The following is a 57457-nucleotide window of genomic DNA, read 5'->3' as shown; positions in this document are numbered from 1 at the left end:
TCAAGGCGATCGTTCTGACCGGCGCCGGCCGCGGTTTCTGCTCCGGCGGCGATCAGAAGTCGATCGACAATGGCGATATCCCGTCGGCGACGCGCGGTGGTCGCCACCTCGTGAGAAACATGCTCGAGGTCGAGGTGCCGATCGTGGCGGCGGTCAATGGCGTCGCCGTGGGTCTGGGCGCCACACTCGCGCTGTTCTGCGACATGATTTATGCGAGCCCGACCGCACGGTTCGCCGATACGCACGTCAATGCCGGTGTCGTCGCGGGCGACGGTGGTGCGGTGATCTGGCCGCTTCTTCTCGGGCCGGTCCGCGCTCGGCACTATCTGATGACGGGCGACTTCGTCAGTGCCGAGGAGGCACTGGCGATGGGCATGATCAACAAGATCGTCGAAAGCGACAAGCTGCTGGAGGCGACTATCGATTACGCGGAACTGCTCGCGAGCGGTCCGCGCGATGCGGTCGTCTGGACGAAATACTGCGTCAACAAGCTCGTCAAGCAGAATGCCCACCTGCTTCTCGATACGTCGACCGCTCTGGAAACTCTAACTTTCAATTCCCCCGAGCGCCGCGAAGCGGTAGCTTCGTTCGCCGAAAAGCGCAAGCGCTTTGGAGACAACTACAAATGACCGCGGCACCGTGGACTTCGGGCAGTCAGTTCGCCACCACCACTATTCCGGCCTTGCTGATCGAGCGGGTGAAGAGCAACGCCGAGGCAAACGCCTTCTTTCAGAAGCGTGCCGGAGAGTGGATACCAACCACCTGGAAAGGCTATGCGAACGCAGTCTGTTCCGTATCTGCCGCGCTCAGGGAGGTCGGTGTAGCAAGAGGCGAACGGATTGCCATCATGGGCGACGTATCCCAGGAGTGGGTCATCGCCGATATGGCGACGATCTGCTCGGGAGCGGTCACGGTAGGCGTTTATTTCACCGCGTCGGTCGAGGAGGTCCGCTACTACCTGGAGGATTCAGGGGCAAGACTCGCTTTTGCCGGAAGCGCTGAACAGCTTCGGATTATGGAAGCGGCCGATACGTCCCACAGGCTCCTCAAAATCGTGGTGCTCGATCCGGGCTGGAAGAGCGCGCCTGGCGAAACCGGTACGAATGTCGTTTCACTTGCCGAGTTCGCCTTGCATTTTGCTGGGGACGAAGTCGCTTATCTACGTGAGCAGTCCGAGCTTGCGAAGTCGACGGACCTGGTGAGCCTGGGTTACACCTCGGGAACCACGGGGGCGCCCAAAGGTGCGATGCTGACGCATCTGTCGATGCTGGCGGGCGCGTTCACGTGGCCGACCTTCTGTCCGGCGATTCTGTCCGAGCCGCAGCGCATGGTGATCCATCTGCCGCTTTCGCACACGGTGGCGCGCATTCAGGCCATGACGCTGCCGTTGATGGCGAAGACGGTATCTTACTTCGTCGACGTGTCGGCCGATTTCGCGAAGTGCATTCAGGAAGTCAGACCGACCTCCTATATGGCGCCGCCGCGCTTCTATCAGAAGTTCGCGACCCAGATCATCAACCATGTGAATGGCTGCTCTGAAGCCGAGCAGAGAAACTACAAGCTCGCACTTGGCATAGCTCGGGAAGTACTGGCCGATCGATTGGACGCAGGCAGCAGCGACCCATTCAAGGAACAACTCTACACCATCTGCCGCGAGCTTATTTTCAAGCCCTTGCTGGCCAGAATCGGCTTCGACGATTTACGCTATCCGTATACGGCGTCCGCTCCAGTGCCACCCGAGGTCGTCACGCTGTTCCAATTGTGGGGCGTCAACCTGAAAGAGAATTACGGGCAAACGGAGATGGTCGGCGGAAACCTCGCGCAGGTGAGTGACTGGTCGAGGCCTGGAAACTCCGGTGTGCCGCTTGACGACGCCGCATGGGAAACACGCGTGTTGCCGGACGGGGAAATGATCGTTCGGGGTCCGGGACTGTTCATCGGCTACTGGAATAAGGAAGCTGAAACGAACTCCGCGTTGCGGGACGGTTGGCTGCATACCGGCGACATCGTGGACGTGGGCGCGGACGGTTCATACAAGCTGATCGACCGAAAGAAAGAGCTTATTAACACCGCCGCCGGCAAATCCATTAGCCCGGTTCAGATCGAAAACGAACTTCGCGAGAGCCCATACATTACGGAGGCGATGGTGATTGGCGAAGGGCGCAAGTATCTGACGGCGTTGATCGAAGTCGACGGCACGCTCACCATGGACTGGGCCAGGACGCGCGACGCTTCGGTCACACGCTACGCTGACCTGGCCACCTCGGCGATCGTTATCGACCTGATCCGCGCAGAAGTGGAAAAAGCCAATGCGAAGTTGGCGCGGGCAGAGCAGATCAAGGCATTCAGGATATTGCCCGAGGAACTCACACCGGAAAACGGGGTGATGACCGCAACGCGCAAGAAGCGCCGCAAGCCGCTGATGGCACGCTACGAGAGCATTATTGCCGGTCTTTACGACGATGCCGAAGAGCAGTTGATCAAAGAGCAGCTTGCCGGTTCAGGGCCGGCAGCTTCTGTTCACCAGCAATAAGAGGCGCCAGCAGCGCAACTGGCAGCGAGAACCCACTGACGGTGCGGCGCTGGCCATGACTGGTGCAACGCCACGAGTACTTCACTGCGTTGCTGCATGGAAGTCCCTGTGGCGCTGGGGTCATGAAGCCGCAGCACCGTTGCGTCAACCGAGAGAGATACAGCCGTGATAGCACTTTCCCCTGACCGCACTACCTTCCGGGAGGCCATGGCCCGTATCGGAGCTGCGGTGAATATCATCACCACTACGACACCTTCGGGCGATGTCGGCATGACGGTGTCCGCAGTCTGCTCCGTGACCGACGACCCTGCTACGGTGCTCGTTTGCATAGGCCGGTCCAGCCGTCAATATGGCCACTTCAGCACGGCGGGCATCATCTGCATCAACGTTCTTTCCCATGAGCATGAGGAGCTTGCACCGATCTTCGCGGGCAAAGGGGATGTCCAGATGACCGAGCGCTTCACGTACGCCAAGTGGATCCGTCTCGTCACAGGTGCGCCGGTGCTGGCAACTGCGGCTGCGAGTCTCGACTGCACGGTGGACCGAAGCATCGACATCGGCACACACACGGTTTTCTTCTGCGCCGTGCAGGCGGTGCATCTTGGTTCCTCGAGATCGGGGCTGGTGTATCACGGGCGCGCTTATCATCGGCTGCTGCAGAAGGAGGCCTGAAACGCCAGGGTTTTGCTCGTTGCACACCTATACCTCACTCTCCCCGGATCAGCATCGCGGCAATCCGCCGGACTATAGGCGCTTATACGGGTCAATGGTGTCGGTCCAATCGAACTGCGCGACGCCGCTAACCATGGATACGACGCGCACTATCCGAAGATGAACGTCGTTCCGATCGACTCCGAGAACTACGGTGCGGTGTCGGTCGACGTGGACCGTATGAAGGACTTCATAAAAGCGGAATGCAGCATGACGGCGGTTCATCTGTTCCCGACCGGCTACAAGGCCACGACGATCAACCTGATTCTCGACGACGTAAAGGCTTATCGTGAAACGCATCCGTCCCCGGGAATTACCGTGCACCTCGCGGCGGGTAACGCGGGCGTACTGGCAGCGTCTAACGACGAGGAGGTGGCCGCAAGCGAACCGGTCATGATGCTATACGTGTAACCGCCTGCTTGAGGTTGGCCTCGATGGCCTCGTGTTGACGAATGGCGCGGCCGGGAAGCGGTTGAAGGTCCAGCAGCGTGAGGATCGCTCGGCGCTGACTTCGGCGACGGTGGACAAAATGGGCGATCCGGTCCTGTTTTATCAGGATTGGGGGGGGCTGACCATAGGCACATGCTTCACATCGGCGGTTGCCAATAGCGCAGCACATCCGGGAGGTGAAGTGAATGAAGCGATCCCTCCTTTTCATAATTTCAATTCGGTATCCGTAGTTATTCATAGATGAGGAAAATTATGTCTATGCAGGAAGAAGGAACGCGGCGACGGGTGCTCCTGGTACATGCGCATCCGGAGCCCAAGTCGTTCACTTCGTCGATGTTTCATGCAGCGCAGAAGGTCCTGATCGATTTGGGCCACGAGGTGCGCACATCCGATCTATATGCGAAGGGATTCAATCCCGTTGCAAGTTCAACAGACTTCGGTACGCGTGAGGATCCGGGCTATCTTGTGTACGCTAAGGAGCAGCGTGCGGGACGCATAGGCGGAACGCTGTCGCCGGACATCATCGAGGAAGTCGAAAACGTCCTGTGGGCGGACCTCGTGATCCTGAATTTCCCTATCTTCTGGTTCTCGACGCCCGCGATCCTGAAGGGCTGGATCGACCGCGTATTTCTCTCGGGCCAGTTTTATGGCGGCATGCGCTTTTACGATCGCGGTGGCTTGAAGGGCAAGCGTGCGTGGGTGACCGCGACGCTCGGCGGTCGTCCGCATATGTTCGGCAAGGACGCCGTGCATGATGAAATCGACATCATGCTGACGCATCTGTTTCGCGGCACGTTGGCCTATGTGGGATTCGACGTGTTGAAGCCGTTCTTCGGCTACCACGTTCCTTACATCAGCGAACTGGAGCGCGCCGATGTGCTGAAGCGATTCGAGCAGGACGTCAAGAACTGGCAGACGCGTCAAACGCTTTCGTTCCGTTCGCTCGACGAATTCGATGAGTATCTTTACCCGCTCGCTCCCGCCGACGCGGCGCGAGACGGGTCTATCTGACGCGGATCCTGAGAATTTATGCGGGGTCGCATGAGAGCAAGCAAACGAATGATGACTGTCGCTGTGACGCTTTCGGGGTGCCGTCAAGAAGCGGATTTTTTCGTACGTTAGGGATGAAGGTGGTTCGCTTCCATCCTTCGCTCGGCGCACGGCCGGACCAACTCTGCGAGACATGCAAGCCTGGAGGATTCATCCTGGCCCATCCCAAACGGGCCGATGTGGTGTTGGTTATTTCTGCCCATCCAGCGAAATATGAAAATCCCCCGCAACTCCTTGCTTGACAAGGCTTTGCGTGGCCTTGCCCGGGTTGGCGGCACGGGAATCAGAACGAATATGGCAAGACGATTCGAGAACAAGGTTGTGGCAATCACCGGCGGCAGCGAAGGCATTGGCCTTGCCAGCGCCAGACTCTTCGCAGACGAAGGCGCGAAGGTTTATATCACCGGACGTAGACAAACTCGTCTGGACGAGGCGGTCGAAGAAATCGGGAACGGTGCCGTCGGCGTGCAGGGGGACGCGAGCAATCTCGCCGACCTTGATCGACTCTACGATCGTATCCAGCGCGACAACGGAAGGCTTGATGTGGTGTTGGGGAACGCAAGTCGGTGTGGAATGCGATCACGTTCTGCTGTTCGTTCACGCGCCGAAGCTCGACGGTTCGAACATTGGGAGCGCCATCCAAGCTAATCGTTGCCGCCTGCATTAGCTTGAATGGCTGATCGTCTTCGCTGGCAGCGGTAGTGAGATACAACCACATCTGCGTGTAGATCCGGTCGAGGTTCATTGGGCTTATTCGTGACGAAGCAGGAACCATGGAAAGCGCACAACGGATGCCCAATGCCGTAAGTACCACATCGAAATCCAGCAAGCGGGTAGAAGCGTGGAGTCCGGCAAACGCCGATACGCCGATACTGCACGTAGCAAGGCTATCGGCACGGCGATTGCGCATCGGATCGCAATAAGGCTCTCTCGGGGCGAGTCGTGGCGACAGTTCGTACAAGATCAGTAAGCCGAAAACGTCACAGCACGGGGAGCGGGGTCGCCATATCGCGCACGGAGTCCGCGCCTCCGGGTCTGCGCTACGTCGACGATTCGCGTCCGGGTTATAGACGCGAACGCGTCGGCGACACCTTCGCTTACTACAACACACAAGGCGCCCGCATTCAGGACGACGCAGAGATTCGCCGCATCAACGCGCTGGCCATCCCGCCTGCGTACACGGACGTCTGGATCTGTCCCGATGCGCGCGGTCATTTGCAGGCGACGGGCCGTGATGCCCGTGGGCGCAAGCAGTACCGCTATCATCCGCGCTGGCGTGAAACGCGCGACGCGACCAAGTTCGAGCGCATGCTGGCATTTGGCGCTGCGTTGCCGAAATTGCGCGCGCGGGTGGCGCGCGACCTCATGCTCGACGGCATGCCGCGAGACAAGGTATTGGCTGCGGTCGTCCGCCTTCTCGATATCACTCTGATTCGCGTGGGCAGTGAGGAGTACGCGCGGGAAAATCGCTCGTATGGCCTGACGACACTGCGGAAGTGTCATCTGAAAGTTTCATCTGAGCAACTGCGCTTCAAGTTTCGCGGCAAGAGCGGTATCGAGCACGACGTCGCTGTCAGTGATGCGCGCATTGCGAGGGTCGTTCGACACTGCATGGAACTGCCCGGTCGGGACCTTTTCCAGTATCTTGATGCCGATCGGGCCGCACATACTGTCAATTCGTCGGACATCAACGACTATCTGCATGAGATCACGGCTGCCGAATTTACTGCGAAGGACTATCGCACATGGGCTGGCAGCGTGTTCGCGCTCTCGGCCCTGAGCAAGCTGGAATGGACGACGGTGACACAGGCCCGCGCACACGTCGTGGAAACCATCAAACAGGTCTCACAACTTCTGCGTAATACGCCGTCGGTCTGCCGCAAGTGCTATGTCCATCCGGCGGTGCTCGAAGCATTCGAAGCGGGCGCCTTGGCGCAGGCGCTCCCTTCCGTGCATCGCAGTAGGCTCAGTGCTGACGAAGCCGCGTTGGTCGTTTTTCTCAATAGAGATGCAAGAGGCCGCGCGCGCAAGGCATTGCGCCAGGAGAACAAAGACGAGCGGGGTGGTGCGAGCCTCGCAGCTTTGCTGGAGCAGTCGAGGCGGAAAGCGCGGGCTAGCGGACCAAGGCACGGAGTGCAAGGTAAAGCGGCCAAGACGCAGGAGCCCGAAGCGAGCGGCACATTGTCCCAGCCCGCGCGGCCCTCTGCGGCGAAGAAGCTAGCTCGGGTGCGCTCGCGGACAGCAGTGACAGCCGTTTGAGTTGCCCTGTTGAGGGGAGCATTTGCTGTCCTATCCCAGGCAGCTTCGCTTTAAGTTGCCAGGCGCGAGCCATCCAGGCATGCACGATGCGTCGCAGTGTTCTCTGCCCTTAGTCATTCTGGAGGTCCCGTGGGAACGCATCTCATGCCCAAGGCGCCGGCCCGCAGGGTCGTCGTCGTTACGGGCGCAGGCGCGGGTGTCGGCCGCGCCTGCGCCGAAGAGTTCGCGCGCGCCGGCTATGACGTGGCGCTGCTCTCGCGTGAGCCTGAGCGCGTCGTGCGTCTTGCCGAGCAGCTGGAGGCGCTACGAGGCGTTGGCGCCTTGGCGGTGCCGGTTGACATGGCCGATGCACAGGCCGTCGATGCGGCAGCAGGGCGCATTGAACGCGAACTCGGTGAGATCGATGTATGGGTCAATGTAGCAATGGCGACAGTATTCGCCCCGGTCTCAGCGCTGTCTGCCCGCGATTTCGAGCGAGCAACGCAGGTGACCTATCTGGGCCAGGTCTATGGCACGATGGCGGCGCTAGCACGTATGCGCCAGCGCAATCGTGGCGCCATCGTCAACGTTGGATCGGCACTCGCATCGCGCGCTGTGCCTCTGCAATCCGCTTATTGCGGTGCGAAGTTCGCAGTACGCGGTTTCACGGATGCCTTGCGCTCGGAACTGATCCACGACGGACTCGAAATACGGCTTTCGCTCGTTGATCTGCCGGCTATCAATACGCCGCAGTTTGATTGGGCAGCTAATCGCACCGGGCGGCGCGCGCGGCCGGTCGCACCCGTCTACCAACCGGAGGTGGCTGCCCGCGCGATACGCTTCGCGGCAGAGCATCGTCGGCGTACGCTTTGGCTCGGCTGGTCTACGTCGCGCGCGATTGTCGCCGACCTTCTGGCACCGGGTCTTGTCGATCACTATCTCGCGCGAGCCGGATACCGCGGTCAGCTCACTGATGCGCCGCGCCCGGCGGATGCGCCGGAGAATCTATACATGCCCGTCGCGGGAGACTTTGGCGCGCACGGGCGCTTCGACGACGAAGCACAAGACGGGTTCGTACCGCTTTTCACTGAGCGGCACGTTCATGCTGTAATGGGCGGGGTGGCGCTCGGCCTCTTAGGACTCGCGATGGCGTTCGGACGCCTGCGCAGGCAGGTGCGGGCGTGCCTTCGATGAAAGGTTAGCACCTGTTCAGTTAAGGGCAAAGCGTTGACCATCGGCATGCCGGAATGCGAGTCCGTTGCCCGGCCGTGTAAGGTCGGGCGCAATCTGGCCACCACGCAGTTGCGGTGCGCCATCGAATAACATGCCCTCGATTCTCGCGTGGTCGTGGAACCATTCGATGTGTTGCAGGCGTCGTGCCGCGCATGCCACATGCAAATGCAATGCGGGAGCGCAGTGGGCAGAAAGCGGCGCATGCCAGGCATCGCACAGCGCGTCGGCCTGGAGAAATCCGCTGATGCCGCAACAGCGCGTTGCGTCGACCTGCAGCACGTCTACGGCGCGCATATCGAGCAACGCGCGGAAATCGTCCGCGGTATAGCCGTACTCGCCCGCCGCGAGTGCCATGCCCGGAGGAAGCCCGGCTCGCAGTGCGGCTAGGCCGCTGTGGTCGTCCGAGGACACCGGTTCTTCGAACCACTGCACACCCTGAGTCGCAAAGTATTCGGCAAGACGTTGCGCCTCCTTGAACTCGTATGCGCCGTTGGCATCGACGAACAGACCGGCGCTGCCAATCGCCTGGCGCGCTGCTTCCACGCGCGCAGGGTCGTTGCGTGGGCTCGATCCGACTTTCATCTTGACCCACTCGCAGCCGTCGTCATTCACCCAACCGCCCAATTGGCGCTGCAATGTATCGATGTCGTAGGTTGTGAATCCGCCACTACCATAGACAGGCACGCTTTCGCGCTGCATGCCGAGCAGCACGCACAACGGCAAGCCAAGCGCTTTCGCCTTGAGGTCCCAGAGCGCGGAATCGACGGCGGAAATTGCGCAGGCAGCGAGACCCGGACGGCCGATGTTTCGCACTTCGCGCTGCATCTGAAGGTTGATGCGAGCAATGTCGAAAACGTCGTAGCGGTGCACCGCGTCGGCCAGCACAGTGCCTATTAGCGACGCGGCACTCGCATGCGCATAGGTGTAGCCGATACCCGTGAAGCCGATCGCGTCGATCTCGCAGAGCACGAGAGTGGTCGAGCGCCACGCGATGGTGCCGTCAGCCTCGGGGCTGTCAGTGGGGATCGCAAAGGCGCGGGCTTCGAGCCTGGTAACACGCGACGCGTTCACGCCACCGCCCATGGCTTGTCTTGCAAAACATGGAAGTGGCTCGCACGGTGGCCCTCATCGGCGGCGTCAGGTCGCGCTTGCCTCTCGCAACTTGACGAGTTCGCGCGAATGCGCTGGATCTGCGAGTCCGGGCCGCACGTTCCGATGCCCGGCCTCGCCTGCACCGTGCAGCGCGCCCGTAGGGTAATGATCGTCTTCATGGTCTTAGCTCCTCTGCGCAGGTTCGTGAATATTGCAGCGCGACGGGCGGCTTCCGTCGCGCATGCCCCATGCCTGGGCTCCAATACCCGGGGAGAGCGCCCATGGGCACCAGAGTTGCGCGTGTCACGTGCGGCGCGACGGGCACCGAACTCTACGCTGGGTATGCATGCTCGGAGTCGCGATACCGGGGTATGGCGAAGAAGTTGTCTGAGAGCGGGCGGCCCTGACAGTGGTGTTTGGCGGGGCGGAAAGAGGAGGCCGCAATGTCTTTTGATCGTCAGCGAGGCGCAATGGCGGGCGCAAGTTCTGCGCTGTTCGTCGTCTCTCCCCATCTCGACGACGCAGTCTTTGGCTGTGCCGCGCTGCTCGCTGGGTATCCGGGAGCATGCGTCTGTACCGTATTCGCTGGGGCTCCAGACCATCCACAGCATACGGAGTGGGATCGCGCGGCGGGCTTCGGCAATTCGACGCAAGCATTGGACGAACGCTGTCGCGAGGACAATCGTGCCCTTGAGCACTGCGGCGCGCGAGCGCTGCGGTTGCCGTTCCTGGACGGTCAATATGGTCGACTGCCTGATGTCGCCACGCTTGCAGAGGAAGTTAAAAAGCACTGCGAATCTATGCGTGCGGGCGACGAAGCGTTCGTGGCGCCGCTGGGCGTGCGTCACCCGGACCACATGTGCGTGGGCAAGGCGTGGGAACTCCTGCTGTGCACTGGCGGGTTGGAGTCCTGTATCGCTTACGAGGAGGCAATTCATCGCACGACGCGCGGCGTGGTGGCAAAGCGGTTGGCCGAACTCGAAGCAGCAGGGCTGCACGTCACACCACTTGACGAAACCTGGCGCCCGGCACGGCTCGCCGCACGCGCGCTCACGGCCAAGCGCCTGGCCATCCTTGAGTATGCAAGTCAGCTACGCGCTTTTGACGCACGTTTTCCGGCCGATCTGGCAAAACCCGAGCGCTACTGGCGCGTAACCCGGGCATAGCGTTCTTGCGCGGGGCGCAGCGGTCATGAGCCGAGGCCGGGCGAGCAGGCGACGCAGCATCCAAATCGCTCCCCGATGCGGCGCGCACCAGGCGTCAGTTCGCGTCGCACTGACGCATATGTGCCCGGCTAGCCCGCCGCCGCGCACGTACCCGCACGCGGTGCTGCCTAGGGCGGCAAGCCAGAAGCCCAGTCGGCACTCGTATTCGGCGCTCGCGCCGATGAACAGGGCGTTGCGTTCCGACCGCTTTGATGCCGCGCCGCAGCCTCGACGGCCGGCGGTTCGATTGGTGTAAGCCGGTGTTGCGTGTCCATCTTTGAATCGATAGTTGTCACGCGCCTTTGGTGTTTGCTCGCCCTGATGGTCAGATTCTGAACCGGGTGCGGCGTTTGCGCGGCAGGCTTCAGGTGGACCTGTCGATAGTGTCGGATTCGGGCCCATCATATACGGGAGAAAGGCAAATGGCGACGAACACGGTAAGCGACTTCATTATCGAGCGTCTATATGAATGGGGCGTGCGACGCATCTTCGGCTATCCTGGCGATGGCATCAACGGCATGTTCGGCGCGCTTCAGCGTGCGCGCGGCAAGATCGAGTTCGTGCAGGCCCGTCACGAGGAAATGGCGGCGTTCATGGCGAGCGCACACGCCAAATTCACTGGCGAATTGGGTGTGTGCATCGCCACTTCCGGCCCCGGCGCGAGCCATCTGCTCACCGGCTTGTACGATGCACGCATGGACCATATGCCAGTGCTCGCCATTGCGGGTCAGCAGGCGCGCGCCGCACTCGGCGCGCATTACCAGCAGGAGCTCGATCTCGTTTCGATGTTTAAGGACGTGGCGGGCTCGTATATACAGCAGCCGAGCGTGCCGGGGCAGGTGAGACACGTCGTGGATCGCGCAGTGCGTATCGCGCTTTCCCGGCGCACTGTAACCGCCATGGTGCTGCCCAATGACTTGCAGGAGCTTGAATACGAGCCGCCTGCGCGCAAGCATGGCACCGCGCACTCGGGCGTGGGATACGCCGCGCCTGAAGTCGTGCCCCGCGAGGCAGACCTGCGGCGTGCCGCTGAGGTTCTCAACGCTGGACATCGTGTGGCCATGCTTGTCGGCGCGGGCGCCCTGCACGCAACCGACGAGGTCATCGCCGTTGCCGAGCGCCTGCACGCAGGCGTGGCGAAAGCACTGCTCGGCAAGGCGGCCGTCCCTGACGATATTCCATGGGTGACGGGCAGCATCGGTTTGCTTGGTACGAAGCCGACGGACGAGATGATGTCGGCCTGCGACACTTTGCTGATGGTCGGCTCCGGCTTCCCCTACTCGGAATTCCTGCCGAAGGAGGGCGAGGCGCGGGCGGTACAGATCGACATCGACGCGGGCATGCTCAGCTTGCGCTATCCGATGGACGTGAGCCTGGTGGGCGACAGCGCGGCGACGCTACGCGCGCTGTTGCCGCTGCTTGAACAGAAGGAGGCCGCCAGCTGGCGCAACCGTATTATCCATGCGGGCGAGCGCTGGCAACGTGTCCTCGAAGAGCGCGCGCGCGCGGCAACGGGTGGCAAGGTCAATCCGCAGCGTGTGGTGACAGAACTTTCTCCGCGGCTGCCAGACGGCGCGATAGTTACAAGTGATTCCGGATCATGCGCAAACTGGTACGCGCGGGACCTCCAGATCCGCCGTGGCATGATGTGCTCGCTCTCCGGCGGCCTCGCATCGATGGGTGCGGCGGTTCCCTATGCTATTGCGGCCAAGTTCGCGCATCCACAGCGGCCGGTCATCGCATTGGTGGGCGACGGCGCGATGCAGATGAACAATATGGCAGAGCTTGTGACGGTCGCGAAATACTGGCGCCAGTGGGAAAACCCGTGCTGGATCTGCGTGGTGTTCAACAACGAAGATCTGAATCAGGTGACGTGGGAACAGCGCGTTATGCAAGGCGACCCGAAATTCGAGGCTTCGCAGGATATTCCCAACGTCCCTTACCACCGTTTTGCCGAGCTAGTGGGGCTCACCGGCATTTATGTCGACGATCCGGAGCGTCTTGGCGAAGCGTGGGAGCAGGCGCTGACGGCGTCCCGACCTGTCGTAATCGAAGTCAAGACGGACCCCGAAGTGCCGCCGCTGCCGCCGCATGTGACGCTCGAGCAGGCGCGCCACTTCGCACGGACCTTGATGGAGGGCGACCCGGCCGAGCGCAGCATGATTGCGAACACGGCACGCCAGGTGATGGCGAGCGTCATTCCCGGTAAGAAGTCCTGAGTGCGATGCCCGCTCTCGATGTGCTTTGAGCGCGTTGGCGGCGGGGCGCACAGTTCACGCGTATGACCATGACACGCAGCATCGAAGATTACGCGCTCCTTGCAGACGGTCGTTGTGCCGCGCTCCTGGGCCGCGATGGCTCGATAGACTGGTTATGCTGGCCGCGCTTCGACAGCGATCCCTGCTTTGCCTCGATGCTGGGTTGCGAGGGCGATGGTCTCTGGCGCATTGCGTCGGCCGAGCCGCCGCGTCGCGCGAGCCGATGTTATCAAGCGGATACGCTCGTTGTCGAAACCAGCTTCGAATGTGAAGGCGGCAGCGTGCTTGCAATCGACTTCATGGCGGTCGAGACTACGACGCCGTGCCTCGTGCGCATCATTGAAGGTTGCGAAGGCAGCGTCGCAATGCATATGCGCTTGCTGCTGCGCCCGTATGGCGATGGCAATGCGGTTGCGCATGATCGCGGCGGCCAGACGACCTCAGTAATGTTGCAAACAGGTTGTGGCGCAATGAACCTGCGCAGCGACGCCAAGCTCGAAAGCCGGGACGAGTGCCTCATCGAAGCCGTGTTCACGGTTCATGCAGGCGAACGTGTGGCTTTCAGCCTAAGCCACGGCGATACCGCAGTGGTCGATCCCGCATCGGCAATTCCGGCGCTACACGACGCGCAGCGTCACTGGCGGCGCTGGATCGAGCGCTTCGACGACAGCCGCACGCTGTGGCCGCAACCCGTGCGGCGCTCGCTGCTCACGCTCAAGTCGCTGATCTATCGCCCAAGCGGCGCAATGGTCGCGGCGCCGACGACTTCGCTGCCGGAGCTGCCCGGTGGCTGCCTGAATTGGGACTATCGTTACTGCTGGCTGCGCGACGCGAGCTTCGCGCTGGAAGCGCTGCTCGAAGCGGGTTTCCACGAGGAGGCGCGAGCGTGGCGCGACTGGTTGTTGCGTACGCTAGGCGCTTCGCGCTCGCACATTCATATCATGTATGACGTGGACGGGCGGCGCGTGCCCGCCGAACGCAATATCAAGTCGCTTGCAGGCTGGCACGGTGCGCGTCCCGTTCGCTTTGGCAACGCCGCTGCCACGCAGTATCAGCCGGACGTCTTCGGCGAAGCGCTCGATTGCCTCTATCTCACGCGTCGGGCGGGCATCCGGGCGGCGCCCGAAGAAGCCGTGCTCGAGGAGCGTATTGTCAGCTGGCTACTCGATCACAGCGAAAGGCAAGGCTCCGGGATCTGGGAGACCCGCGGCGAACCGCGCCACTACACGACTTCGCGCGTGATGATCTGGGTCGCGCTCGACCGGTTCATCAAGCATTGGTGTGAAGACGGGCCAGGCGCAGGCGACGCGATGGTGCAACGCGCGGAGCGCTTGCAGCGCACGCTTTATGAGGAAGTCTGCACACGCGGCTGGGACGCCCGGCGCGGTGCATTCATACGTAGCTACGGCGAGACCGGGCTCGATTCGAGCCTGCTGCTCATGCCGTTGATGGGCTTCATGCGGGTCGATGACCCGCGTATGTCAGCGACGATCGATGCGGTTCGCGCCGAACTGGGCGAAGACGGACTGATTCGTCGCTGGCGACGCGGCGAGGGCGAAGCGCCGGAAGAAGGCGCGTTTCTCGCCTGCTCCTGCTGGATGGCGGATTGCCTGTATCTGCGCGGAGACGAGAGCGACGCCCGCGCCCAGTTCGAGCGCGTGCTCGCCGTCGCTAACGACGTGGGTTTGTTCGCGGAAGAATACGACGTCCGCGCGCGCACGCTGGCGGGCAACTTCCCGCAGGCGCTCAGTCATCTCGCCGTCGTCAAGACAGCATTGCTGCTGAGCGGCTCGACAAAGGGTCATCGCAGCGGAGGCTAACAGGTCCAGCAACAGGGACGCCACGCGAACGTCTGGCACGTCACGTGCGCTGTAGGAGCACTGCGTACGGAGGATCCCAGACCCGCTGGCCGCATTCTCTTCCACACGACGAGGAGTCCATCATGAAGTCACGTCAATATCTCAAGCCTGTGCTCGTTAGCGTCGCGCTTGCTGCGTCAGGTTTCGCGCTCGCGCAAGGTTCGGCCGGTGGGGGGGGAGGCGGCAGCGGCACGGGAAACGCTGGGGCGACCGGCACTCAGCCTCCGGACGCCGGGGCGAATTCCGCCAGCATGGGTACCGCGCCTAAGCCCATGCATCATACTCAGAAAAAGACACACGCGAAGAAGTCGATGAACGATACGACCAACACGCCTGGCGCGGACGCTAGCAGCGACACCAAGGGGCAGTAAGCATTTGAGGGCGCGCGGCAGCGGCGGTAGCGTCGTTGCAAGATACCCGTCGCGCGCCTCTAGCGATGAATTGCCTCGCGTAGGCGTGTGACCTCGGCGGGGGCCACCGGCGAGGCGTTGTTGCCCCATGCACCGCGCACGAAGCTGGCCACCTGGGCGACCTCGCTGTCCGTGAAGTGCGCGCGAAACGCGGGCATCTTGAGTGGCTCGGCGGCGCCGTTTGTCTGCGGACTCTCGCTGCCTTCAACGATAAGGCGCAGCAGGCTCGTCGGATTGGAGGAGAGTGCAATCGAGCTGCCCGCAAGCGGCGGCGCCTTGTTCTGCGTGCCGGAGCCGTCCGCGGCGTGGCATTTTGCGCAGTACGAGAGATAAAGCCCCGCGCCCGGCCGTTCCGGCATGCCGCCGCGCAGGGCCGCCATGGTTGAGGCGCGCGCAGCCGCCGAATCCGCATACTGCCCGCTTGCTTCGTGCACGGGGAGCGACTTCAGATAGGTGGCGATGGCGTGCAGGTCGTCGTCGCTCATGTATTGAGTGCTGGCGCCCACCACGGGCGCCATTGCGCCGAACGCGTAAGCGCGGTCGTTATGGCCGTCGCGCAGGAAGGCCGCGATTTCGTTGGCGCTCCAGCGGCCGAGGCCGCCCCCGGGGTCGCCCGTGAGGTTTGGCGCATACCAGTGATCGATCACGCCGCCTGTAAGGTAAAGCGGGCTGCGTTCGGTATAGCCCATTTCGTTGAAGGCTGGCCCGCGCGGCGTGTGGCACGCGCCGCAGTGCCCGAGTCCCTGCACGAGCCACGCACCGCGATTCCACTGCGCAGAGCGTTCGGGATCGGGCTTGAAGAGGCCGTGCTGCGCGAAGGCGAGACGCCAGAACATCATCACCCAGCGCTGGTTGAACGGAAACGGCAGATGCGTTTGCGGCGCGGCGTTCGCCACGGGCTTCACGCCGTACATGAAGTACTGGTAGAGCGCGTTGACGTCGCGCGGATCGAGCGCTGCGAACGAAGGATAAGGCATGGCCGGATAAAGGCGCTTGCCGCCAGGCGCCGCACCGCGTTGCAACGCCGCCGCAAACTGCTCGGGCGTGTAGTTGCCGATGCCATACGTAGTGTCCGGCGTGATGTTGCTCGCGTAAATAGGCCCAAACGGCGAGTTCACGGCGAGCCCGCCGGCAAACGGCTCGCGCTTCGCGGAGTCGTGGCAGGACGCGCAATCGCCAGCCTTGGCGAGTCTTTCGCCGAGGGAGATTTGTGCGGCGTCAGGAAGGGGCTTCGTCGTAGCGAGCTCACTGTCTTGGTGGCAGCCGGCAAGCAGGGCGAACATGGCTGCGTATGCCGCGAGATGCGCAGTCAGCACCGTTTTCCTGTATGCGGGCGCCTTCATTGCAGCACTCCGCACAGGCGCTCAAGCGGCAACACGAAGAGCACCGAAATCGTGAAGACCAGGGCGATCGTGAACGCCACCGCAACGGCGGTGCTGCTCCACGCAAGAAAGCGGAACGTGTCGTGCTGCGGCGAATGCAGCGCCGCGCTCGCGTGCCAGACGCGCCGTGCCAGCAGCGATCCGCCGAGCGCGAGCGCGAATGCCGCGCCGGAAACCAGCGGGAGTACCCAACGTACGGAGTGCCACGGCTGGGCATTGATCTGTGCAACGCCGCCGAAGCATGCGGTCTCGACGAGCGTCTGGCAAAGCAGCACATGCCCCGCCCAAACGAGCGGCACGCCGAGCAGGCCGTACCACATCGCCACGTGCTGGGCGAGCGTGGGCGTGGTGGCGGGCGGTTGAGCGGCAAGCGGCATCATCGACCCCGCATCCAGTACGGCGAGAGATAGAGCACGGAAAAAATGAACAGCCACACCACGTCGACGAAGTGCCAGTACAGGCCGCCAATGGTGAGCGCGGCGTCGCGTCTGCCATCGAAATAGCCGCGTGCCACCCAGACGGCGAGGCAGGTGAGCATTATTAGACCGGCCATCACGTGCGCCATGTGAAAGCCCGTGATCGTAAAGTAGAGTGAACCATAGAGATTCGTAGCCAGGCCATAGGGCCTGTCGTGCCACTCGAAGAACTGGATGATCACGAATGCCACGCCGAGCGCGATGCCGACGAACATCGACCAGAACGCGGGCCATGACCGTGCACGCCGTACGAAAGCGCCCGCGAGCCACACGAACACGCTGCTCAACAGCAGCAATACGGTGTTCAGGCTGCTCATGCCGAGCTTCGGCGGCCCTTCAGGCGGCCACGGCTGCGCGCTTTGTGAGGCGAGGTAGAGATACGAGAAGATCAGGAAACCGAACAGTGCGGTTTCCGTGATGATGAGCGTGAAGACGCCCCACCACCCGCCAGCATGTTCGCCCGCGCTGCCCACAGGCAGCGCTAGGGTTTCGTCTTCGCTTTGCGTGGCACCTGATTCGGCGGCCACCGCGCTTTGCGGTGAGAACGGTTCGCGCTGGCCAAGCGAGCGTTGCGGCCACAGCCACGCGATCAGGGAGAGCGCGCAGATCGCGCCGGCGAGCGCCGTGATTGAACCGGAATGCAACAGCAGGCCTACGAACACGAGGGTTGAGGCCACGCCCAGCACGAAGGGCGCATAGCTGTCCTCGGGCATCTTGAGGATGACGTCGGGATCGCCCATGAGCGGCGTCACGCCCAACGCTTCGCGGCCCCGGTGGAGCAGGTAGCCCCGCCTCGGGATATTGGCGTCAGGCTGCCAGAGAGGATCGCGCGAGCGTACGCTCGGAAGGATCGCGAAATTGTAGGGCGGTGGTGGCGATGAAGTGGACCATTCCAGACCTGCGGCGTTCCACGGGTTCGCGCCGGCGCGCGCGCCGCGTCTGGCGCTTACGAGCGCATTGCCGATGAACATGGCTATACCGGTTGCGAACACGAAGGCGCCGACGCTCGTGAGCAGGTTGGCTGTGTCCCAACCCATACCCTCGGGATAGGTGTAGACGCGGCGCGGCATGCCGAGCAGCCCCGAGATATGCATGGGAAAGAAGCCGAGATTGAAGCCGATGAAGGTTATCCAGAAAGTCCATTTGCCGAAGCGCTCGTTCATGAGCCGACCGGTGAACTTTGGGAACCAGTAGGAAACGCCGCCGAGCACGGGAAACACGTTGATCCCCAGCAGCACGTAGTGAAGGTGGGCCACGACGAAGTAGGTGTCAGTGAGTTGCCAGTCGAGCGGCACAGCGGCGGTCATCACGCCCGACACGCCACCCACCGTGAACATCAGCACGAAGCCCGCGAAGTAATAGAACGGCGTCTTGAATACTGGTTTGCCGGTCCAGATGGTGGCGATCCACGCGAATACGGCGATGGCGCTAGGCACCGAAATTACCATGCTGGCCGCGCCGAAGAATGCCAGCGCGAGCGGCGACAGCCCAGTCGCGAACATGTGATGGAGCCAGACTTCGAAGCCCACCAGCATGGTCGCGACAGTTGAGAGCGCAACGGCTGTATATGCGACGATGGGGCGTCGGCAGAAGGTGGGCAGTGCGTCGGAGACGATGCCCATGGCGGGCAGCACGACCACATAGACCCATGGGTGCGCGAAAATCCAGAAGAGATGCTGCCAGAGCAGCGGACGGCCATCGGCGCTGGTGTCGAAGAAGTGCGTGCCGGCATTGCGGTCGAGCCAGAGCATGAAGAACGCGAGGCTTACTGATGGCACCGCGAGCAGGTTGGCGCCGGAGGCCGTGAGCGTGCCCCAGACGAGTATGGGCAGGCGCGCGATCGACATGCCACTGGCGCGCATGCGCAAGAAGGTGATGACGAAGTTGGCCGCGCCAACCGTCGTGGAGACGCCGAGCAGCACCATGCCTAGCGCGTAGACGTCGATATTGGGCCCTGGGTCGTAGGCAGCAGTGGAAAGCGGCACATAGTTGAACCAGCCGGCATTGGCGGCCTGGCCCGCGGGAAAGCTCGCATACAGCAGGAGGCCCGCGCCGAGAAATACCCAGTATGAGAGTGCGTTCAGGCGCGGGAACGCCATGTCGCGGGAGCCAAGCACGAGCGGCCAGAGGTAGTTCGAAAAACCGCTCAGCACGGGCAGCGCGTAGAGAAAAATCATCGTTACGCCGTGCATCGTGAAGAGCTGATCGTATTGCTGAGGCGTGAGGAGCGTTTCATTGGGGCGCGCGAGCTGCACACGCATGATGAGGGCCTCCACACCGCCCAGCACGAGGAACACAAATGCCGTGACGAGGTAGCGCAAGCCTATGGTCTTGTGGTCCACCGTCGAGAGCCAGCCGCGCCAGCCGGGGCTCGTCTCCCATGTCTCTTTGAGGCGGCGCAACGTTTCTTCGTCCAGCGGCGCCACGCCTGTTTCGGGCACGCGCGACAGGCGGCCCGCGCGCGGGCGTCCCGGAATTCGCGTGCCAGGCAGATGTGCCGGGCGTTCCGGGGCGCTATCAGCGGAAGAGGAGACCGGGATGTCGTTCATGTCACTGGAGCGTGTCGAGCCACGCGCCGAGGTCGCTCGCCTCGGCGGGGGTGAGGGCAATGTCGGGCATCAGCGATTCGGGTTTGAGTTGCTGGGCATGCGCGACCCAATCGAGCCGGTTGGCGGGCGTATTGGCGAGCGTGCCCGCCGCGATCAGACGACGCGAGGCGAGGTGCGTGAGATCGGGCCCCTGCGCGCCGTTCGCCTGCGTACCGCGAATGGCGTGACAGCCAGCGCAGAGCGCCACGAAGAGCTTTTCGCCGCGCTGCGCGGCGCCTCCTTCTTGCGCGGGTGCGGCGGGCCTCGCCTGGGAGGCTAGCCAGCGCGCGAAGTCGTCGGGCGCTTGTGCCACCACTTCCATGGCCATGTGCGCGTGCTGTGGACCGCAGAACTGCGTGCATTGCCCACGCCACACGCCGGGCGAGTCCGCATCGAGCCATTGATGATTGACCTGGCCGGGAATCGCCTGGGTCTTGCCCGCGAGCGCCGGCACCCAGAATGCGTGCACGACGTCGGCGCTTTGCAGATCGATGCGCACGGGCTCGCTGGCGGGCATATGGATTTCGTTTGCCGTTGCGAAGCGCGTGCCGTCGGGCGTCTCGTAGGTCACTTTCCACCACCAGTCATAAGCCGTGACGGTTACGATGAGGGCGGGCGCGACCGGCGGATCGGCCACGGCGGCCAGCACGCGCAGCATGCCAACGAGCGCAGCCAGCAGCAGCACCGAGGAGATCGCCGTGCCGATCGCGACGATGCGGTTTGCGAGACGTTCGCCGCGTTCGTCGGCGACGTGCGCCTGCGACAAGTGTGAATCGGCTGATATCCTTGCGCGGTGCTTGCGGTGGATCGCCGCGTAGAGCAGCGCCGCGATCACAATGCACACCCCCACGCAGAGCGCGGCGAGAGCCCAGTCGAGAATTTGCACGGGCCGGGACGCCGGGCCGGCACTGTGGAGAAAATAAGCAAGCGGAGTTTCGGCGCGGCAGTCTAAGGAGAAACTGCCGAGACTTATGCAAGCGACGAGCCCCACCGAGGCAAACGCGCGAAACGGTTGGCGCGGCGTGCCTGGCATCATGGCTGCAACTCCTGCATCGAACGCGCCCGCGCGGCAATTGCAGGCTGGTCACGGGACATGATTCGGCTCCTCGCTCGCTCGCGCGCGCTGCGCTTGCACCTTGAGCGCGCACGAGATGTGCCCGGTCCGTCTCGCGGGACCGTGCCTGGGCATCAAAGCTCCCCACGTGCGGCGAGTACCCGAATGCGGTCGGCTGTGCGACAGGCGATCGCCTGAATGGTCAGCGAAGGGTTCACGCCGCCAACGGTTGGAAAAACGGAGCCGTCGCAGATCCAGAGATTCGGAATGTCCCACGAGCGGCAGTCGGCATTCACGACGCTCGTCTGGGCATCGCTGCCCATGCGCGCGGTGCCGTTCAGGTGGCAGGTGTCGTCGTCCTGCGTCCAGATTTCGGCCGCGCCCGCTGCGGCGAGCGCGCGGCTCATGTAGTCAAGGCCGTGGCGCACAAGCTGCCGGTCGTTGTCGCACATCGACCAGGTCACGCGTGCAACGCGCAGGCCGAGCGCGTCCTTCTCGTCGGCGAGCGTCACGCGGTTGCGCTCCTGCGGCAGCGTTTCGCCCACCATCTTGAGGCCGGCCTGGTGGTTGTATTTCGTCATTTCGCGCATGAGCGCATCGCCCCACAGGCCGCGGCTCGTCTGCGTCGCCGCCCACACGAGCGGTAGCGGTCCCTGGCTCATGTAGCAATAGCCGCCGTGAAAATCCTTGCCCTTGTCCTCATAGTTCCAGTGCTCGGTTAGCGCGAGCGAAGGCGGCCCCTTGTACCAGCGGATTTCGTCTTCGAACGTGCCCCATGCCGCTTGGTTGGTCTGCACCATCAGGTTCTTGCCGACGAGACCTGAACGGTTCGCCAGCCCATCGGGAAAACGTTCATTCGCGGAGAGCAGCAGCAGGCGCGGTGTCTCGATGGCGTAACCGGCCACGACCACGTTGCGCGCGCGCTGGAAATGCCAGTGTCCTTCGCGGTGAAAGTGCACGCCGCTCGCACGGCCCACCGCGTCGGTCTCGATGCGGCCCACCATCGCGAGATCGCGAATCTCGGCCCCCGCACGCACGGCTCGCGGAATCCACGTGACGAGTGCGCTTTGCTTGGCGTTGGTCGCGCAGCCCGTTACGCAAAAGCCGCGATAGACGCATTGATGCGCGTCGCCGCGCGGTGCGGAGAGCGTCGCGAGCGGCGTGGGGCACCACGGAATGCCCAACGCCTCGCAACCGCGCGCGAGCACGAGTCCGGCGGCGTTGACCTCATGCGCGCGATACGGATACCGCGGCCGCTTCGGGCCCCACGGGTAGCGCACGGGCCCGGAAATGCACAGCGCGCGCTCGACTTCAGTGTAGTAGCGCCACATCTCGCGCCAGTCGATCGGCCAGTCAGCGCCGTATCCGAGTTTCGTGTGCGACTGAAACCATTCGGGCCGAAAGCGTAGCGAGACCATCGCGAAGTGCACGGTGCTGCCGCCCACCGCCTTGCCGCTGTTGTTGCTACCGAGTTGTAGCGGATTCTCGCCGTCGCAAATGCGCTCGTCCGTCCAGTAGAGCTTCGCCTGGTGCGTCTCGTCAGACGCGAATTCTTCAAGCGGTCTCCACCAAGCTCCTGCGTCGAATGCGATGACGCGAAAGCCGGCTTCTGCGAGGCGGCACGCGAGCGTGGCACCGCCGGCGCCGGTCCCAACGATCGCGAAGTCCACGGCGTCTTCCAGCGCGTATTCTCGCATCGGTAACCAGCCGCCGGGCCGGAACACGTCCGGTGCGCGGCCGTGTTTGCCGCGTGGAGCCTCCCGGGCGTCCACGTTGCGGTCAGCGCACATGCTTATTCTCCAGGCGCGCCGCCAGTTGTGCGCTCTCGCTCTCGTCGGCCTCGACGGCTTCCCACGGGTCGCGGCGGTTCGTGTAGAGGCGCACATAGCCACGCGGGTTCGCCGGGCCGCCGAAGCCCATCGCATTCCACGCGACCGGGTGCGACCAGTAGGCGGAGGCCAGATCGTGCAGCACGCGTTTCTGGAAGAACACGTCGCACGGCATGCCGCGCCATGCGCTACCGCGCAGCTTGCCGTTCTGCATGCGCATGACGAGTACGCGCCGCTGTTCGTCGTCGAGACTCGCGAAGGGCGCGCGGAAGGCGGCCCTGCTTTCCGCATCGAGAGCCGCGAGTCCCATTTCCCACGCTTCGCGTAACGGCGGCAGGCGTGCGTCGCGATAGCCGTCGCGGCGATCGTCGAGCAGCTTTCCATCCACGAGCGCGGCGAGGTGCACGCAGCGATTTTCGTGGTCGCCGGAGCCCGCTTGAGGGACGATCGTGGCGCACAGCGCTTTCAATGTTTGCCAACGCGAAGGCGCGAGATAGCGAGCCTTGTCTGGTGTGTTCAGGCGCGCGGCTATCACCGCGCGGGTGGGCGCATCCCACGAAGGCGTCTCGCGCTTGGCGAGCACATCGTAGCCGGGGTACTTCGGTGTGCGCTTCATCGCTCCGTCTCCCGCATACGCAACGCAGCGAGGCCCGCGAGCGCGAGTGCACTGAACGCGGGCGGCGCCGGTAGGGGCGGCCCCGCGAACAGGTTCTGCGACCAGTTGTGCCAGCCGCCGTGCGCGCGCACTACGCCGTTCACGTGAAAGCCGAGTCCCGCAAAGCCGAGCGCTGCGGTAAGGCGCAGCCACAGTCGCGCGAAGACACTTGCGCGAGCCGCATGCCGGGGCGAGGCGAACGCCGCATGAGCCAGCAGCACGCCACCCACGGGCACGACGGTCACTGGCGCGTACATGGCTGGGTGCTGAAACGAGCCGCGAAAGTGCAGCAACGCAGCCTCCGCCGCCGTGCCGAGCAGCCCCGCACCCGCGACCAGGGCGAGTGCTTTGCCGGCGGGCATGCCGAAAAGCTGCGGATCGTGCTCGGGCTCATCGCGTAGCTGCTCGGCGATCGAGCCGAGTACGCCGGAAAGCACCAGCGCGAATGGCGCCCCCGCTGGGGCGCCATAGAATAGGTTTTGCCAGGAGAGTCCGCCGGGCCGCTTCGTCACGTTATAGAGATGGAACGCGGTGCCTGCTGTACCCGTGGCCGCGCCACATATCTGAATTGCACGACGCAACCGGTGCGACTCCGCGCGCGCATCGGTGCCGCCATGCAGGGCTGCGCCCAGCGAGCAGAACGCAACCACGGGCGGCAAGTACATTGCGCAATTCTCGAATGAGCCGCGGTAATGCTCCATGGCGCTATCGGCCAGCACGGAGAGCGCGAGCAGGGCGGAGCCGTGATTGAACGCGCGCGCAGCTGCGATGTGCTTGCCGGGTGCCGAGGCGCGTTTCGCCTCACGCAGTTCGCGCGTTGACCAGAGCGCGAGTGCGGCGCCTGCTGTGACGCTGGCGATGCCGGCGGCGATCCGGGTGCTTTGTGTCATTGGCGCTCCTGCGTGACAGCTCTGGGTTACGGGTGGGTTCAGCAGGTTCAGCGGGCCATCCGCATCATGCGGTGCCCGCTGCGGCCGAGAGCGTTGAGATCAGCTCCGCATTGAAGGCGGGTAGGTCATCGGGCTTACGACTCGTAATGAAGTTGCCGTCGTGGACCATGCTCTCGTCGACCCATTTGCCGCCTGCATTGCGAATGTCATCCTGCAGTGACGGCCAACTCGTCATCGTGTGTCCCTCAACGATGCCTGCGGACACCGGCAGCCAGCCACCATGACAGATCACGGCTATTGGCTTGTGCGCGTCGTTGGCCGCGCGCACGAATACCTGCGCCTCAGGGATGAGCCGGATGGCGTCGCCATTCACCACGCCGCCGGGGAGCACGATCGCGTCGTAGTCGTCGGCCTTTACGCCGTCAAAAGTCCGGTCGACGTGGATTTTGCTTCCCTTTTCGACATGTCGAAACCCCTGAATTTCACCGGCTTTCTCTGAGATCACGTCGACTTTTGCGCCAGCTTCCATCAGCGCTCTACGCGGCTCGGTTAATTCAACTTCTTCGAATCCATCCACCGCAAGAATTGCAACCTTGCAGTTGTCGAGAATGTTAGCCATTGCGATTTCCTCCTGGTTGTGCCCAGCAGATGCCACGATGAAAAGACCGGGTTGCTTCCCTGTCTGGACATAGCAAATGGGATGCCGCGTCCTGAATGCGATTGGCGGCAACGCGGGTGCGCGGGTATGCCGTCTGCGCGGGCGTGCGAGTGCGTGCCGAACGAGCCATCTGCCTCTTGTCATGAAAACCGGCGAGCCCCGACATTCGCGACGCCTTCTCGCGAACCGAACCCAACGACGAAGCCGTAGCGGCCTGCCAGCGCACGGCTGGGCGGCGGACATCGGCCCCGGCCTCGGTACGATAGCCACTGACAACGATCCTGGCGGCATTCTGACGTATTCGTTAGCCGGCGCGCAGTACGGCTTCGATCTGCTGTGGGTCTGCGTGCTTTCCTACCCGTCGATGGTTGCGCTCCAGTTGGTGGCCGCGCGCGTTGCGGCCGTGACGGGCAGTGGCCTTACTGAGAACATGCGGGAACACTATTCGCGTTGGTTGTTTCTGCTCGCGGTCGCGCGTTTCCTCGGCGCCAATACCGTCAACATTGCAGCCGACATGCTGGCAATGGGCGAAGCGGCGCATCTGATTTTCCGGGGATCGGTCCCGCTCTTTACGATCATTTTTGCTGGTACCTCACTCGCCCTCCAGTGGTGCATGCCTTATGCGCGTTACGCCAGTTACCTCAAGTGGCTTGCTCTTTCACTTTTCTGCTATGCCGGCGTCCTGTTCATAGCGGACGTGCCGTGGCGCACCGTGGCGGGGGCGCTCGTCCCTCATGTGGCCTGGTCAGAGGATTTCCTGGCGATGCTGCTCGCGGTGCTCGGCACAACGGTCAGCCCGTATCTGTTGTTCTCCCAGGCGGAGCAGGAAGTCGAAGAGCGTTCGGGGGGTCAGGCGCAACACAATAGTCGCCGTACGTCCTCGAAGGATTTGCGGCAGCAGCTACGAGACATGCGGCGCGACACGCTGGTCCGCTGCCTTCTCTCCAACTTATGCAGCGCATTCATTCTATGTGCCGCGGCTGTGACGCTGCATGCGGCACATCCGTCACTCTCGCCGTTCGGGCAGGCGCGGGCGGCGGCGCAGGCGATCGCCCCGGTCGCGGGCGGCTATGCTCAAAGCGTGCTCGGCTTCGCGCTCCTCGGCACCGCTCTGTTAGCCCTCCCGCCGCTCGCCGGTTCCGCTGCGCACGCCGCGGCCAGTTCGTTCGGGTGGCCGCAAGGCGAGCAGCGCGACCGCCGGATCGCCGGCGTACTGGTGCTGCTCATGATGGTGAGCGCGATCATCGCATTGCTGTTCTACGCATTCGGCGTTGATCCGCTGCGGGCTTGTTACTGGAGTGCATTGACCAATGGGATGACCGTTTCCCCGGTACTGATCCTGCTGGTACTTCTGAGCGCGCGCCGTGATGCGGTTGGCGAGATGAAAGCGCACTGGTTGACACGCGCATTGTGCTGGCTCGCCACGGTCGTCATTTGTGCTGCCTTGGCTGCGCATGCCATTGTGCAAGTCCTCTAGGTTTTCCAGACGCGCTCACACCCTGCGCTCGCCTCGTGGCACGCGCGTTGCGCATAGGCCGGTGCTGGACATGGGATTTGCGCGAGTTTCGCGCATTGCGCCGGCAAATCGACAGGAGAGAGACATGAAAATGGGAACGACGAAGGCCGAAGGCACCATGCGTGAACTCGCCGGCACAGCACAGGAGGCTGTGGGAGACATGCTCGGGCGAACCAGCATGCAAGTATCGGGCAAAGCAAGGGCGCTATGCGGTAAATCACAGCAGCTTGCGACCGACGCGGCCGGGGCGACGCGCGAGGCGGTTGCGGACAACCCCCTGGCAATGCTGGGAATCGCTTTGGGATTCGGCTTCGCCTTGGGTGCCTTATGGGCGGCGAACCGCGAATGAGCGACGTGCATCCGACGGCTATGTTGAGCAGCCCCATGTGCGAGGTGGGCCATGACGATACATGCGAAGCTCGACCGCTGGCACAACGTATTGCGGTTCGTCACCCTACGCACGGCGGACTACGGGCACCTGCTTTCGCTCGAACTGTCCGAGGCTCGGGCCTACGTGACACGCGAGATTATCGCGCTCGTGGCACTCGCTGTGAGCGGCTTGTTTACGCTCTCGTTTTTCTGCATCGCACTGATAGCATCTGCCTGGAACACGCGCTATTTTATTGTTGTCGTATGGAGCATCGCGGCGCTCTGGCTAGTGGCTTCTGTGGCGGCATTGTTTGTCTTCCGCGCTCAGAGGCCGGTGCGGTCGTTCGCTATACTCAAAAGCGAACTGCGCGCCGACCTCGAGACGCTCAAGGAGGCGCTTAAATGAGGCGTCGCGCACCGCTGAGCCGGCAGGCATCTGAGGCGATCCTGCTCAGTCATATGGAGCTTACACGCGTGCAGTTGCTTGCGGAAAACGTCGGCTCGCGCGCAGTCGAGTTCGACTCAGTCCGAGCAAATCCGCTGAGCATTGCTAACGTCGTGACCGCGTTCGCCTCGGCGCCCCATGTGACCCTGCTCGGCTCTATCTTGCTCAGCACACTGCTGATCGGCCCTCGGCGAGTCTTCCGCGTTGTCCTGCGTTCCGGCTTGCCTGGTTGGATTGCGCGCGACTTCCGGTTACGGCACATGCGTTGATCGATGGCCATCAGGGCATGGAGTGTTGCGGCCATCGATTTAACGGGCGCCGCCCGGCGCCCGCCCCCCGATTGTGCCAGCTGGCCTTGGGAATAGGAGTTGCCGGGCAATCTGCTGGCTTGCGATGGCCCATCTCCGCAGGTTGGACATGCGTGTTATCTCTTTGGCCATCCTGTGACATACGTTGTCGCGATGTTGGCGTGGGCGCACGTCTAGGGGCGCCCACGCGTCGGGAGCGGTGGTGGCAGATCAGAGCAGCTTGTCGAGCGTGATGGGCAGTTCACGCACACGCTTGCCCGTGGCGTTGTAAATCGCATTGGCGACGGCAGCGGCGACGCCTACCACGCCAATCTCTCCCACGCCCTTGGCGCCGAGCGGATTCACTACCTCGTCGTGTTCGTCCACGAAAAGCACGTCGATCTCGCCGATATCGCGATTGACGGGCACGTGATACTCCGCGAGGTTGTGATTCATGATGCGCCCGAGCGTATGGTCGAATTGTGCATGCTCGTGCAGAGCCATGCCGATTCCCCACACCACGCCGCCAGCAATCTGGTTTGATGCCGTTTTCGGATTGACGATGCGGCCCGCAGCGACAGCGCTCACCACGCGCGTGACGCGAACCTGGCCGAGCTCCTCGTCCACGCGCACTTCTGTGAACACGGCCGAGTGCGTAGCCATCGAGTAGCGCTTCTGGATATCGTCGGGCTTGAGCGTGACCTGGGCTGCCAGCGATTTCATACCCGCGTCTGCAAGCACGTCGGCGATGCGAACGCGCGCGCTGCCCAGCCCCACTTCTTGGGGCAGGACGATTTCGCCGTGCTCAATCATGAGCGCGTCGTCGAGCACGGCCGGGTCGAGATTGGCGAAGGCGATACCGCCGTGCGCGGGCAGCAGTTGCGCTAGTCTTGAACGCAGTTCCGTGCAGGCGACCGAGGCGGCACTGCCCACGGACGACACCGTCCATGAGCCGCCCTCAATCGGCGCTGGCGGCAGCGATGTATCTCCGAGTGTGAAGTCCACATCGTCGATGCTCATGCGCAGGGCGTCGGCGGCGATCTGCGAAATGGCGGTGTACGTGCCCGTTCCGATGTCCGCAGTGGCGCTCGACAGATCGAGGCGTCCCTGAGCATTCAGCACCGCACGCACGCTGGCTTCGGTCTGCATGGCTTCCCACATGCCTGTCGCCATGCCGTAGCCGACCAGTTCGTGGCCGTCGCGCATCGAGCGTGGCGTCGCGATGCGCGCGCCCCATCCGAAGCGTTCCGCGCCTTGCGCGTAGCAGTCGAGCAGGGCCTTGCTCGAATACGGCAGTTGCTTGCTCGCGTCGTCGTCCGCGTAGTTGCGGATACGCAATTCGAGTGGGTCCATTTCCAGTGCGACGGCAAGTTCGTCCATCGCGGATTCGAGCGCGAAGAGACCTTGCGCAGCGCCCGGTGCGCGCATGTCGAGTGGAGTGTACACATCGAGCCGCGCCAGCTTGTAGCCGAGTTGGACGTTCGGCGCACGGTAGAGCCGCCCGGTCCAATTCACGACTACATCGGTAAAGTCCTCAAACTGGGAGGTCTCGCCTACCGCCTCGTGAACGATCGCGTCGAGCCTGCCGTCGCGTCGCGCGCCAAGCGCGACGTGCTGGATCGACGCGGGTCGATGACCGAAGGTGAACATCTGTGCGCGTGTGAGTACGACGCGTATCGGACGGCGCAGGGCGCGCGCGGCCATCATCGCGAGCGGCAGATGATATTGCGGGCGCAGGCCGGAGCCGAAGGCGCCGCCCACGAATGGCGAAATCACATGCACGCGCTCCTGCTGGAGGCCAAAAACCTTCATCAGATATTGCTGTGTGTTGGCGACGCCTTGGGTCTTCTCGTAGACCGTAAAGCGGCCATCCGCAGATGGCACAACGGTGCAACCGTGCATCTCCATGGGCTGATGGAACTCTACAGGAGTGGCATAAAACGCATCGGAGCGTGCGTGAGCGCGCTGGAGTGCCCGGTAGGCGTCGCCGCGCGGAGCGGGCGGCGGCTCGAAGCCGCCCTTTTCGGTGGATGGTATGACGGCATCCTGCACCACCTTTGCCAGCTCGGTCTGATGCGGTTCGCTACGGTAGCGCACGCGTAGGAGCGTGGCCGCGTATTGCGCGAGTTCTGGGGTTTCTGCGACCACGAGCGCGATCGGTTGGCCAGCAAATCGCACGCGTGCGTCGGCGAGGGGGTGAAACGGTGTTCCACCGGGCGCGATCTGGTCCTTCCAGTCGGCGTCCTCCGTGGCGAGCGCGATGCGGTTCTCATGCGTCAGGACATGCAGCACGCCGGGCAGCGCTTGCGCCGCTGAGGCGTCGATCGCGACGATCTCGCCGCGCGCGATCGTCGCGTTGACGACTACGCCATGCACAAGTCCGGTAGCGGCGAATTCGGCGGCGTAGCGTGCGGCGCCGGTAACCTTTGCGTGGCCGTCCACGCGGGATAGCGGCTCCCCAATACGCGCGCTGTGTATCGGGCGGGTTTCGAAAGCGGCGCTCATGCTGGTTGCTCCCCTGGGTCGCGCCCGGCCAGCGGCGCAGAATCGGGCGCAAGCGCCCGCTCGAATGCGCGTACGATGGCTCGACGCGCGAGGTCGACCTTGAACTCGTTGCCCGGGCGAGGGTCCGCGTGTGCCACGACGCCGTCGGCGTAGCGCTCGATCGCGGAGATATCGTCGGCTGCCCGGCCGATCAGCAACGTTTCCGCGTCGCGATCGCGCCACGGTTTGTGGGCCACTCCGCCCAGCGCGCAGCCCAATGCGCGAATCGCGCCTTTCTCGACCCGCACGCCCAGCGCGACCGAAACGAGCGCGAACGCGTACGACTGCCGGTCGCGCAGCTTCAGATACGAGAAGTGCTGTGCGTATCCTTCACTTGGCACTTCGATGGCCGTGATGAGCTCTTCGTCGGCGAGCGTCGTTTCACGGTGCGGCGTGTGGCCCGGCAGGCGGTGCAGGTCGTCGAACGGCAATGTGCGTATGCCGCGCCGGCCTGCCACATGGAGCGACGCATCGAGTGCTGCCAATGCCACACACATATCAGAGGGGTGCGTGGCGATGCAATCCTCGCTCGCACCAAAAATCGCGTGCATGCGATTCACTCCATCGAGCGCGGCGCAACCGGTGCCGGGAACTCGCTTGTTGCAGCTCGTGGCTGGATCATAGAAGTAAAGGCAGCGTGTGCGCTGAAGCAGGTTGCCACCGACAGTCGCCGCGTTACGGATCTGGGCGCAGGCGCCTGCCAGAAGGGCTGCGGCGAGCAGCGGATAGCGCTCGATTACGCGCGTGTCCCAAGCAAGCGTGCTATTAGACACGAGCGCGCCGATGCGCAGTGCACCGTATTGCGTTGCCTCGATCTCGCGAAGCGGCAGCCGCGTGATGTCGATGATCGCGGCGGGACGCATGACGTTCTCGCGCATCAAATCGACCAGATTCGTGCCGCCGGCAAGGAATTCGGCGTTGGGTGTTACCGCATGCAGACGTACTGCGTCGGCGACGCTTTTGGCGCGTGTGTAGGAGAAGCGGTTCATACGTCGTCTCCTTCGCGGTTGCGTAGGCATTCCACGCGGCGCACGGCTTCCACTGCGTTCGCGATGTTCACGTAAGCGCCGCAGCGGCACAGGTTGCCGCTCATCTGTTCGCGCACGTCGTCGCGGCACTGCGCGTGGCCTTCGGCTAGCAGCCCCACGGCCGAGCAGACCTGCCCCGGCGTGCAATAGCCGCACTGAAACGCATCGTGCTCGATGAACGCCTGCTGTACCGGGTGTAGCGCGCCGTCCTGCGCCAGTCCCTCGACCGTCGTGACGTCCGCGCCGTCGTGTGACACCGCGAGTGCCAGGCACGCGTTAATTCGCGTGCCGTTCACTAGCACAGTGCATGCGCCGCATTGACCGTGATCGCAACCTTTCTTGGTGCCAGTGAGTTGAAGCTGCTCGCGCAGAAGGTCGAGGAGGCTGGTCCATGGTTCAACGCGCAATGCGTGGTGCGTGCCATTGACAGTGAGTTCGACGGGTACAGCGTCGGGCAGGCTCTCCGTGTCAGACCGTGGCTCCGTGTCGGCGTGTTTGCGCGCCGTGGAGTGCGGGCGCGGCGCGCGGGTGCTGGGGGCTGTGTGCATGGCGGCCTCGTTGTCGGGCAAGAATCGATGAGGACTCGACGCGAAGCGCAGGCGTGGCAAAAGCCCGCAGACCCTCGCGAGAGGTACGGCTTCGGTATGCGCAATGCGCTTGCCTGATGCAGTCTGATGCCTCTGGTGTCCCGGCGGATCGTGTCGTATGCCCGGGATAACAGGAGATATGGCTCGGTAGGCGAGACGCTCACACGGGGTGTTCGCCATGCTCGCGCAGTTCCGGTTCAAAGAACACCCAGCGCACCTTGGGAAATGCTCCGTGGAGGTCGTTCTCGACGCGGTCGATGGTGCGCACGAGTTCCTCCGCGTTGCAACACTCGGTCAGTTGCGCCTGGACCGCAACGAGCAGGTTGTCCGACCAGCGCAGCACGACCAGGCTCACAACGTGCCGAATTTCGGGGCGCGTGTCGAGCCATGCACGCATCTCCTGACGCACGCTGGCCCGCGCCGCTTCGCCCACGATGAGCGATTTGATCTCACGAAGCGAGAACACGGCCGTTGCCATCATCACGCAACCTACGCCGATGCTGCCAAGCGCGTCGAATCCCGCCCAGCCGGTGAGAGCGGCGAGCCCGGTGCCGGCGACCGAGACGAGCACGCCCACGAGGGCCGCTGCGTCCTCGACGATCGAGAGCATGTTTTCCAGTTCACCGGTCTCGCGAAACCAGCGCCATAGCCCGCCGGCGCGGCGCCTGCGATCGATTGAGTGGATCGAGGCGCGCAAGGCAATGCCCTCGACAAGGGCGGACAGGAGCAACACGCCCACCGCGACTTCGGGACGATCCAGGCCACTGTGATGCCAGAGACGCCACACGCCAATCGCCACGGAGACGCCGCCGCCCACCATGAAGAACTGCAAGGCCACGAGCATGGCGTAGAAGTGCGTCTCACGACCGAATCCGAGCGGATGTTGTTCGTCGGGGCGATTGTGGGCCGCGCGCCGCCCAGCGATGAGCAGGATCTGGTTCAGGCAGTCGGCGCTCGAGTGGGCTGCCTCAGCGAGAGTTGCACCAGAATTCGTGTACAGCGCCGCGGCGAACTTGCAGATCGCCACCGCGACGTTCGAGGCGAGTGCGTAATATACGGCGCGCGGAACGGTGGCAGGCATGGCGAGATGGCATGCGCACTCTTAACCGCGACACATCCCGCCGCAGGCATCGAGATACATGCCAATCATGGGTTGATGCATCAGGCCCCCAATATCTCACGCACGACTTCGATGGACATGCGTTTGCGCATGCGCTCGCTAAGCTGCGCCATTTCGCGTTCGTAGCCGCAGGCGAGGACGGCCTCCACATGGCCGAGATGTACGTACAGGGCGAAAAAGCGAGTCTCTCCGGGTTTGCCTGATATCACCGGTTCGTCTCGGTGTTCAACGTGCCCCAGATAGTCGAGGCGTTTGCCATAGTGCTCGGTCCAGAAGAACGGCACGCTTTCATAGCGCGCATGCTCTCCCATCATGTTCAAGGCTGCGATGCGCGCCTGTTGTTGTGCGACGCGCCAATGCTCGATGCGAGCCGTATTCAACTTGCCGTCAGCCGTCAGAACGTGTGCGATATCGCCTACAGCGTAAATGTCCGGTGCAGCGCGCATCGCCGTATCCACCGTGATGCCGCCATCCTCCTCGAGATCGAGGCCACTAATAAACCGTGTCGCCGGGCGCACTCCGATACCTGCGATCACGGCTTTCGTCCGCAAAGTGGTGCCATCGTCGAGCTCGACGGTTTCGACATTGTCCACGCCAGTGAAGCGCAGCGCTTTCGCGCGCAGGAACGTCACGCCATTGGCTTCATGCCACTCGCGGAACAAGCCACCAACGCGCGCACCAAGCGGTCGCTGCAATGGTACGCCACCCGGCGCGACGACCGTCACATCGACGTTGCGCTTGCGCAGCGCCGATGCCACTTCCAGGCCGATAAAGCTCTCGCCAAGAATCACGGCTCGCTCGCCCGACGAAAGCGCATTGAGGATGGCCCCTGCATCGCCCACTGTGCGAAGCGTGTAGATCCGGCCGAGGTCGCCACCGGGGATCTCAGGGCGTTTCGCGATCGAACCGCTCGCAATCAGCACCCCGTCGAAAGTAAACTGGTGGCCATCGGCAAGTGTGACCCGCCTTGAGGGCGCATCGAGACGCTGCACCTCGCTGTGTTCGATGCGCAGGCGCGCATTGCGCGCAACGGATTCAGGCAGGATCGGCGGGACTTCGTCGGGCGGCATTTCACCCGCGGGCACGAATTTGCTCAGACAGGTGCGGTCATAAGGCGCTTGCGGCTCGGCGGCGAACATCGTCACTTCGCCGCCGAAATCGTTCTCCAGTAGTGTGGCCGCAGCAGCAGCTCCCGCCGCACCGCCGCCGATGATTGCGAGGCGCGGGAACGCGCGCTGCCCCGTTTGGCTCTCAGTTGATACCCTTTGCGGCTGAACCGCGGGTTGCGGCTCGAGTTCGACGAACACGACGTCAGCTTCGACACGTACCGGGTATGAAGTGAGGCCTTCGAGAGCGGGCGGTTCGAGCCACTCGCCGCTCTCGACGTCAAACGACGCCTTGTGCCACGGGCACACAATGCGCCCGTCGCACAGCGCGCCCTGTTCGAGCGGCGCACCCGCATGGGGACACTCTGCGGCAAACGCGCGGATCGCACTACCGGTATTCACAAGCAGCACCGCTGCGCCTGCGAGTTCGACGCGTTGCATGCCTGGCGCGTTCAATGTCGCCACGTTGATCGCCTTAATCCATCCTGTCATCGCGCGCTCCTGATCGTTCGAGCTTTGGTCGCGAAGGCGCAAACAGCGTGCCGGACCGTGGCGATGACGCCGATTTTCCGCGCCACATCCCCCGTGACGGTGGCACATCGCTTGCGCTTGACCTAACCAGTTATCTAAAGCGCGAGCATGAACAACAAGGAGCACCTCATGTCACATCGGAATCGCCCTCACGGCAAACATCTGCCCACCGACGCAAAATTGCGGAGTCTCGAGCCGTTGCGCGCCCATGCGGCTGACGAAGCGCTGCGCACCAACCAGGGCGTGAAGATCGCCGACAACCAGAACACCCTGCGTGCCGGGCCTCGTGGCCCATCCTTGCTTGAAGATTTCATCATGCGTGAAAAAATCACGCACTTCGATCATGAACGCATTCCGGAGCGCATCGTGCACGCACGCGGTTCCGCTGCGCATGGCGTATTTCGCGTGTACGAGTCCCAAGCAGATCTTACGCGCGCCGCTTTCCTGCAAGACCCCTCCAAGGAAACGCCGGTTTACGTGCGCTTTTCGACAGTTCAGGGGCCGCGCGGCTCATCGGACACCGTGCGGGATGTGCGCGGCTTCGCCACGAAGTTCTACACGGAAGAAGGAAATTTCGATCTGGTCGGCAACAATATGCCAGTCTTTTTCATTCAGGACGCCATCAAGTTTCCCGATTTCGTGCACGCCGTAAAACCCGAAGCGCCTGACGAAATGCCTACGGGCGGCAGTGCGCACGACACGTTCTGGGACTTTGTTTCGCTCGTGCCCGAAAGCGCGCACATGGTGATGTGGGCCATGTCCGATCGTGCCATTCCGCGCAGCCTGCGCACGATGGAAGGATTCGGAGTGCATACGTTCCGCCTCATCAATGCCGAGGGCCGCGCGCGCTTCATCAAATGGCACTGGCGGCCGGTGCTCGGCTCGTATTCGCTGGTTTGGGACGAGGCACAGAAGATTGCCGGCAAGGACCCCGATTTTCACAGGCGTGACCTGTGGGAGGCGATCGAGCGCGGCGACTTTCCCGAGTTCGAACTGGGCGTGCAAGTGGTAGAAGAGAGCGACGAGCACGCTTTCGACTTCGATCTGCTCGATCCAACCAAGCTGATTCCCGAAGAAGTCGTACCGGTGAAGATCATCGGCAAAATGACGCTCAACCGTAACCCGGACAACTTCTTCGCCGAAACAGAGCAGGTAGCGTTCCATCCAGGCCATCTCGTGCCGGGCATCGACTTTACGAATGACCCGCTGCTGCAAGGGCGCCTGTTCTCCTATACCGACACGCAGATCAGCCGCCTTGGCGGTCCGAACTTTCACGAGATTCCGATCAACCGCCCGGTCTGTCCGTTTCAGAACAACCAGCGCGACGCCATGCATCGCCAGACGATCAACGTTGGGCAAGCTTCGTATGAGCCCAATTCCGTGAGCGGCGGCTGGCCGAAGGAAACGGCGCCGAAGGACGGCGGCTTCGAAAGCTACCAGGAGCGCACGGACGGCGTGAAGATCCGCGTACGCAGCGAGTCGTTCGCGGACCACTTTTCGCAGGCGACGATGTTCTACAACAGCATGTCGGAGCCCGAGAAGGCGCATATCCAGGCCGCCTATACGTTCGAACTGGGCAAGGTCACAAAGCCCGAAATACGCGAACGCGAGGTGAGCGAAATTCTCGCGAACATCGACGCCGAACTTGCCGCGAACGTGGCGCAGGCCCTTGGGCTGCCGAAACCCAAGGCGGGCAGCAAAACGGGTAAGCCAAAAACGGCCAGATCGCCTGCGCTCAGCCTGCTCAATCGCATGAAGCCCGGCATCAAGACGCGCAAGATCGCCTTGCTCACCGCGCCGGGTGCCGACACCGCCATGCTAAAGCAGTTGCGCGACGCATTCGCGAAGGAAGGCGCGACGGCGCTCGTGATCGCGCCCACGCTGGCGCTGATCGGGGACCTTGCCCCCGATGCGACGATAACGGGCATGCCGTCGGTCATGTTCGACGCCGTGTTCGTGCCAGGCGGAGAGAAGGCTGCTGATGCGCTCACGCAGTCGGGCGATGCGCGTCACTTCGTGCTCGAGGCTTTCAAGCATCTGAAGGCGCTCGGTGCAGTCGACACGGGCCGGCTCGTGCTCGCTGCGTCGCACCTGCCCGATCGGGCCGACGGCGTAGTAACCGGAGACGACGGCGATCTCAAGCGCGTACTCAAGGAATTTATCGAATCGACGGCGCAGCATCGGGTGTGGTCGCGAGCAGCGCAAGCGCAAACGGTTCCGGCCTGAACGTAATGATGGGAGCGCAAGCGACGTGCGCCGCTTGGCGCTCGCAAGCGTGAGTCGTGGAGAGACAAATGAGTCAATCGAAAAGTGGGTGCAAAAATGCACAAGCGGAGTTCTCCCGCTTTGCGAAGCCCCTTGTCGACGAGGCGCTTGCGCACGCCGCGCAAGGAGAGCCCAGCCCCGATGATTTTCATAAGCTTCGCGTTGCCCTGCGGCGGCTACGTACATTGATATGGGCATGGCGGCCCCTGTTGGGACGAAAGTTCGCGGATCTGGAGCGCGCGTATCTCAAGCGCCCGGCAGCGGCCGCCGGCGAGGCGCGTGACTGGGATATTGCGATTTCGCTCCTGGGCGACGAGCAAACGAAGCCGGACACCGAGCGCTTGCAGACCGCGCGGCGCGATGCCCGTGCACGAGCATCGTCTACGCTGGCCGCTGCCGATCTCAAACACGCACTACGCGAGATGCTGCGTAGGGTGAACCGCGAGTTGAACACGTCCCCACGGAGGACGCCGATCAAATGCCTTGCGCGCGAGCGAGTGCGGGCGGCGCGCCGCGCGTTACGCAAGCGGATGAGGCGTGCTCAGCGGGCGAATCGCGGCGATTACGCTCCTTGGCACGAGGTACGCAAAGGCGCAAAGCGGCTGCGCTATCTGCTTGAATTCTTCCAACCTGTGCTACGGCGACGCGAGTCCCGGCGCGTCAAGTCGCTCAGGAGGCTTCAGGATCGATTCGGCGCGCTCAATGACGCGGTGGCTACGGAACATCTGCTCGGGCAACACCGTGAAGTGTTCGCCGACGCCGCAACGGCAGATGCCGCGCTCGCTGCGCTCAAGCGCGAGCGAAAGCGCCGCCGTCGTGCCGCGCGCGAGTTGCTCGGCTAACGTGTAGCGGCGGGCACAGCATGCGAGGCAGCGAGCGGCCCGGCGTCCTCCCATCCGCCGCCGAGCGCCTTGTAGAGCGAAACGAGGTCGGTGCAGACCTGCAATTCCGCCTGCTGGGCGTTCCGTGCGGCACTGCTCAATTGGCGATCGGCATCGAGCACGTCGATGAACGACACAATACCCTTGCGATAGCTGTCGCGCGCGAGTTCGTCCGCGCGCCGCTGTGCGCCGACGCTTTCGTCGAGCGACACGAGTCGCGCCTGATCGGTGCGATAGACGTCGAGGGCATTATTCACATCGCGCAACGCAACAAGCACGGTCTTGCGATAGTCGAGCGCGGCTTCGACCTGCTGGAGCTTCGATAGCCGCAGGTTCGCCACGAGGGCGCCGCCCTGAAACACTGGCAGCGAGACGCTCGGACCCCACGACCAGAATACGCTCGCCCAGTGCGTGAGATCGTGTGGGGAAGTCGCGCGCGTGCCGGCCTGCCCGGTGAGCGAAATGTCCGGGAAGAATTGCGCGACGGCCACGCCAACATTGGCCGTTGCCGCATGTAGTGAGGCTTCGGCGCGGCGAATGTCGGGCCGGCGACGCGCGAGCGTTGCTGGCAGCCCGACTGGCACGGTGGGCGGCGTGGCCGGCAGCGCGCCCGCCGGCGTTAGGTCGGCGTCGAGCGCGCCCGGTGCCTCGCCCGCGAGTACCGCGAGTGCATTGAGCGACTGATCTATCTGCTGATCGTACTGCGGCAGCAGAGCTTCCGTTTGCGCGCGCTGGGCTTGTGCACGCTCCACGTCGAGCTCGCTTTCAAGGCCATGTTTCGCAGCACTGCGAGCGAGTTCAACCGTGTCCTTCTGCTGTGTGACGAGGTCCGCGGCGGTCACCCGTAACATTTGCGCGCCGCGAAGTTGCAGGTAGGTTTCCGCGACTTCGGCCTCGAGCGAAACCTGCGCGTCACGTTGCGATTCGAGGGCGACGTCGGTTTGCGCATTCGCCGCTTCGACCGAGCGGCGAACGCGTCCGAACAGGTCGATTTCCCACGAAGCGTCGAAACCGACCTGCCACAGGTTCACGGGTGCCGTGATCTGGTCCAGCGCGCTTTGCACGCCGCGCTCCACGTTCACTCCCGCGCCCGGCGCGATCTGGTTGACTGGCGAGTTGGGCGCGCCGAGCGCGTCGACCTTGTTGTACACGCCCGCCGACTCCAGAAAACCCTTTGCTCCCAGTTGCTCGCGCTTATAGCTGGCGCTCGCGCGCACATCCGGCAAGCCTTGAGCCGCCGCCTGCCGGGTCTGTTCGCGCGCTTGCGCAATTCGCACAACGGCAATGCGCAGGTCAGGGTTGCCGCGCAATGCGCGCTCGATCAGCGCATTGAGCGTTGCGTCTCCGAAGCCTCGCCACCAATGCGGGTCGGGATCGGATTCGACGGTTGGCGCCGATGTGGAACCCGAAGTGGCCGCTGACTGTGGAATTTGCCCGCTTGCGCCCCCCATGCTTCGGTCCATGGCGTGCCAGTCTGTGGGCGCATTCGCCTGCGGCGCCTTGAAGTCGGGGCCAACAGTACAGGCACAAAACGTGGCTACGAGCGTTGCAGCGGATGTTCGCGCGAGCCACTTCGGCGCGGGTCTCACACGCGTGCCACTAAGTGAAGAACGACCGCGCATTTTAATGCCCTCCCGACCCAGAAGCTTTCACAGGCGAGAAGAACAGCGCGAGCGGCGCGAAAATCACGCAGAAGCACGCGAGAATTCCGAACACGTCGATATAGGCAAGGATCGTGGCCTGGGAAACGAGCGTCTCGTAGAGGTGGCCGTTGGCAGTCTGCATGGCCTGCGCGAGCGGCGCGCCGGTGCTCTGCACGATGGTCTGCGCGTCGCGGGCAAGCGTGTCCTGATAGTTCTGCGAGAACGGCGACATATGCGTCGAGAGATGAGCCATCCATGCCTGTGAGCGCTCGCGGATCAGCGCCGTGGAAACCGAAATGCCGATCGAACCGGCTACGTTCCGGAACATCGTGAAGAGCGCGGACGCGTCGTTGTTCAGCTCCTTTGGCACCGTGAGATAGGCGAGCGTCGTGACGGGCACGAACAGGAAGCCGATGGCGAGCGACTGGGCACTACGCAGTTTCACGAGCGTCTCGTAATCGATATCAGGCGTAAGCGTGCGGGCATAGATGAGCGCCACAGTCAGCAGGATGAAGCCCATCGCGACAAGCATGCGCGTCTGAATGTGGGGCATTAGCCGGCTGATGATGGGAATTTCCAGCGTGATGAGCAGCGCGCCGGGCGAGAGTACAAGGCCCGCGAGTGTGGCCGTGTAGCCGAGTTGCTGCTGCGCGAGCTGCGGCACGATCACGGCGCTGCCATAGAGCACAGTGGCGAACGCGGCGATCATGCAGCAGCCGAGCGCGAAGTTGCGATCGCCGAGGCAGCGCGGATCCACCACGGGATGCTTCGCATAGACCAGCCGCAAGATCGCGCCAATGATACCGAGCACCGCAAGCACCGCAAAGATGACGATGAAGGGCGACGAGAACCAGTCGTCGTCTTCGCCGCGATCGAGCATGACCTGAAGGCAGCCCAGCCCTACTGCAATGAGCGCAATGCCCGGAAAATCGACGCTGCGCCAGTTCATGCGCCGCTGCGTTTCGCGCTTGACCCACGGCGGATCTTCAACGAGCTGGAGCACGGCGAGCGTGGTCAGGATGCCCACGGGCACGTTGAGGAGAAATACCCAGCGCCACGAAAAGTTGTCAGTGATCCAGCCTCCTAGCGTCGGGCCGAGTACGGGCGCCACGACAATGGCCACGGCCGAGATAGAGAACGCACGCCCACGCTGACTGGGCTCGAAGGTGTCGAGAATGATCGATTGCTGGTTCGGCTGGAGGCCGCCGCCGAAGAACCCTTGTGCGATGCGGAACACCACGAGCTGGCCAAGACTCGTGGCGACGCCGCAGAGGAACGAGCAGACTGTGAACGCGACAATGCAGACCATGAAGTATCGCTTGCGCCCGAGCACGCGGCCAAAGAACGCCGAGATTGGCAGCACAATGCCGTTGGCGACGAGGTAGGAGGTGAGCACCCAGGTGGCCTCGTCGTAGCTCGCGGACATCGTGCCGGCGATGTGCGGCAAGGCGACGTTCACAATGGTCGTGTCGAGTACCTCCATGAATGCCGCAAGCGTAACTGCGATGGCGATCATCCAAGGGTTGCCGTCGGGCCTCCAGTTGCTTTGCGATTCGCTCATCGTTGCGCTCAGTCGCTCAGGTAGACCGTCGGCTCGACCGAGATGCCGAGCGGCAGCGGCCGATTGGCCGGGAGCCCATCGTCGATCACGATCTTGACCGGTACACGCTGAACGATCTTGACGAAGTTACCCGTCGCGTTCTCGGCCGGGAACGCCGAAAAGCGCGAACCGCTGCCGAGCTGGATGCTGTCCACATGGCCGTGCAGTTCCAGCTTCGGGTACGCGTCCACGCTGATCTTGACCTTGTCGCCGGGCCGCATACGCGTGAGTTGGGACTCCTTAAAATTCGCGGTGATCCACTCCTGTGGAGTAACGATGGTGAACAGCACGGTGCCCGCTTGAAGGAAGCTGCCGAATTGCACGTTGCGCAGCGTGATCCATCCGTCGGAGGGCGCGCGCAGATCGCACCAGGCGAGGTTGAGCTGCGCCGTTTCCAGTTGTGCCTCGGCTTGTGCAACCTGCTCGCGGCGAGCCTCCACGGCCGCGACCGCCTGGCGGATCTGCTGCGGGACGAGGCTAGCGGTTCTCAATTGCGCCTGTGCACTCATGACGTCGGCGTGCGTCACGCGCTGCTGATCGGTGCTGGTATCGATGTTTTGCTGCGTCGTCGCGCGCGGATCGACGCCGTGCTGGCGCTCATAGTCCGCCTGCGCGCGGGCGTAGTTAGCGCTCGCCGTTTCGATCTGTGCGCGCGCCTGTTCGTATTGAGCCGGGTACTGTACGCGCGCGATGTCAAGCTGTGCCTGTGCGGATAGAAGCTGTGCCTTCGCCAGACCTAGCTGCGCGCGCGCCTGATCGACCTGGGCCTCGTAGTCGCGCCGGTCGATTTCGACCATCAGGTCGCCCTTGTGAACATAAACGTTGTCGTTGATCGCGAGCCGAGTGACGTAGCCCGACACTTTGGGCGCGATCGTGACCGCGTTACCGTCCGTATAGGCGTCATCGGTACTGACCTCGTTGCGCGTGACGAACCACCACAGCAGAGCCGCGACAGCAATCACCAGCAGAACGATGCCCAGCACAATGAGGGGCTTTTTCCCGGGATGCTTGCGACGGCGTTTGCTTTGCTTTGCGGCGTCGTTCATCGCGCCGTCGCGCGTTTTTGCCGTGTCGGTGCGACGCGGTTTGCCCCTGTGCACGCGCGACCACGTGCCAATGCTTTCCGGTGCTTCACGCTCAGCCATGCGGGGCTCCACGCTCGTCGCTCAAATCGGCCGAAATTGGAAGAGAAGTCATGCGCCGCCCGCTTGGATGCGCTTTCGCTTGAAAAGCAGTCAAAATCGTGAGGCAACGGCAGCAGCATGCCGGCCGGATGGCGTCTCTCGGATTAGACTGGCGTTTGCTCATAGCAATTGATGTGCCCGTGAGCCCCCGCACAAGGGTCCTCCCACGACAGCTTTCCATTTCGCTATGGCCAGCTCATGCACGGGACGGATTCAGCGCTCGAGCGACCATGAACTTTCTTCATGCAGGCTGGCGACCAGTGTGGAGAGCGCGGCTTCTACACTGTCATCGCCCGTGCGGGCCTGCCAGCGGACTTCGAAAGACGCATCGAGACGCCGGTGTGCGGCAGTCTCCGCGGTGTGATGCGTTACGCCGAGCAACAGCACGCGGCATTTTCGGCCATGCAATGCCTCATCGATGAGCTTGCACGCATCGTGGCCGGCGTCGTGTCCCAGCGTGACATGGGCGCGGCGACCGCGCGGCAGTCGATTCTCGACGTGTTCCAGTGACTGCAATACCACGAGGCCAAGTACGGTGCCAGCCAGGGCGAGCACATATTGGCCCCCTCCGGCACAAAGCCCGATCACTGTGACGTACCACATGGTTGCCGCCGTGGTCACACCTTGCACGAGCCCGTCCTTTCGCAGAATCGAGCCCGCGCCGATGAAGCCCATACCAGATAGGATGCCTAGCGGGAGCCGCATCAGGTCAAGTGTCACGAAGGAATCCTGAGTTTTGCCTTGCTGAACCAGCAGGACGTTCACTTGCAGCATCGCGAGGCAAGCCGCAAGGCATACAAGCAAGGTAGTGCGCAGTCCCGCCGCATTGCCCGACTCGCCGCGATTCAGGCCAACCAACGTGCCGGCAACGACTGCGATGACCAGCCGCATGGTGAAATCTGGCCAGGTAATGACGAGGGGCATAGGGTTCATGAATGCCAGGCGCGCAAATTCCATGCCGAAATGCGATCATTCCAAGGATAGGTGGCACGGCGTGTGCGGGAGGAGCGCAGCGAGCGGTGATGTCGTACGCGCGTCTTTCAACACGATGATGAGGAAATTCAATCATGAAGCCACACTACTACTTGATATCGACATTCGTGAGCGTCACCCTTGCCACATCTGGCGCTGCGCTCGCTCAAGGCTCAGGCGGAGGTAGCAGTAGCACCGGACCCGGCGACGCAACCGGCGGCGCAAGTGGTGTCTATCCTTCGCAGGCTCAGGGAGCCGAACAGAATCCCGCCGTTACCGGTTCGAAGTCCAAGTCGAGTGCTCATCACAAGAAGCACGCGAAGAAGACAATGAACGATACGATCAACACTCCCGGCGCCGACGCCAGCAGCGACACTAAAGGGCAGTAGGCCGCACAATCGGCGTACGCCTCTGTGAGCGGTTCAGCTTTAGCGGTGGATGGGTGCGGCATATCTGGCGTACCTGTGTGGATGACGAATCGAGTGCGCGCTGCGGGAGCAGCGCGCATTTGCGTCCTTACTTATGGTTCTTCTTCGGGATTTTCGCGCCGGACTTGCGCGCTTGATTCAGCGCAATGGCAACCGCCTGCTTCTGCGATTTTCCTTGCTTCACCTCCGTCTTGATGTTTTTCGATATTGCTTCACGCGATTTTCCCTTGCTGAGTGGCATGATGACCTCCGTTAAATCAATCTACGCGTGCGATTCAGTCCGACCTTTCAACACGCATTCACATAACTCATGACGTGTCCGGCTGATTCACTGTCCAAAATACACGGACTTCTCGTCGGGCACCCTCGCCGTATGAGCAGCTTGCGCTGGTTGGGCCATGCCAACCGGTTCGCCTGCTGCCGAACTGCCCGGCATGGCGCCGCCATACCCGCCGTTGGCTGCCTGGTCGACCTGCTGCGCGCCGACGCGGGCCTCGGCGGCTTGGGCGTCGCGCGGATACGACGCCTGATCGCCGATCGACGGGTTATAGCCTTGCTGCTCGACCTGGATCTGGTCCTGTCTAACCTGCGCCCGCGTGAGCGCTTCGTCTGACGGCGCGGCCGACTGGGCGAGCACCACGACAGGAGCAGCGAGGAGCGCGGCGGCCGCGATACGTTTGATTATCCTCATCGAGTTTCTCCCATGAAGTTCGACCATTCCTCCTCCGCACGCGCTGTGCCGCGGGTGCAGTCCGGGAACCGGCCAGGCCGTGGACAATAGGCGGGGGAAAATCGAGGGCGATTCGCAACTGGCGGTGCTAAGGAAGCGCGGCAAGAGATTTGCTCGCCTTCGTGGCAAGGAGGGCATGAAGCATGGATGCTGCGACGAAATCGATCACCCGGGTGGAGTCGGGCATTCGGGCGAAACGCCGGCTGGGCAACTGGATACCGACGCAGGAAGAAACCGCGGTCGAATTTCGCAGGCGGATCGCGCACGCCGCCCGTGACCGAGCGAAGAACAAATGACCAACGTGGTGCGGGAACTCTCGGACCTCATTCATGGCGATTCAGTGCTTCGAATGAACCTCTCGCGCGCGATCGACGAGGCGCAGCAGGCTGGCTTCGAACTTGGCTAAGGTTCAATCGACGAGCTGATGGTGATTGTCGACTATCTCGTCAGTTATGCGCCGCCCTTCAACGCGTCGGTACCCATTGCTACGCCGTTGAACCTCGTTCTCGACTGGCCGATGTGCATGCCATCCGGCTATGCGGCTTTTCGCGACCCGGCCTTCAATGCACAGTTGCGGCGCGTCCTCGACGCCTGGTGCGCTTTCCTCAGCGGCCCGCATTCGCGCACGCACCTCACGAGCGACGAGCCGCATGGCTGGTTCAGCGAGGGCGCACGGAAAAGATGGCGTTTGAGGAATTCGTTTGCGAGCCTTCAGCGCCGCATTGAGGTTTCGAATCGTGGAATGCATTTTTCACGCGCCGACTGCGTCCGGGGGTGCGTCCCATCGCCTCGCCGGAAGACGCGTCCGTAATCGCCCACGCGTGCGAAGCGTCCCCCTATGACGTCAGCGAAAACTGTCAGTTGCATGACCGCTTTTGGCTCAAATCACAACCATATTCGTTGCGAGAAATGCTTGCGGGCAGTGCGGTGGAGACGGCGCAAAGCTTCGCAGGCGGTAAGCTTTACCAGGGCTACCTAAGCGCTTTCAACTACCATCGCTGGCATGCGCCGGTGTCTGGGCAGATCCGGGAAGCCTATAACGTCGACGGCACGTACTTCTCTGAAATAGAGGGGGAGGGCGCTGACGCGCGGGGGCTCAACGACTCGCAGGGCTACACGACGGCTGTGGCTGCGCGGGCCGTGATCGTGATCGATTGCGATGAGAGTGCCTTGGGTGCCGTGGCCTGCATCTTTGTCGGCATGGCGGAGGTTTCCTCATGTCGCATAGTCGCGCTGCCTGGGCAGCGCGTCGAGAAGGGCGACGCGATCGGATTCTTTCAGTACGGCGGGAGCACCTACTGCCTTGTTCTCCAGCCAGGCGTAATCCGCGCCTTCGATCCCCAGCCTCCTTATCGCGACGATGGGCCGCCGCTCAAGGTCAATTCATGCCTTGCGATCGCAAACGGCTGACGCCCGGGCGTGCGGTTGCGCTTCCTTATGGATGCACAGAGCGGGCAGCGCAAGGTGGTTTGTCGACGGTATCGCTGCTCTGTTTTTAGTGATCCTATGAATCTAGAGTTTCGTCTCGCGGATCATCATGGCACTCGCGGCCGCAAGGACGGACTGCGTGCCATGCATAGGGCACGGCGGTTGCGGAAGCGGCCTGTACCACAGCATCCTGGAGCGCATTATGAAGATTACTTTCCCCGAAGGCCCGATCGCATATGACGCGGATCAACTTGCGGTTACCTTCCCTGCATTGGCAGATTCGGGTCAGGTCCAATGTGCGATTACGGCGGAGGCGCTTGAGGACCACTACGGTGCGGTGTCTGCTCGCGAAGCCGACCTACGCAAGGCATTTTTCGAACATAGACCACTGATCGAGTCAGCCGCCTCTAGGCTCATCCAGGAAACGGGCGGCGCCTCGATTACGCTCCATAGCGGCTATCTGCGGATGTACGGTGAGCACTGATGGGTCGCCGCGGCGGCAATCGCAAAAGTACCCTGCGGATTAATCGATGGCGCAACGCTTCGAGTAGCTATGAACCTAGGTAGCTTAGTTAGCAGTTGTTCTTATTGAACGTTCGTCTACAAGGTTCACCGCCCGCGTCGGGTCAAAATCGACCCAACGGCCGTTCTGCCAGTGCCCTGACGCGACTTCGATATCTTCACCTCGTGATCGACGGAGGGCTTCAATCGCATGAGACTGAACTTCCGGATTCACGTGGACAGCGACTAGTACGCCGGATTCACGCTCACGTGGCTGCGGAGACGCGGATGCTCCCGTCTTTCCCCCTCCGCGCGTCATCAGTACTGCTCCGGCCAGCGACCCCACATAAGCGCCCACCGCAGTAGCTACGGTGAGAATCAGCAGCGAACGAAAAAGCCACAGCGTGAGAAGTCCAGCCAGAAGCACGCCCACCACGGCACCGATTGCCACACCACCTGTTGCGCCCATGCCAGCGCCACGAGCCTGCGGGTCAGCATATTCATCGCCGCCGATGGGGAATCGTGCATGTTGGCCACTGGGGTTTACGAAGAACTCCGTTAGATCCTCAGCGATGAAGCCGCCACTCAAAAGCCGTTCCTTTGCCGAATCCGCGGCGGCGAACGTCGTGAACCGCGCTGCAACGATGCGTGACATAGCTTCCTCCTTTGACCGCTTTGGTACGGGTAGCGAACTATTTCGGGCTGCCACGAAACCTCCGCAAGCGACGTGCCGCTCGCCGCAGGGGCTATCCAGACGATCATGCGGTATGCGCTTGGAGTGAGGCAGAAATACGGGGCTGCCGGTGACTCCTGTCGAGGGCCGTCAGATTCTGCCTGCACGATCGCGTTGTGCTGCTCGCTCGATCCTCGCTCCGTTTCGGCAATACGCTGCATGCGGCACGAATCCGGCCGTGAGATTCAGCGTCGATCGCCTCGGCATTTTTGCATCAGGGATGGTTGCTATTCGCCCGCGTTACCATTGTTGTCATTCATAGGAAGGGAGCCGCGCGGATTCTCCATGCCATGACACACAAAGCTGCGTGAAAGGAGGGGGAACGAAATTTGCGCATCGCAATGCCGTTCGCATGGCACGAACGTTTAAGGTTCGAGGGAGAAACATCATGCTTTACTACGCTTTGGTCTTCTTCATCATCGCAATCATTGCCGCTGCGCTCGGCTTTGGGGGCATCGCCGTCGGCGCAGCAAGTATCGCAAAAGTGCTCTTTGTGGTTTTCCTCGTTATTTTCCTTGTGACGCTCGTCATGGGCCTAATGCGACGGTGACTGAAGCTCCTCATCTGATCGTCGCATTCATCATGTTCCTGCTCGCCATGACGCCAATGCGTTTGAAGCAAGCTGGACTAGATCACGATGTGTTGGCTATCTCGGGCCGGAACCGGAGCGCGAAGGCCGGCCGCCTCGTGGGGGCCTTGGTGCGCTTTCGATGACGTGGATCCAGAACACGGTTGCCGACCAATCGGCTTACACGGCAACTACCGCCTTGATTGAACCTCGATGATCATGAGCGGTTCAGCATTCCGGTCGGCCATTAACATCCCACGAAAAGCGAATAGTTCTTAGGAATAGAAACCCAGTCGTGGCCAGAGCGGAGCGCTAAGACGGCTACCCGCGAGGCGGAGAAAAATCAGCGCGAGGGGATTGCGACATGTCCGATGGGGCGGTGCTGTTGCGGTTTAGCCCCGAAACGTAACGCGTCCCCTACATGAGTCGGAGCACAATTCTCTGAAGGAGGGACGGCAGATCGCGTCGGACATCAACTACGAGATGCAAGAAAACGGTGTCGCCTCGTACCTGGTAGAGAATCCTGTTGTTGCCGGAGAGGACCTGACGGAAACTGTCCTCGAAGAAGCCCTCAAGCTCCACGGGCACGTGACCGCTCTCAGGAAACTGCCGAATGTGCGCGATCGTTTCCTGAAGTCGTGCTGACGTTTGGCGCCAGGTATCCCATCCAAATGTGCGGACAATATAGCTCCGCAGCTCGTCGATGCCGATACGGGCGGTTGGCAGGACGCGATACTTCAAAAGCGGGACCGGCATCAACGGAGCTTTTCTTGGCGGTCGAGTTCGTTGAGCTCAGCAAAGAATGCCTCGCCGTCAGCATGATCTTCGCGCTCGATCTGTTTCTGGCCGATGGCTAGGATTTTCAGAAGCGCAATTGTCTGCTGCGTTGATTCGAAGGTGCGAACGTCTTGGACGACGAGCTTCGCTTCACCGTTCTGCGTGATGATAAGCGGCTCTCCCGAGTCGGCCAGGTCCTTAACGATTTGTGCCGCTTCGCTCTTGAGATAGCTTATCGGCTTCACGTGATCGGCAAGATGCATCATGCGCTCCGCAACTGGTTGGGCAGGACTGAATATAGACTATTTTCAGACTGTCGACAACTTCACATTCTGAGGGTGCTCAATTATTTAACATAAATCAAATTATCAACTTTATAGGGTGCGACCCTAATATAGATTTGCGGCTTGATACCGCACGCCGATTTGCGATGCAGCAGGCATCCTCCTTATATCGTGCTAGCTTCAGCGGACGCAGCCCTTCACTGCCGTCACAGTGAAACTATGGCTTCAGCACAGCTTTAATGATCTCGCCAACCGCTTCTTTGGCCTTGGTCGCCGCGTTCTCGTCATATGCGATGGTTGTTCCGCGTTCAACACACGAATCGTTGTAGCTGAAAGGTTGCTTCGTTTTGGCATCGACGAGCAGCCCGTTTTCAACCTCAACAATCCGGCAGTTTCGCGTCGTCTGTGCTTGCGATAGCTGCTGAGCTTGCTTGAGTGCACGCGCGTCAAAGAAGTGACTGGCGCCGGTGTACTCGATCAACTGAAGGTCGTGAGCTTTTGTTTTCAGACGTTCCACATAAGCACGGCATGGAGCAACAGGATTGTAATTGTCCTCCGTCCCCTGGAAAATGCGGACTGGCTTACCAACGACATCCTCGTCTTCGAGATAAGTGGAGGTACAGTCAGGATAGAACGCGATGTATGCCGCGAACTGGGTGTCGGCTCGGGCGTGCATCCTCTGGAACCGGTTCAAGCTTGCATAAAGCGCATTCTGTCCCCCACGCGAGAACCCCATAAGGATTATCCTGTTCGCGTCGATTCTCGGGTGTTTCGAAAGAATTGCAATCGCTCGATAGGCATCCTCGGTTTGCGCCAAGCGGCCCAATTGCGATTGATCGTTGATCGTGTTGGCGATACCTCGACCGGAAAAGCTGTCGATCACAAACGTAGCGACACCGAGTGAGAGAAAGTAGTCCTCCCAGTCGGCAATGCTGCTGCCAATGCCTCCAGACGCGTGCAACAGGATGACAAGCGGAAGCTGGTCGGTGCCGTTTCGGGGAAGTCGAAGTTCGCCTGCAACCGTAATAGGTTTGCCATCCTCGCGACCGTTCAGGAATTCCTGGTCAGTGAGCGTTACGGACGGAATCGGGATTACCTCCATTCGCGTCACCTGCGCGCGTCCTGCAGTGGCGAGACAGCTCAAAATGCAGATCAATGCAATTCGGCCAAGCAGATATTTGCTTGTTATCGACATGGCACCCCTCTTCTTCTGCGCTGGTTCGAGCGATGAATGACGAAATCCAGTATAGGCAGGCATAGAGCGAGAGCGGGAGATTGCCTCGGTATCCGACCGGGGAAATCTTGAGCAATCTCGCCAAGGTTCGGGGCTTAGGGTTCGATATTCACCGCGAGCGTTTCGCGGTGGGGGCTTTTTGCTAGAACGCGTCGGCTTGATCGGCATGGATCTCGGTGTCGTCGTCCTCCTTCAAACCCGGTGCGTCGACGACACTCGCAGGCAATCGGACTGCAAGGCTATTCCCCATTTGTAACCTGCATCGGCACCATACATGGATAAACCGAATAAACGTTGTATATCCTCTCCGCCATTATTCAAGTTCGGTGACACGCGGGACGCGCGCGGCCATTACGCACCTCCGGTGACCTTCACTGATGGCCGCAAGCTTAGACGGGTCACAGCACACAGGCACTCCAGAGCGTCCGTGGCTCGCCGCGGCGCTCATTGTGCTCGTCGCGAACGAACGCACGGTCGCTCACTTGTGACTGCCGTTGACCGCGTCCTTAAACGCCTTGCCTGCTGTGAATTTGACGGTTTTTGCCGCCGCAATCTGGATCTCCGCGCCAGTCGCCGGATTGCGTCCTGTGCGCGCTGCGCGATCGCCCCGACTGAAGGAGCCGAATCCAATGAGCTGCACCGTATCGCCCTTGATCACCGCATTCGTGATTGCATCGACGACAGCATCAAGAGCCTCTGCGGTGGCAGCCTTGCTCGCGCCCGTTACGGACGCCACGGCATCAATCAGTTCTAGCTTGTTCATTCAGCTCCTCCTCTCCGGTCAATTTACCCACCTGCCCAGTTCCTGTAAACCAACCAGGTGGCCGCAGCTACTGTACACCAGCTGCAAGCCGAAAGCCGAAGCACTCTCTCATCCTCAAGTCGGTTCATCATCTGGCGGATGGCGGTCGGCGAAATCTCAGGGACCATCCGGGAGATATCCGATGCCGAGAGCGAGGTGCCGTGCGCCAGTACAGCCGAATACACCATGAGCAGTTCGATCCGCGATCGACGTTCGCGCCCAGGCAGGATCCAGCTGAAGCGCGTTGCGCTGTCAATTTCGAGGATGATCTCTGGTAGCTGGCCGCACGGATGGGCTTCAAAAATGGAGCGTCGCAGTCAATCGGTTTCGACGTCTTCAGGCTGCGCGACCGGAAATTTACGATGGCTTTTGCGAAGCCCTGGTGGTCCGACAGCGTCTTGAAGTTACCATCGTAGATCGAGCGCAGCGTCCCAACGTCCGGCGGCTGGACATCAAGCTGCCGGCCAAGGTGTCGCCAAAGAATGGTTGGGATCTGCCTGTATGAATCAAGCGGCCGACTGGTCATTCGCAGGAAACCGACGTGCAGAGCAATGGCCAACCCGTAAAGTTCGGTGCGCCGCGAGTCGATCTGAGTGCGTTCGCGTTTTGAAAAAGTAAAGAATGTGCATAAAGCATATGAGGAGCCACACGCACGCACGGATCAGATGGTTTCCACTTGTCCAGTTCGTCGGCGCTGCCGACGGCTAAACATCGAGATCAGGTTCTACAGGAACTGGAGCTTCGGTTGACCATCCCCAGGTGGTAGGCGGGATCTCGCAGCGCGACGTGAATCGCATCACGGAGAACGATGAGTCGGGCGAGCGTAGCGAAGGGCTCTCGTTATCTCCGCGGCAAGCTGGTGCTGCCGATAGGGTTTGCGTAGTCTCAGGATTTCGATGCCGGTTCCCTGCGGAAGCTCCGCGTAACCAGTCGCTAGGATAACGGGAAGTCCAGGCCGCAGTTCCCGCGCGGCCAAAGCCAGCTCCAGTCCCGTCATCTGAGGCATGGAATAGTCCGTGATCATGAGGTCAATCCACTGTCCTCCCTTGAGGATCTCCAGTGCGGCGGCGCCCGAGTCGACTTCGATCACCTCATGTCCCATATCCTGTAAAAGATAGGCGGTGCTTGTTGCGATCAGGGCGTCGTCATCGACGAGAAGAATGCTCGCCTGGGTCGGACCGTTTGCAATGCCCTCTGCCTGCTCGTCTTCCTTTGGGCTCTCGGGAGTCAAGCGTTGCGCGGTCACCGGAAGCGATAATTCTGCCCGCGTACCACGTCCCGGCTCACTCTGGAGGCGCAGAGCACCGTTCAGCTGCAGCGCCAGTCCGTGAATCATCGAAAGACCAAGGCCGGTTCCCTTGCCAGGCTCCTTCGTTGTAAAGAAGGGTTCGGTAGCTTTCGCGAGGGTATCCAGATCCATACCCTTCCCGGTATCGCGGACGATAAGGCGTACATAACTGCCAGCAGCCAGTCCATCCTCGCCGCATGAGTGAACCTCCTCGACCGCTATTGATAGCGCCCCGCCCTCTGGCATCGCATCTCGGGCATTGACCGCGAGATTCAGGAGCGCGAGTTCAACCTGGTTGCCATCGGCGAGGGTAAGCGGAATATCGTCCGGCAAATTCAGCTCCAGTGCTACCCGCGGGCCGACTGACCGCTCAAGGAGATCGGTCATGCCCCGGACCAGTGCCGGAAGGTGTGTTGGCTCGACCTTGAGATCCTGCTGCCGCGCGAACGCCAGAAGCCGCTGTGTAAGTGCGGCGCCGCGCTGCGCTCCCCGAAGCGCGCCGTCGATCAGCCGGGTTGCCCGGACTCCGTCCTGCGGCTCCTTGCGCAGCAGTTCGAGATTGGCCATGATGGCCATCAGCAGGTTGTTGAAATCGTGGGCGACACCACCCGTCAGTTGTCCTATCATTTCCATCTTATGGGCCTGACGTAGCAGTTCTTCCGCTCGCTGCCGCTGCCGGATCTCCTCCAGCACCAGCTGGTGGGTACGCTCGAGCTCCGCAGTGCGCTGGGCGACCCGTGCTTCGAGCAAGTCGTAGTCGCGCTGCATGCTATCCTCGGTCATCCTGCGCAAGGTGATATCGGACGCCACCCCGACCAGTCGTGCTGTCTTCTGTGCGTGGTCACGAAGCAGCCGCGCGTGCATGTCGGCCCAGTGAAACGTCCCGTCTGGCCAGATCGTACACAGTTCGATGGCGAGATCGCAGCCGGTTTCATGGCTGCGACTAATCGCATCTGCCATCCGGGACCGGTCACCTGGACTGATGCTGGCAATGAGATCGGTGTAGGTGAAGGACTCGCCCGGCGCATACCCGAAAACTGGCGGACACGCAGGCGAAGCCTTGAGCGCCAATGCCGAAAGCTCCAGTTCCCAGGTCCCCAGCTTTCCGGCCGTCAGGGCGGTTTGCAGGCGCGCCTCGCCTTCATGCAGTTCATCGATACGCAGACGTGCTTCAAACTGGCGTGCCCGACCACGAAGCGCTGTCCCGACCGCGCTGATGAACGTGCGCGGATGAAACGGGCGCTCAAGGAACGTCACGTTTCCCAGCGTCGCAGCCAGTCGGGCCAGCTCCGGATCCCGGTCGGGCGCCCCACCACGCTGCGTAAGGATGATGAACGGAAAGTCGGACCATGTGGGCTGCGCCGAAACCCAGTTTTCCAGTGGCTTCAGGTCGGCATCCCGTAACCCCTCATCGGTCACGATCGCACAGCAGATTCCCTCGCCCAGCATTGCAACGAAATGCACGACATCCCGACAGACGTGCGCGAGGGCACCCGTCTCCTTCAGGAGAGCCACGGCAACCGCGGCATCCCGCCCCATCGGTGTAAAAACCAGCGCAGGGCAACGGCTGAAATCAGGCACTTTCATCATCCGCGGCGCCTGTCGACATGAGCGGTCCCTTGTTACCCACAAACGTGGGAACGCCGCGCAGGATGCCCTGGAAACTGTCGAGCGGTGCGCCAACACTCAGGCCGGACCGCCCGATGCGAAACTCACGGATGGTCTCCTCGTGATACCCGGTGCGCTTCTTGATGATCGACACCGCACGTCGAACGCTTCCAAGTGCCTCGAAATAGCGCAGCAGGATGACAGTGTCGGCAAGGTACGTGACGTCAACGGGCGCCTTCATGTCGCCCACAAGACCATGCTGCGCCACGGTCAGGAACGTCGTCGCACCCTGTCTGTTGAGGTACTGCAGCAGTTCGTGGATGTGAAGCACCAGCGCATTTTCTTGCGGCATGGCCGCCTGGTAGCCGTTGAGGCTGTCGATGGCGACCGTTTTTGCCTGGGCATGGTCAACGCAATTGCGCACGCGCTGGGCGAATTCGCCAGGCGAGAGCTCGGCGGCATCGACCTGCTCAACATACAACTTTCCGGCGTCACGCATGGCCTCGAGGTCGAAGCCCAACGCCCGGGTCCTGTCGAAGAGTAGTCCAAGCTCTTCATCAAACGCGAACAGGGCTGCTTTCTCGCCCCGAGCGACCGCCGCCGCAATGAACTGAAGAACAAATATGCTTTTGCCAGTGCCTGCTGGTCCGAGCACCAGGGTACTTGATCCCTGTTCGATACCGCCGCCGAGGAGTGCATCCAGTTCCGGAACATCGCTCCTGGTCTGCGCGCGCGTAAATCGGGTGCGATGTTCCGCTGCAACGAGCCGGGGAAACACGGAGACCCCTCCCCGCTTGATTGAGAAATCGTGGTATCCGCCGCGAAATGCCTGTCCCCGGTATTTGGAAATCCTCAGCCTGCGCCGCTCGGCGCCATAGTCGGGAGCGAGTTCCTCGAGTTTGATCACGCCGTGGGCAACGCTATGTACGGTTTTGTCCGCAGCATCTGCGGTCAGGTCGTCAAGCAGGAGGACGGTTGCTCCCTGCCGCGAGAAGTAATGTTTGATGGCAAGTACCTGGCGGCGGTAACGCAGCGAGCTCTGCGCGAGCAGACGGATTTCCGACAGGCTGTCGAGTACGACGCGGCTGGGCCGGACCCGTTCAAAGGCACTAAAGATCAGCCGCGTCGTCTCACCGAGTTCGAGGTCAGATGAATACAGCAGGCTTTGCTGCTGATCAGCGTCGAGGAGACTCTCCGGGGGCACCACTTCAAACACGGCCACGCGATCACCCAGTTGCCAGCCGTGCGAGGCAGCTCCTTCGCGCAATTCTTGCTCTGTTTCGGACAAGGTGATGTACAGGCCCTGATCGCCCACCTTGGCGCCTTCGAGCAGAAACCGGAGGGCAATTGTGGTTTTCCCGGTGCCAGGGCTGCCCTCGAGAAGGAAAAGGTTTCCCTGCGTGAGACCTCCCGCAAGGACATCGTCCAGCCCGGGAACGCCAGTGCGTACGATCGGCGGGGCGTTCGTCTCAACGTCCATCATGTACTCCTAACTGTTTCAATAGTTTTGGTGAAAGCGTTCGGAGCGGGATCTGCGTCAAAACTTCGGCTAGTGCGGCTCGTGCAGTGCAAAGATCGTACTCGCATTGACGGCACAACCAGAACATGGAGGGCAGACCTGACAATCTTTCCAGCCGCACCGCCATGGCCGGCGTGATCGCCGTCGCGCCTTCGAGGATGCGGTGCAGCGTTTGCCGCGAGATCCGCAGATCGCGGGCGGCCTGGCTCACTGACAGATTCATCGCAGGCAGAACGTGCGCGCGCAGGAATAGCCCCGGGTGGGGCGTGGCAAGCGTGGTGTCGGTCGGGGCAGTCGCGCTTCTCATGGCACCCTGTCAACAGTTATGCGACAGTCGGGTCAGAATATCACAATGGATATACCCATCGCGTCCCGCGTCTGGCCGGCTTTTTTCGACGCGTCCGTACGGGCGCGCGTTCATGACGCCACGCGATTTGCTCAGATCATTGGCCGCAAATCCATATGTGCTCTCGAGACATAGAACCCGGTAGTTGTGGAAAGGACGCGTTCAACCGGTTCCACATCGCGATGACAGTCGCCCCGGAGGTAGGCTGACGGAATCGCGTGTTCGGCAACGTGCTTCCCGATGCCTTATGTGTGTGTCATTACAGCCATTCTCGCGGTATTCCGATGAATGGCTCGAACTATTTGATTACAGCTGACCGCATCAGGCAGCGGTCGGCCAGCTTCCGTCATCGCGTCGTATCTTCGCAATGACACTCGAACGTCGACTCTGCAACTCAAAGCGGTCAGCAGGCGCGCAGCCGATGCGGCCGCCGCCGGACGCCATGACAACGGCTCCCGCATCAGATGGCCGCCGCATTCCAGCAGACGCGGCGGCTTCTCTCATATCGTTGCGATCGATCGGCCGTGAGGCACGGCCGTTACCGCTCAGGCCGAGATCTAGGTCACGCAGCAGCGATGCATCTCATCAACGAAAGTAGCCTTGTAACCCGTAATCTCGAATCAACCGGTTGATATGCGAACGCGAGTAATGGACACCGAATTCCCGCTGGACGAGTTCGCCAACCGCAGCTCTCGTCCAGCAGTCACCAGGAAATCCATAGAGCACCGGCTTATGTCTTATGGCAGCGACCAGCCGGGTTAGCCCATCTGCCGGGAGGTGACTGCGGCGTCCGACGTCGTTTACCTGCAAAAGCGATTGCTTACCACCGGCCTTGAACAACGCACCATAACGGCGAGCAGTTGCCGGCCCAAGTCCAAGTGCCGCCGCAACCTGCTGGATGCTTTGTCCCCTGTCAAGCATTTCCGCGGCGATAAGCCGCCGGTTTGTCCACGGCGGCCCACGAAACCGGTTATCTTCTCCCATGTTTGCAATCCAGCGTGTCTGATTACGATTGCTAAAGAGCATTGCACGCCGGTTCTGCACGCGCAATCGGGCTCTCCCGAATCCGCCGCATTCCGCCGATCACCGGGCGCGTATGACACACGGCATCAGATCGCATCAAATCGCCTGGCTGCAAATGCGCCCGTCAAACCGGGGCAACCTCCGTTGAGTTTTGAGTCGCGGTCGTCCACGGGCGGGCGGCGGGTTGCCTCTCGCGACCGTGACGCTGCCCGCCGGTGGGCAATCCGCTAGGCGATACGGCTTGCCTTTTTACGTTGAAGTTTTCGAATTCAAGCGGTCGGTTGACTTCGCCAATGCAATCGAGAGTCAGGGGAGATTGTTGACGCGCAAGCCCGCCTAAAATCGCGCGGGTTTGCCATGTCAGTGGGCTGGGCATTTGCAGAGCACCGACGAACCCAGAACAGAAGAGACGTCTATCGTTCGAACTGGAGCGAAGACATCGAAGTTCATTTTCCCGGGCAACTAGCGACTTGCATAACAACAGGCATCACTGCTCCGTGCGCTGGTGGACGTGATGTGCGAAATCTCGCCAGTAGAGCTGGAGGGGCATTTCGAGGCCCGCAGCACGGAGATCCAAGGCGTGGCAGTAACTGCAATTCCTCTTAGGACATCGGCCGGCCGATGTTCGCTCTTCGCGCGACACTTCAACGAAGGAAATGTGACTTCCGTTACGACTCGTCGGCGACGATGCAGTTTTTGACACTCCGGTATCAAGTCAATGGTGCGTCATCACTCGCAGGGCCTCGACGGCGGCATTCGTTTGCCCATTGTGACGCCACTCCTCGCATTAATGGCCACCTCGCTGAGCGTCGCCGGGGCGAAATCCTGAATGCCGGGGGTTCCGTCTGACCCACATCAAGCCGTCGCTTCGTTGCCGTATTCAACGAGCCGGTTGTAAAGCGTCTTGAGGCTAATGCCAAGTATTTCCGCCGCGCGCGTCTTCGCTCCTTTACATTCGTCAAGAGTCGCAAGGATCAATTGGCGTTCGGCGTCGGCAAGCGAGGTGCCAAAGGGGATCGTCACCGCCGTTCCCACAATGGGTTTGGTGAGCGAGATCTGCAGCGGCACCTTCGCTGCGAAATCGCCGTCGTTGCCCGACATGATATGCGCGCGCTGTACGTAGTTCTTGAGCTCGCGCACGTTGCCGGGCCACGGGTAGGCCGCCAGCATCTCGCGCACGGCGGCCGGAAACTGCTTTTTCGTGCCGTGGCGCTCGTTCAGTTCGTCGAGAAACGCCTGGGCCAACAGCTCGACGTCCTTGCCGCGCTCGCGCAGCGGCGGCAGGCTGATCGGAAACACGTTCAGGCGGTGGTAAAGGTCCAGACGCAGCTTGCCGTCGGCCACGGCCTGTTCGGGGTCGCGATTGGTCGCCGCGATCAGGCGCACGTCGGTCTCGATTTCCTTGGTCGTGCCCACGCGCATGAACATGCCGGTTTCGAGCACACGCAGCAGCTTCACCTGAAGCTCGACCGGCATCTCGGTGATTTCGTCGAGGAACAGCGTGCCGCCGTTCGCGCGCTCGAAATAGCCCTTGTGCTG

The 57457-nt window shown here is 62.1% G+C and carries 52 protein-coding genes and 4 pseudogenes (1 of these 56 cut by a window edge); 23 read left to right on the top strand and 33 right to left on the bottom strand.

Translation table 11 applies throughout. The annotated features are described in order from the left end of the window. The 7 genes from C7402_RS43295 to C7402_RS48245 form a co-directional block, all read left to right on the top strand. Window positions 1-629, top strand: the 3' portion of a protein-coding gene (locus tag C7402_RS43295; RefSeq protein WP_112177838.1) for an enoyl-CoA hydratase/isomerase family protein. The gene continues 160 nt to the left of window position 1, outside the view; only the last 629 of its 789 coding nucleotides appear in the window; its start codon lies beyond the left edge, outside the window; the stop codon is at window positions 627-629. Further along, complete coding sequence (locus C7402_RS43290) at window positions 626-2533, top strand: AMP-dependent synthetase/ligase (RefSeq protein ID WP_116614897.1); 1908 nt, start codon at window positions 626-628, stop codon at window positions 2531-2533. The genes C7402_RS43295 and C7402_RS43290 overlap by 4 nt, the downstream gene beginning before the upstream one ends. 207 nt (window positions 2534-2740) lie before the next feature. Further along, window positions 2741-3205 carry a flavin reductase family protein gene (locus C7402_RS43285; RefSeq protein WP_208949093.1) on the top strand — a complete coding sequence of 155 codons (465 nt, stop codon included), beginning with the start codon at window positions 2741-2743 and terminating at the stop codon, window positions 3203-3205. A gap of 159 nt (window positions 3206-3364) precedes the next feature. Further along, window positions 3365-3655: a hypothetical protein gene (locus C7402_RS43280; protein ID WP_244315082.1), complete on the top strand. Its 291-nt coding sequence runs from the start codon at window positions 3365-3367 to the stop codon at window positions 3653-3655. Between the two features lie 31 nt (window positions 3656-3686). Further along, a complete protein-coding gene (locus C7402_RS46630) occupies window positions 3687-3938 on the top strand; it encodes a hypothetical protein (protein WP_133254653.1) in 252 nt (83 codons plus the stop codon). 41 nt (window positions 3939-3979) lie between these two features. Beyond that, window positions 3980-4705 (top strand): NAD(P)H-dependent oxidoreductase, encoded by a 726-nt coding sequence (locus C7402_RS43275; RefSeq protein ID WP_341869291.1) that lies wholly within the window; start codon window positions 3980-3982, stop codon window positions 4703-4705. Window positions 4706-4921: 216 nt separating this feature from the next. Then, window positions 4922-5392, top strand: a complete 471-nt coding sequence (locus C7402_RS48245; RefSeq protein WP_309252026.1) for an SDR family oxidoreductase — start codon at window positions 4922-4924, stop codon at window positions 5390-5392. Here C7402_RS48245 and C7402_RS48240 read toward each other — a convergent pair. Continuing rightward, window positions 5352-5462, bottom strand: a pseudogene (locus C7402_RS48240) (pyridoxamine 5'-phosphate oxidase family protein); the annotation flags it as partial. The gene C7402_RS48245 and the pseudogene C7402_RS48240 sit on opposite strands and share 41 nt — an antisense overlap. A 224-nt stretch (window positions 5463-5686) precedes the next feature. Between C7402_RS48240 and C7402_RS43260 the strand changes: the two are divergent. After that, window positions 5687-7003, top strand: a complete 1317-nt coding sequence (locus C7402_RS43260) for a DNA topoisomerase IB (RefSeq protein ID WP_116614896.1) — start codon at window positions 5687-5689, stop codon at window positions 7001-7003. A 144-nt stretch (window positions 7004-7147) separates the two neighbouring features. Further along, window positions 7148-8176 (top strand): SDR family oxidoreductase, encoded by a 1029-nt coding sequence (locus C7402_RS43255; protein WP_112177834.1) that lies wholly within the window; start codon window positions 7148-7150, stop codon window positions 8174-8176. 15 nt (window positions 8177-8191) lie between these two features. On the opposite strand, the gene C7402_RS43250 is transcribed toward C7402_RS43255, so the two are convergent. Continuing rightward, window positions 8192-9298, bottom strand: coding sequence for an enolase C-terminal domain-like protein (locus C7402_RS43250; protein WP_116614895.1), 1107 nt, complete (start codon window positions 9296-9298; stop codon window positions 8192-8194). Window positions 9299-9750: 452 nt separating this feature from the next. On the opposite strand from C7402_RS43250, the gene C7402_RS43240 reads away from it, so the two are divergent. The 4 genes from C7402_RS43240 (at window position 9751) to C7402_RS43225 (ending at window position 15000) form a co-directional block, all read left to right on the top strand. Beyond that, entirely contained in the window at window positions 9751-10473 is a 723-nt protein-coding gene (locus tag C7402_RS43240) for a PIG-L deacetylase family protein (RefSeq protein WP_112177831.1), read from the top strand. Window positions 10474-10934: 461 nt separating this feature from the next. Then, the gene (locus C7402_RS43235; protein WP_112177830.1) at window positions 10935-12731 is read left to right on the top strand and encodes a thiamine pyrophosphate-requiring protein; all 1797 of its coding nucleotides are present in this window, start codon (window positions 10935-10937) and stop codon (window positions 12729-12731) included. Window positions 12732-12799: 68 nt separating this feature from the next. Beyond that, on the top strand, window positions 12800-14590 hold the full coding sequence (locus tag C7402_RS43230; RefSeq protein ID WP_112177829.1) for a glycoside hydrolase family 15 protein: 1791 nt from the start codon (window positions 12800-12802) through the stop codon (window positions 14588-14590). Between the two features lie 122 nt (window positions 14591-14712). Continuing rightward, window positions 14713-15000: a hypothetical protein gene (locus C7402_RS43225; RefSeq protein ID WP_112177828.1), complete on the top strand. Its 288-nt coding sequence runs from the start codon at window positions 14713-14715 to the stop codon at window positions 14998-15000. 59 nt (window positions 15001-15059) lie between these two features. On the opposite strand, the gene C7402_RS43220 is transcribed toward C7402_RS43225, so the two are convergent. From C7402_RS43220 to C7402_RS43185, 8 genes are all read right to left on the bottom strand, one after another. Next, window positions 15060-16382, bottom strand: a complete 1323-nt coding sequence (locus tag C7402_RS43220; protein WP_244315081.1) for a c-type cytochrome — start codon at window positions 16380-16382, stop codon at window positions 15060-15062. Further along, window positions 16379-16801 (bottom strand): cytochrome C oxidase subunit I, encoded by a 423-nt coding sequence (locus C7402_RS43215; protein ID WP_112177827.1) that lies wholly within the window; start codon window positions 16799-16801, stop codon window positions 16379-16381. Before C7402_RS43215 ends, C7402_RS43220 begins: the two co-directional genes overlap by 4 nt. After that, window positions 16798-19446, bottom strand: a complete 2649-nt coding sequence (gene ctaD / locus C7402_RS43210; RefSeq protein WP_116614893.1) for a cytochrome c oxidase subunit I — start codon at window positions 19444-19446, stop codon at window positions 16798-16800. Before ctaD ends, C7402_RS43215 begins: the two co-directional genes overlap by 4 nt. A gap of 1 nt (window position 19447) precedes the next feature. Next, window positions 19448-20518 (bottom strand): cytochrome c oxidase subunit II, encoded by a 1071-nt coding sequence (locus C7402_RS43205; protein ID WP_208949095.1) that lies wholly within the window; start codon window positions 20516-20518, stop codon window positions 19448-19450. Window positions 20519-20673: 155 nt separating this feature from the next. Further along, on the bottom strand, window positions 20674-22329 hold the full coding sequence (locus tag C7402_RS43200; protein ID WP_116614891.1) for a GMC family oxidoreductase: 1656 nt from the start codon (window positions 22327-22329) through the stop codon (window positions 20674-20676). Next, the gene (locus tag C7402_RS43195) at window positions 22319-22984 is read right to left on the bottom strand and encodes a gluconate 2-dehydrogenase subunit 3 family protein (RefSeq protein WP_116614890.1); all 666 of its coding nucleotides are present in this window, start codon (window positions 22982-22984) and stop codon (window positions 22319-22321) included. Before C7402_RS43195 ends, C7402_RS43200 begins: the two co-directional genes overlap by 11 nt. Beyond that, window positions 22981-23913: a hypothetical protein gene (locus tag C7402_RS43190; RefSeq protein WP_116614889.1), complete on the bottom strand. Its 933-nt coding sequence runs from the start codon at window positions 23911-23913 to the stop codon at window positions 22981-22983. The genes C7402_RS43195 and C7402_RS43190 overlap by 4 nt, the downstream gene beginning before the upstream one ends. Window positions 23914-23977: 64 nt before the next feature. Further along, the gene (locus C7402_RS43185; RefSeq protein ID WP_116614888.1) at window positions 23978-24532 is read right to left on the bottom strand and encodes a type 1 glutamine amidotransferase domain-containing protein; all 555 of its coding nucleotides are present in this window, start codon (window positions 24530-24532) and stop codon (window positions 23978-23980) included. 181 nt (window positions 24533-24713) lie between these two features. Here C7402_RS43185 and C7402_RS43180 point away from each other — a divergent pair, with 181 nt between their 5' ends. The 4 genes from C7402_RS43180 to C7402_RS43165 all read left to right on the top strand — a co-directional run bounded on the left by C7402_RS43180 (window position 24714) and on the right by C7402_RS43165 (window position 27170). Then, complete coding sequence (locus C7402_RS43180; RefSeq protein WP_116614887.1) at window positions 24714-26048, top strand: NRAMP family divalent metal transporter; 1335 nt, start codon at window positions 24714-24716, stop codon at window positions 26046-26048. A gap of 124 nt (window positions 26049-26172) precedes the next feature. After that, entirely contained in the window at window positions 26173-26436 is a 264-nt protein-coding gene (locus tag C7402_RS43175) for a CsbD family protein (RefSeq protein ID WP_244315080.1), read from the top strand. A 51-nt stretch (window positions 26437-26487) separates the two neighbouring features. Beyond that, a complete protein-coding gene (locus C7402_RS43170) occupies window positions 26488-26862 on the top strand; it encodes a phage holin family protein (RefSeq protein ID WP_112177819.1) in 375 nt (124 codons plus the stop codon). Next, on the top strand, window positions 26859-27170 hold the full coding sequence (locus C7402_RS43165; protein ID WP_112177818.1) for a hypothetical protein: 312 nt from the start codon (window positions 26859-26861) through the stop codon (window positions 27168-27170). The genes C7402_RS43170 and C7402_RS43165 overlap by 4 nt, the downstream gene beginning before the upstream one ends. Before the next feature lie 249 nt (window positions 27171-27419). On the opposite strand, the gene C7402_RS43160 is transcribed toward C7402_RS43165, so the two are convergent. From C7402_RS43160 to C7402_RS43140, 5 genes are all read right to left on the bottom strand, one after another. After that, entirely contained in the window at window positions 27420-29693 is a 2274-nt protein-coding gene (locus C7402_RS43160) for a xanthine dehydrogenase family protein molybdopterin-binding subunit (protein ID WP_116614886.1), read from the bottom strand. After that, window positions 29690-30721, bottom strand: a complete 1032-nt coding sequence (locus C7402_RS43155; protein ID WP_112177816.1) for an FAD binding domain-containing protein — start codon at window positions 30719-30721, stop codon at window positions 29690-29692. Before C7402_RS43155 ends, C7402_RS43160 begins: the two co-directional genes overlap by 4 nt. Beyond that, window positions 30718-31308: a (2Fe-2S)-binding protein gene (locus tag C7402_RS43150; RefSeq protein WP_112177815.1), complete on the bottom strand. Its 591-nt coding sequence runs from the start codon at window positions 31306-31308 to the stop codon at window positions 30718-30720. Before C7402_RS43150 ends, C7402_RS43155 begins: the two co-directional genes overlap by 4 nt. A gap of 199 nt (window positions 31309-31507) precedes the next feature. Continuing rightward, a complete protein-coding gene (locus C7402_RS43145; RefSeq protein WP_112177814.1) occupies window positions 31508-32428 on the bottom strand; it encodes a cation diffusion facilitator family transporter in 921 nt (306 codons plus the stop codon). An 80-nt stretch (window positions 32429-32508) separates the two neighbouring features. Further along, a complete protein-coding gene (locus tag C7402_RS43140; RefSeq protein ID WP_112177850.1) occupies window positions 32509-34065 on the bottom strand; it encodes an FAD-dependent oxidoreductase in 1557 nt (518 codons plus the stop codon). Between the two features lie 168 nt (window positions 34066-34233). Between C7402_RS43140 and katE the strand changes: the two genes are divergently transcribed. Both katE and C7402_RS43130 read left to right on the top strand, forming a co-directional pair. After that, entirely contained in the window at window positions 34234-36330 is a 2097-nt protein-coding gene (gene katE / locus C7402_RS43135; protein ID WP_165842126.1) for a catalase HPII, read from the top strand. Window positions 36331-36398: 68 nt separating this feature from the next. Beyond that, window positions 36399-37211 (top strand): CHAD domain-containing protein, encoded by an 813-nt coding sequence (locus C7402_RS43130; RefSeq protein ID WP_112177812.1) that lies wholly within the window; start codon window positions 36399-36401, stop codon window positions 37209-37211. Here C7402_RS43130 and C7402_RS43125 read toward each other — a convergent pair. The 4 genes from C7402_RS43125 to C7402_RS43110 all read right to left on the bottom strand — a co-directional run bounded on the left by C7402_RS43125 (window position 37208) and on the right by C7402_RS43110 (window position 42634). Further along, entirely contained in the window at window positions 37208-38872 is a 1665-nt protein-coding gene (locus tag C7402_RS43125; protein ID WP_112177811.1) for an efflux transporter outer membrane subunit, read from the bottom strand. The genes C7402_RS43130 and C7402_RS43125 overlap by 4 nt on opposite strands. Window position 38873: 1 nt before the next feature. Beyond that, window positions 38874-40454 carry a DHA2 family efflux MFS transporter permease subunit gene (locus C7402_RS43120; RefSeq protein ID WP_112177810.1) on the bottom strand — a complete coding sequence of 527 codons (1581 nt, stop codon included), beginning with the start codon at window positions 40452-40454 and terminating at the stop codon, window positions 38874-38876. 8 nt (window positions 40455-40462) lie between these two features. Further along, window positions 40463-41638: an HlyD family secretion protein gene (locus C7402_RS43115; RefSeq protein WP_112177809.1), complete on the bottom strand. Its 1176-nt coding sequence runs from the start codon at window positions 41636-41638 to the stop codon at window positions 40463-40465. 252 nt (window positions 41639-41890) lie between these two features. Beyond that, window positions 41891-42634: an MgtC/SapB family protein gene (locus tag C7402_RS43110; protein ID WP_373864492.1), complete on the bottom strand. Its 744-nt coding sequence runs from the start codon at window positions 42632-42634 to the stop codon at window positions 41891-41893. A 110-nt stretch (window positions 42635-42744) separates the two neighbouring features. Between C7402_RS43110 and C7402_RS43105 the strand changes: the two genes are divergently transcribed. After that, window positions 42745-43038, top strand: coding sequence for a hypothetical protein (locus C7402_RS43105; protein WP_112177808.1), 294 nt, complete (start codon window positions 42745-42747; stop codon window positions 43036-43038). A gap of 127 nt (window positions 43039-43165) precedes the next feature. Here the strand turns inward: C7402_RS43105 and C7402_RS47270 are convergent, their stop codons facing one another. Both C7402_RS47270 and C7402_RS43100 read right to left on the bottom strand, forming a co-directional pair. Beyond that, on the bottom strand, window positions 43166-43318 hold the full coding sequence (locus C7402_RS47270) for a DUF6496 domain-containing protein (RefSeq protein ID WP_165842125.1): 153 nt from the start codon (window positions 43316-43318) through the stop codon (window positions 43166-43168). Between the two features lie 87 nt (window positions 43319-43405). After that, window positions 43406-43768 (bottom strand): DUF4148 domain-containing protein, encoded by a 363-nt coding sequence (locus tag C7402_RS43100; protein WP_112177848.1) that lies wholly within the window; start codon window positions 43766-43768, stop codon window positions 43406-43408. A 182-nt stretch (window positions 43769-43950) separates the two neighbouring features. Here C7402_RS43100 and C7402_RS48395 point away from each other — a divergent pair. Continuing rightward, window positions 43951-45217 (top strand): annotated as a pseudogene (locus C7402_RS48395) (phophatidylserine decarboxylase associated domain-containing protein). Between the two features lie 220 nt (window positions 45218-45437). Beyond that, window positions 45438-45719, top strand: a complete 282-nt coding sequence (locus C7402_RS43090; RefSeq protein ID WP_112177807.1) for a DUF1488 family protein — start codon at window positions 45438-45440, stop codon at window positions 45717-45719. Between the two features lie 84 nt (window positions 45720-45803). Here C7402_RS43090 and C7402_RS43085 read toward each other — a convergent pair whose 3' ends face one another. After that, entirely contained in the window at window positions 45804-46391 is a 588-nt protein-coding gene (locus C7402_RS43085; RefSeq protein WP_112177806.1) for a hypothetical protein, read from the bottom strand. A gap of 466 nt (window positions 46392-46857) precedes the next feature. Between C7402_RS43085 and C7402_RS43080 the strand changes: the two genes are divergently transcribed. After that, on the top strand, window positions 46858-47019 hold the full coding sequence (locus C7402_RS43080) for a DUF1328 domain-containing protein (protein WP_112177805.1): 162 nt from the start codon (window positions 46858-46860) through the stop codon (window positions 47017-47019). Between the two features lie 435 nt (window positions 47020-47454). Here C7402_RS43080 and C7402_RS48220 read toward each other — a convergent pair whose 3' ends face one another. From C7402_RS48220 to C7402_RS43020, 11 genes and pseudogenes are all read right to left on the bottom strand, one after another. Next, window positions 47455-47793, bottom strand: a complete 339-nt coding sequence (locus C7402_RS48220; RefSeq protein WP_341869289.1) for a type II toxin-antitoxin system RelE/ParE family toxin — start codon at window positions 47791-47793, stop codon at window positions 47455-47457. Further along, the gene (locus tag C7402_RS43070; RefSeq protein WP_112177846.1) at window positions 47793-48077 is read right to left on the bottom strand and encodes a type II toxin-antitoxin system Phd/YefM family antitoxin; all 285 of its coding nucleotides are present in this window, start codon (window positions 48075-48077) and stop codon (window positions 47793-47795) included. Before C7402_RS43070 ends, C7402_RS48220 begins: the two co-directional genes overlap by 1 nt. 238 nt (window positions 48078-48315) lie before the next feature. Beyond that, complete coding sequence (locus C7402_RS43065) at window positions 48316-49293, bottom strand: dienelactone hydrolase family protein (protein ID WP_112177804.1); 978 nt, start codon at window positions 49291-49293, stop codon at window positions 48316-48318. Between the two features lie 517 nt (window positions 49294-49810). Continuing rightward, a complete protein-coding gene (locus C7402_RS43055; RefSeq protein ID WP_112177803.1) occupies window positions 49811-50095 on the bottom strand; it encodes an HU family DNA-binding protein in 285 nt (94 codons plus the stop codon). An 86-nt stretch (window positions 50096-50181) separates the two neighbouring features. Continuing rightward, window positions 50182-50451: pseudogene (locus tag C7402_RS43050) on the bottom strand (Tn3 family transposase); the annotation flags it as partial. Between the two features lie 29 nt (window positions 50452-50480). Beyond that, window positions 50481-50792 (bottom strand): annotated as a pseudogene (locus tag C7402_RS43045) (DUF4158 domain-containing protein); the annotation flags it as partial. Between the two features lie 138 nt (window positions 50793-50930). Next, window positions 50931-53012, bottom strand: coding sequence for an ATP-binding protein (locus C7402_RS43040; protein WP_112177802.1), 2082 nt, complete (start codon window positions 53010-53012; stop codon window positions 50931-50933). Next, window positions 52996-54510: an ATPase domain-containing protein gene (locus C7402_RS43035; RefSeq protein ID WP_208949092.1), complete on the bottom strand. Its 1515-nt coding sequence runs from the start codon at window positions 54508-54510 to the stop codon at window positions 52996-52998. Before C7402_RS43035 ends, C7402_RS43040 begins: the two co-directional genes overlap by 17 nt. Then, a complete protein-coding gene (locus C7402_RS43030; RefSeq protein ID WP_112177800.1) occupies window positions 54500-54856 on the bottom strand; it encodes a HigA family addiction module antitoxin in 357 nt (118 codons plus the stop codon). Before C7402_RS43030 ends, C7402_RS43035 begins: the two co-directional genes overlap by 11 nt. Before the next feature lie 624 nt (window positions 54857-55480). Then, window positions 55481-55939 carry a winged helix-turn-helix domain-containing protein gene (locus tag C7402_RS43025; protein WP_244315084.1) on the bottom strand — a complete coding sequence of 153 codons (459 nt, stop codon included), beginning with the start codon at window positions 55937-55939 and terminating at the stop codon, window positions 55481-55483. Between the two features lie 834 nt (window positions 55940-56773). After that, window positions 56774-57457: sigma 54-interacting transcriptional regulator (locus C7402_RS43020; RefSeq protein WP_133254651.1), on the bottom strand; the 684-nt coding region annotated here is incomplete at its 5' end.

The organism is Paraburkholderia unamae (assembly GCF_003096875.1).
In the GTDB taxonomy this organism is placed as follows: Bacteria; Pseudomonadota; Gammaproteobacteria; order Burkholderiales; family Burkholderiaceae; genus Paraburkholderia; species Paraburkholderia unamae.
Note: the sequence above shows the minus strand (reverse complement) of the source record. Positions and strands in the feature narration are given on the sequence as shown.

Coding starts and splice junctions, on each gene's coding strand:
- C7402_RS43145 (WP_112177814.1), bottom strand. CDS start 32,428: ATGCCTGCCACCGTTCCGCGCGCCGTATATTACGCACTCGCCTCGAAC.
- C7402_RS43220 (WP_244315081.1), bottom strand. CDS start 16,382: ATGAAGGCGCCCGCATACAGGAAAACGGTGCTGACTGCGCATCTCGCG.
- C7402_RS43090 (WP_112177807.1), top strand. CDS start 45,438: ATGAAGATTACTTTCCCCGAAGGCCCGATCGCATATGACGCGGATCAA.
- C7402_RS43030 (WP_112177800.1), bottom strand. CDS start 54,856: ATGAGAAGCGCGACTGCCCCGACCGACACCACGCTTGCCACGCCCCAC.
- C7402_RS48245 (WP_309252026.1), top strand. CDS start 4,922: ATGTGGTGTTGGTTATTTCTGCCCATCCAGCGAAATATGAAAATCCCC.
- C7402_RS43100 (WP_112177848.1), bottom strand. CDS start 43,768: ATGAGGATAATCAAACGTATCGCGGCCGCCGCGCTCCTCGCTGCTCCT.
- C7402_RS43195 (WP_116614890.1), bottom strand. CDS start 22,984: ATGAAGCGCACACCGAAGTACCCCGGCTACGATGTGCTCGCCAAGCGC.
- katE (WP_165842126.1), top strand. CDS start 34,234: ATGTCACATCGGAATCGCCCTCACGGCAAACATCTGCCCACCGACGCA.
- C7402_RS43055 (WP_112177803.1), bottom strand. CDS start 50,095: ATGAACAAGCTAGAACTGATTGATGCCGTGGCGTCCGTAACGGGCGCG.
- C7402_RS43070 (WP_112177846.1), bottom strand. CDS start 48,077: ATGCATCTTGCCGATCACGTGAAGCCGATAAGCTATCTCAAGAGCGAA.
- C7402_RS43125 (WP_112177811.1), bottom strand. CDS start 38,872: ATGCGCGGTCGTTCTTCACTTAGTGGCACGCGTGTGAGACCCGCGCCG.
- C7402_RS43040 (WP_112177802.1), bottom strand. CDS start 53,012: ATGATGAAAGTGCCTGATTTCAGCCGTTGCCCTGCGCTGGTTTTTACA.
- C7402_RS43285 (WP_208949093.1), top strand. CDS start 2,741: ATGGCCCGTATCGGAGCTGCGGTGAATATCATCACCACTACGACACCT.
- C7402_RS43250 (WP_116614895.1), bottom strand. CDS start 9,298: ATGGGCGGTGGCGTGAACGCGTCGCGTGTTACCAGGCTCGAAGCCCGC.
- C7402_RS43080 (WP_112177805.1), top strand. CDS start 46,858: ATGCTTTACTACGCTTTGGTCTTCTTCATCATCGCAATCATTGCCGCT.
- C7402_RS43230 (WP_112177829.1), top strand. CDS start 12,800: ATGACACGCAGCATCGAAGATTACGCGCTCCTTGCAGACGGTCGTTGT.
- C7402_RS43035 (WP_208949092.1), bottom strand. CDS start 54,510: ATGGACGTTGAGACGAACGCCCCGCCGATCGTACGCACTGGCGTTCCC.
- C7402_RS43150 (WP_112177815.1), bottom strand. CDS start 31,308: ATGCACACAGCCCCCAGCACCCGCGCGCCGCGCCCGCACTCCACGGCG.
- C7402_RS43190 (WP_116614889.1), bottom strand. CDS start 23,913: ATGACACAAAGCACCCGGATCGCCGCCGGCATCGCCAGCGTCACAGCA.
- C7402_RS43185 (WP_116614888.1), bottom strand. CDS start 24,532: ATGGCTAACATTCTCGACAACTGCAAGGTTGCAATTCTTGCGGTGGAT.
- C7402_RS43130 (WP_112177812.1), top strand. CDS start 36,399: ATGAGTCAATCGAAAAGTGGGTGCAAAAATGCACAAGCGGAGTTCTCC.
- C7402_RS43160 (WP_116614886.1), bottom strand. CDS start 29,693: ATGAGCGCCGCTTTCGAAACCCGCCCGATACACAGCGCGCGTATTGGG.
- C7402_RS43105 (WP_112177808.1), top strand. CDS start 42,745: ATGAAGCCACACTACTACTTGATATCGACATTCGTGAGCGTCACCCTT.
- C7402_RS43240 (WP_112177831.1), top strand. CDS start 9,751: ATGTCTTTTGATCGTCAGCGAGGCGCAATGGCGGGCGCAAGTTCTGCG.
- C7402_RS43205 (WP_208949095.1), bottom strand. CDS start 20,518: ATGCCAGGCACGCCGCGCCAACCGTTTCGCGCGTTTGCCTCGGTGGGG.
- C7402_RS43255 (WP_112177834.1), top strand. CDS start 7,148: ATGCCCAAGGCGCCGGCCCGCAGGGTCGTCGTCGTTACGGGCGCAGGC.
- C7402_RS43155 (WP_112177816.1), bottom strand. CDS start 30,721: ATGAACCGCTTCTCCTACACACGCGCCAAAAGCGTCGCCGACGCAGTA.
- C7402_RS43225 (WP_112177828.1), top strand. CDS start 14,713: ATGAAGTCACGTCAATATCTCAAGCCTGTGCTCGTTAGCGTCGCGCTT.
- C7402_RS43235 (WP_112177830.1), top strand. CDS start 10,935: ATGGCGACGAACACGGTAAGCGACTTCATTATCGAGCGTCTATATGAA.
- C7402_RS43170 (WP_112177819.1), top strand. CDS start 26,488: ATGACGATACATGCGAAGCTCGACCGCTGGCACAACGTATTGCGGTTC.
- C7402_RS43120 (WP_112177810.1), bottom strand. CDS start 40,454: ATGAGCGAATCGCAAAGCAACTGGAGGCCCGACGGCAACCCTTGGATG.
- C7402_RS43165 (WP_112177818.1), top strand. CDS start 26,859: ATGAGGCGTCGCGCACCGCTGAGCCGGCAGGCATCTGAGGCGATCCTG.
- C7402_RS48220 (WP_341869289.1), bottom strand. CDS start 47,793: ATGCCGGTCCCGCTTTTGAAGTATCGCGTCCTGCCAACCGCCCGTATC.
- C7402_RS43280 (WP_244315082.1), top strand. CDS start 3,365: ATGAACGTCGTTCCGATCGACTCCGAGAACTACGGTGCGGTGTCGGTC.
- C7402_RS43290 (WP_116614897.1), top strand. CDS start 626: ATGACCGCGGCACCGTGGACTTCGGGCAGTCAGTTCGCCACCACCACT.
- C7402_RS43110 (WP_373864492.1), bottom strand. CDS start 42,634: ATGGAATTTGCGCGCCTGGCATTCATGAACCCTATGCCCCTCGTCATT.
- C7402_RS43065 (WP_112177804.1), bottom strand. CDS start 49,293: ATGTCGATAACAAGCAAATATCTGCTTGGCCGAATTGCATTGATCTGC.
- C7402_RS47270 (WP_165842125.1), bottom strand. CDS start 43,318: ATGCCACTCAGCAAGGGAAAATCGCGTGAAGCAATATCGAAAAACATC.
- C7402_RS43085 (WP_112177806.1), bottom strand. CDS start 46,391: ATGTCACGCATCGTTGCAGCGCGGTTCACGACGTTCGCCGCCGCGGAT.
- C7402_RS43180 (WP_116614887.1), top strand. CDS start 24,714: ATGAAAACCGGCGAGCCCCGACATTCGCGACGCCTTCTCGCGAACCGA.
- ctaD (WP_116614893.1), bottom strand. CDS start 19,446: ATGAACGACATCCCGGTCTCCTCTTCCGCTGATAGCGCCCCGGAACGC.
- C7402_RS43115 (WP_112177809.1), bottom strand. CDS start 41,638: ATGGCTGAGCGTGAAGCACCGGAAAGCATTGGCACGTGGTCGCGCGTG.
- C7402_RS43140 (WP_112177850.1), bottom strand. CDS start 34,065: ATGACAGGATGGATTAAGGCGATCAACGTGGCGACATTGAACGCGCCA.
- C7402_RS43175 (WP_244315080.1), top strand. CDS start 26,173: ATGAAAATGGGAACGACGAAGGCCGAAGGCACCATGCGTGAACTCGCC.
- C7402_RS43200 (WP_116614891.1), bottom strand. CDS start 22,329: ATGTGCGCTGACCGCAACGTGGACGCCCGGGAGGCTCCACGCGGCAAA.
- C7402_RS43215 (WP_112177827.1), bottom strand. CDS start 16,801: ATGATGCCGCTTGCCGCTCAACCGCCCGCCACCACGCCCACGCTCGCC.